Annotated in this window: 49 protein-coding genes and 1 other RNA gene (1 of these 50 running past the window's edge); 34 read left to right on the top strand and 16 right to left on the bottom strand. The window is 59.4% G+C overall.

Going from position 1 to position 57671, the window contains the following annotated elements; translation table 11 throughout:
- Positions 1-12 precede the first annotated feature (12 nt).
- The 3 genes from AW06_RS02270 to AW06_RS02280 all read right to left on the bottom strand — a co-directional run bounded on the left by AW06_RS02270 (position 13) and on the right by AW06_RS02280 (position 6053).
- Positions 13-603 carry an FkbM family methyltransferase gene (locus tag AW06_RS02270; protein WP_034944948.1) on the bottom strand — a complete coding sequence of 197 codons (591 nt, stop codon included), beginning with the start codon at positions 601-603 and terminating at the stop codon, positions 13-15.
- A 145-nt stretch (positions 604-748) separates the two neighbouring features.
- A complete protein-coding gene (locus AW06_RS02275; protein WP_273704314.1) occupies positions 749-4060 on the bottom strand; it encodes an Ig-like domain-containing protein in 3312 nt (1103 codons plus the stop codon).
- A 223-nt stretch (positions 4061-4283) separates the two neighbouring features.
- Positions 4284-6053, bottom strand: a complete 1770-nt coding sequence (locus tag AW06_RS02280; protein WP_034944957.1) for an asparagine synthase C-terminal domain-containing protein — start codon at positions 6051-6053, stop codon at positions 4284-4286.
- Between the two features lie 311 nt (positions 6054-6364).
- On the opposite strand from AW06_RS02280, the gene dnaE reads away from it, so the two are divergent.
- Positions 6365-9835, top strand: coding sequence for a DNA polymerase III subunit alpha (dnaE, locus tag AW06_RS02285; RefSeq protein WP_034944960.1), 3471 nt, complete (start codon positions 6365-6367; stop codon positions 9833-9835).
- A gap of 35 nt (positions 9836-9870) precedes the next feature.
- Here the strand turns inward: dnaE and AW06_RS02290 are convergent, their stop codons facing one another.
- The 3 genes from AW06_RS02290 to moaA all read right to left on the bottom strand — a co-directional run bounded on the left by AW06_RS02290 (position 9871) and on the right by moaA (position 13953).
- Positions 9871-11403, bottom strand: a complete 1533-nt coding sequence (locus AW06_RS02290; protein WP_138677415.1) for a mechanosensitive ion channel family protein — start codon at positions 11401-11403, stop codon at positions 9871-9873.
- 96 nt (positions 11404-11499) lie between these two features.
- A complete protein-coding gene (gene glp / locus AW06_RS02295) occupies positions 11500-12789 on the bottom strand; it encodes a gephyrin-like molybdotransferase Glp (protein ID WP_034944963.1) in 1290 nt (429 codons plus the stop codon).
- Positions 12790-12879: 90 nt separating this feature from the next.
- Positions 12880-13953, bottom strand: a complete 1074-nt coding sequence (gene moaA, locus AW06_RS02300) for a GTP 3',8-cyclase MoaA (RefSeq protein ID WP_138677414.1) — start codon at positions 13951-13953, stop codon at positions 12880-12882.
- 68 nt (positions 13954-14021) lie between these two features.
- Here moaA and AW06_RS02305 point away from each other — a divergent pair, with 68 nt between their 5' ends.
- Positions 14022-14252 carry a hypothetical protein gene (locus AW06_RS02305; RefSeq protein ID WP_034944965.1) on the top strand — a complete coding sequence of 77 codons (231 nt, stop codon included), beginning with the start codon at positions 14022-14024 and terminating at the stop codon, positions 14250-14252.
- A gap of 835 nt (positions 14253-15087) precedes the next feature.
- Positions 15088-15630 (top strand): OmpA family protein, encoded by a 543-nt coding sequence (locus tag AW06_RS02310; protein WP_046535128.1) that lies wholly within the window; start codon positions 15088-15090, stop codon positions 15628-15630.
- A 39-nt stretch (positions 15631-15669) separates the two neighbouring features.
- Here the strand turns inward: AW06_RS02310 and AW06_RS02315 are convergent, their stop codons facing one another.
- The 3 genes from AW06_RS02315 to AW06_RS02325 all read right to left on the bottom strand — a co-directional run bounded on the left by AW06_RS02315 (position 15670) and on the right by AW06_RS02325 (position 21982).
- Entirely contained in the window at positions 15670-17559 is a 1890-nt protein-coding gene (locus AW06_RS02315) for a serine/threonine-protein kinase (RefSeq protein WP_034944971.1), read from the bottom strand.
- 210 nt (positions 17560-17769) lie between these two features.
- Positions 17770-20826, bottom strand: coding sequence for a caspase family protein (locus AW06_RS02320; protein WP_273704315.1), 3057 nt, complete (start codon positions 20824-20826; stop codon positions 17770-17772).
- Positions 20783-21982, bottom strand: a complete 1200-nt coding sequence (locus AW06_RS02325) for an OmpA family protein (protein ID WP_034944974.1) — start codon at positions 21980-21982, stop codon at positions 20783-20785. The genes AW06_RS02320 and AW06_RS02325 overlap by 44 nt, the downstream gene beginning before the upstream one ends.
- A 360-nt stretch (positions 21983-22342) precedes the next feature.
- On the opposite strand from AW06_RS02325, the gene flgB reads away from it, so the two are divergent.
- From flgB to AW06_RS02385, 12 genes are all read left to right on the top strand, one after another.
- A complete protein-coding gene (gene flgB, locus AW06_RS02330) occupies positions 22343-22747 on the top strand; it encodes a flagellar basal body rod protein FlgB (RefSeq protein WP_324546041.1) in 405 nt (134 codons plus the stop codon).
- Positions 22748-22872: 125 nt separating this feature from the next.
- Positions 22873-23277: a flagellar basal body rod protein FlgC gene (gene flgC, locus AW06_RS02335; RefSeq protein WP_034944980.1), complete on the top strand. Its 405-nt coding sequence runs from the start codon at positions 22873-22875 to the stop codon at positions 23275-23277.
- A gap of 29 nt (positions 23278-23306) precedes the next feature.
- Positions 23307-24011 (top strand): flagellar hook assembly protein FlgD, encoded by a 705-nt coding sequence (locus tag AW06_RS02340; RefSeq protein ID WP_034944983.1) that lies wholly within the window; start codon positions 23307-23309, stop codon positions 24009-24011.
- A gap of 15 nt (positions 24012-24026) precedes the next feature.
- Positions 24027-25301, top strand: coding sequence for a flagellar hook protein FlgE (gene flgE, locus AW06_RS02345; RefSeq protein WP_034944988.1), 1275 nt, complete (start codon positions 24027-24029; stop codon positions 25299-25301).
- Between the two features lie 31 nt (positions 25302-25332).
- Positions 25333-26082, top strand: coding sequence for a flagellar basal-body rod protein FlgF (flgF, locus tag AW06_RS02350; protein WP_034944991.1), 750 nt, complete (start codon positions 25333-25335; stop codon positions 26080-26082).
- A gap of 11 nt (positions 26083-26093) precedes the next feature.
- Positions 26094-26876 (top strand): flagellar basal-body rod protein FlgG, encoded by a 783-nt coding sequence (gene flgG / locus AW06_RS02355; RefSeq protein WP_034944994.1) that lies wholly within the window; start codon positions 26094-26096, stop codon positions 26874-26876.
- Positions 26877-26886: 10 nt separating this feature from the next.
- On the top strand, positions 26887-27570 hold the full coding sequence (locus AW06_RS02360) for a flagellar basal body L-ring protein FlgH (protein WP_034944997.1): 684 nt from the start codon (positions 26887-26889) through the stop codon (positions 27568-27570).
- Positions 27571-27654: 84 nt separating this feature from the next.
- Positions 27655-28716, top strand: a complete 1062-nt coding sequence (locus AW06_RS02365; protein WP_273704320.1) for a flagellar basal body P-ring protein FlgI — start codon at positions 27655-27657, stop codon at positions 28714-28716.
- 39 nt (positions 28717-28755) lie between these two features.
- Positions 28756-29703, top strand: coding sequence for a flagellar assembly peptidoglycan hydrolase FlgJ (gene flgJ / locus AW06_RS02370; RefSeq protein ID WP_034945000.1), 948 nt, complete (start codon positions 28756-28758; stop codon positions 29701-29703).
- 81 nt (positions 29704-29784) lie between these two features.
- On the top strand, positions 29785-31821 hold the full coding sequence (gene flgK, locus AW06_RS02375) for a flagellar hook-associated protein FlgK (protein ID WP_034945001.1): 2037 nt from the start codon (positions 29785-29787) through the stop codon (positions 31819-31821).
- A 10-nt stretch (positions 31822-31831) separates the two neighbouring features.
- Complete coding sequence (flgL, locus tag AW06_RS02380) at positions 31832-33148, top strand: flagellar hook-associated protein FlgL (protein WP_034945003.1); 1317 nt, start codon at positions 31832-31834, stop codon at positions 33146-33148.
- Positions 33149-33174: 26 nt separating this feature from the next.
- Positions 33175-33711 carry a hypothetical protein gene (locus AW06_RS02385; RefSeq protein WP_138677407.1) on the top strand — a complete coding sequence of 179 codons (537 nt, stop codon included), beginning with the start codon at positions 33175-33177 and terminating at the stop codon, positions 33709-33711.
- 59 nt (positions 33712-33770) lie between these two features.
- On the opposite strand, the gene AW06_RS02390 is transcribed toward AW06_RS02385, so the two are convergent.
- From AW06_RS02390 to AW06_RS02395, 3 genes are read right to left on the bottom strand one after another with little or no spacing between them, the layout of a single operon-like run.
- Complete coding sequence (locus tag AW06_RS02390; RefSeq protein WP_034945005.1) at positions 33771-34322, bottom strand: YcbK family protein; 552 nt, start codon at positions 34320-34322, stop codon at positions 33771-33773.
- 18 nt (positions 34323-34340) lie between these two features.
- Positions 34341-34550 carry a hypothetical protein gene (locus tag AW06_RS21430; RefSeq protein ID WP_337958725.1) on the bottom strand — a complete coding sequence of 70 codons (210 nt, stop codon included), beginning with the start codon at positions 34548-34550 and terminating at the stop codon, positions 34341-34343.
- Between the two features lie 3 nt (positions 34551-34553).
- Complete coding sequence (locus tag AW06_RS02395; protein ID WP_337958726.1) at positions 34554-35978, bottom strand: L,D-transpeptidase family protein; 1425 nt, start codon at positions 35976-35978, stop codon at positions 34554-34556.
- A 165-nt stretch (positions 35979-36143) separates the two neighbouring features.
- Between AW06_RS02395 and rnpB the strand changes: the two genes are divergently transcribed.
- The 18 genes from rnpB (at position 36144) to AW06_RS02480 (ending at position 54642) form a co-directional block, all read left to right on the top strand.
- An RNA gene (gene rnpB / locus AW06_RS02635) (RNase P RNA component class A) lies at positions 36144-36507 on the top strand.
- 340 nt (positions 36508-36847) lie between these two features.
- On the top strand, positions 36848-37294 hold the full coding sequence (gene mraZ / locus AW06_RS02400; RefSeq protein ID WP_034945007.1) for a division/cell wall cluster transcriptional repressor MraZ: 447 nt from the start codon (positions 36848-36850) through the stop codon (positions 37292-37294).
- On the top strand, positions 37291-38247 hold the full coding sequence (rsmH, locus tag AW06_RS02405) for a 16S rRNA (cytosine(1402)-N(4))-methyltransferase RsmH (protein WP_034945010.1): 957 nt from the start codon (positions 37291-37293) through the stop codon (positions 38245-38247). The genes mraZ and rsmH overlap by 4 nt, the downstream gene beginning before the upstream one ends.
- Position 38248: 1 nt before the next feature.
- Positions 38249-38527 (top strand): cell division protein FtsL, encoded by a 279-nt coding sequence (ftsL, locus tag AW06_RS02410; RefSeq protein ID WP_034920298.1) that lies wholly within the window; start codon positions 38249-38251, stop codon positions 38525-38527.
- Entirely contained in the window at positions 38524-40275 is a 1752-nt protein-coding gene (locus AW06_RS02415; RefSeq protein WP_046535132.1) for a penicillin-binding protein 2, read from the top strand. Before ftsL ends, AW06_RS02415 begins: the two co-directional genes overlap by 4 nt.
- On the top strand, positions 40272-41780 hold the full coding sequence (locus tag AW06_RS02420) for a UDP-N-acetylmuramoyl-L-alanyl-D-glutamate--2,6-diaminopimelate ligase (RefSeq protein ID WP_034945013.1): 1509 nt from the start codon (positions 40272-40274) through the stop codon (positions 41778-41780). Before AW06_RS02415 ends, AW06_RS02420 begins: the two co-directional genes overlap by 4 nt.
- Entirely contained in the window at positions 41777-43150 is a 1374-nt protein-coding gene (murF, locus tag AW06_RS02425; RefSeq protein ID WP_034945016.1) for a UDP-N-acetylmuramoyl-tripeptide--D-alanyl-D-alanine ligase, read from the top strand. Before AW06_RS02420 ends, murF begins: the two co-directional genes overlap by 4 nt.
- Positions 43150-44238 (top strand): phospho-N-acetylmuramoyl-pentapeptide-transferase, encoded by a 1089-nt coding sequence (mraY, locus tag AW06_RS02430; RefSeq protein WP_034945019.1) that lies wholly within the window; start codon positions 43150-43152, stop codon positions 44236-44238. Before murF ends, mraY begins: the two co-directional genes overlap by 1 nt.
- 1 nt (position 44239) lies before the next feature.
- Positions 44240-45607 (top strand): UDP-N-acetylmuramoyl-L-alanine--D-glutamate ligase, encoded by a 1368-nt coding sequence (gene murD, locus AW06_RS02435; protein WP_034945023.1) that lies wholly within the window; start codon positions 44240-44242, stop codon positions 45605-45607.
- Positions 45607-46767, top strand: coding sequence for a putative lipid II flippase FtsW (gene ftsW, locus AW06_RS02440; RefSeq protein WP_034945026.1), 1161 nt, complete (start codon positions 45607-45609; stop codon positions 46765-46767). Before murD ends, ftsW begins: the two co-directional genes overlap by 1 nt.
- A gap of 58 nt (positions 46768-46825) precedes the next feature.
- Entirely contained in the window at positions 46826-47884 is a 1059-nt protein-coding gene (gene murG / locus AW06_RS02445; RefSeq protein ID WP_034945029.1) for an undecaprenyldiphospho-muramoylpentapeptide beta-N-acetylglucosaminyltransferase, read from the top strand.
- Positions 47881-49275, top strand: coding sequence for a UDP-N-acetylmuramate--L-alanine ligase (gene murC, locus AW06_RS02450; RefSeq protein ID WP_034945032.1), 1395 nt, complete (start codon positions 47881-47883; stop codon positions 49273-49275). The genes murG and murC overlap by 4 nt, the downstream gene beginning before the upstream one ends.
- A 10-nt stretch (positions 49276-49285) precedes the next feature.
- Positions 49286-50212: a D-alanine--D-alanine ligase gene (locus tag AW06_RS02455; protein ID WP_034945036.1), complete on the top strand. Its 927-nt coding sequence runs from the start codon at positions 49286-49288 to the stop codon at positions 50210-50212.
- Between the two features lie 3 nt (positions 50213-50215).
- Complete coding sequence (locus AW06_RS02460; protein ID WP_034945039.1) at positions 50216-50968, top strand: cell division protein FtsQ/DivIB; 753 nt, start codon at positions 50216-50218, stop codon at positions 50966-50968.
- Positions 50965-52194, top strand: coding sequence for a cell division protein FtsA (gene ftsA / locus AW06_RS02465; RefSeq protein WP_034945042.1), 1230 nt, complete (start codon positions 50965-50967; stop codon positions 52192-52194). Before AW06_RS02460 ends, ftsA begins: the two co-directional genes overlap by 4 nt.
- A 66-nt stretch (positions 52195-52260) precedes the next feature.
- Positions 52261-53424, top strand: coding sequence for a cell division protein FtsZ (gene ftsZ / locus AW06_RS02470; RefSeq protein ID WP_034945045.1), 1164 nt, complete (start codon positions 52261-52263; stop codon positions 53422-53424).
- A 95-nt stretch (positions 53425-53519) separates the two neighbouring features.
- Positions 53520-54449 carry a UDP-3-O-acyl-N-acetylglucosamine deacetylase gene (lpxC, locus tag AW06_RS02475; RefSeq protein WP_034945048.1) on the top strand — a complete coding sequence of 310 codons (930 nt, stop codon included), beginning with the start codon at positions 53520-53522 and terminating at the stop codon, positions 54447-54449.
- A 4-nt stretch (positions 54450-54453) separates the two neighbouring features.
- Positions 54454-54642, top strand: coding sequence for a hypothetical protein (locus AW06_RS02480; RefSeq protein ID WP_034945051.1), 189 nt, complete (start codon positions 54454-54456; stop codon positions 54640-54642).
- Here AW06_RS02480 and AW06_RS02485 read toward each other — a convergent pair.
- Positions 54629-55066, bottom strand: coding sequence for a DciA family protein (locus AW06_RS02485; protein ID WP_034945054.1), 438 nt, complete (start codon positions 55064-55066; stop codon positions 54629-54631). The two genes, AW06_RS02480 and AW06_RS02485, sit on opposite strands and share 14 nt — an antisense overlap.
- A 282-nt stretch (positions 55067-55348) precedes the next feature.
- On the opposite strand from AW06_RS02485, the gene AW06_RS02490 reads away from it, so the two are divergent.
- Positions 55349-55978 carry a Crp/Fnr family transcriptional regulator gene (locus tag AW06_RS02490; RefSeq protein WP_034945057.1) on the top strand — a complete coding sequence of 210 codons (630 nt, stop codon included), beginning with the start codon at positions 55349-55351 and terminating at the stop codon, positions 55976-55978.
- Positions 55979-56062: 84 nt separating this feature from the next.
- Here the strand turns inward: AW06_RS02490 and AW06_RS02495 are convergent, their stop codons facing one another.
- The 3 genes in view from AW06_RS02495 to AW06_RS02505 are tightly spaced (at most 33 nt apart) and all read right to left on the bottom strand, a layout consistent with a single transcriptional unit that may run on beyond the window.
- Positions 56063-57025: a DMT family transporter gene (locus tag AW06_RS02495; protein ID WP_171047218.1), complete on the bottom strand. Its 963-nt coding sequence runs from the start codon at positions 57023-57025 to the stop codon at positions 56063-56065.
- Positions 57026-57058: 33 nt separating this feature from the next.
- The gene (locus tag AW06_RS02500; protein ID WP_034945060.1) at positions 57059-57511 is read right to left on the bottom strand and encodes an SCP2 sterol-binding domain-containing protein; all 453 of its coding nucleotides are present in this window, start codon (positions 57509-57511) and stop codon (positions 57059-57061) included.
- A gap of 32 nt (positions 57512-57543) precedes the next feature.
- Positions 57544-57671, bottom strand: partial view of a U32 family peptidase gene (locus AW06_RS02505; protein ID WP_034945063.1) — the 3' portion only. The gene runs 760 nt beyond the window's last position; 128 of the gene's 888 nt are visible here — the last part of the coding sequence; its start codon lies off the right edge, out of view; the stop codon is at positions 57544-57546.

The following is a 57671-nucleotide window of genomic DNA, read 5'->3' on the forward strand; positions in this document are numbered from 1 at the left end:
AAAATGAGGAAATCACCTTAGCACGAAGCCGGCGGTGGTCAGCGCTGAAGTCGCGCCTTTCAGCACTTCCAGTTCGTAGCCCTGCACATCAAGCTTGATCAGATCCGGTGGCTGCATCGAGTACTTTTGGATCAGTTCATCCAGAGTCGTTACCGGCAAGGTCACGACATGCCGTGGCACGTTTGAGTTCTCCGGAAATACCGACGAACCTGTACCCCCCGCAGTGTCGTCCAGGATGACGAATGCCGTCTCTTTCAATTCTGGCGGCCCTAGCAACGAGCTTGCGAAGCTTATTCCTAGTTCCCGCCCGCAGAACCGCTCCAGGGTAGCCATGTGCCGCTGCTGTGGTTCGATCATTAATACCTTGGCGTCCGGGAATACCCTTCGCAATAGCCGAGTCCAATCGCCAATACACGCACCGGCGTCAATCACCGATTGCAGCAATACGCCGCGTGCGCGTAGCGCCAGGAGCCCTGCAAGCATGCCTGGTGCCCCCAGGTCATAGCAGATCTGGGCCCAGCCTGCGTCGGTCGCCAAACGCCTTGCGGCATGAAGCAACTGCCTCGAAGCACGGTCCCTAACTGTCTGCAGTAATTTGATCACGTATCGCGTCCCATCATGAGCACTTACTAGGAAGAATTAGACCGCAATCCGAGCCAAGCCAAGCCAGTTCAGCCGCATCAACGATTGTTCGTATTCTGTCACCGAATCAATGATGGGGAAGCCCTTGAGTTTTCCGATACAGGCATCATTGTGCGCTATTGTAGATGATCGTGAGTTTGGGTCTAAGGTTGGGATCGGAGGCCGACTCTCGGGTATAAAAGCGTTTGAGATTGTTGTTGCCGCTGACCCCGATCAGGCGCCAGCCGAAATTGGGCTTACCTTGTGCCATTTGCTGTACCCCCACGCTGACATCGATGTCCAGCCATCCACTATTCCATCCGACGCTACCCTGTCCATCAGCGATACTGAGGTAATCGCTTCCGGCATTGTTTGCGCCAGCGGCGCTCCATGCGGCACCGGCCAGACGCTGCTGCCATGTGGCCTGCGTTTCACTCCAATCCATCAATATTCGATGGGCTCGATAGGTATAATCGTATGGGCTTGACTTGTACATACTCAGCGTGGCGGACTGGATGGTAGCCCCATCGGGTATGGGACCACCCTCGGAAGCAAAGATCGCAAACCGGACCAGACTGGTATACGACGAGCCGCCAGACAAAAAGTATGTTTGGGTACCCAGGCTTGTTGTCTTGGAATATACCGAAAGATACGTATCGCGTGTTCCAGCGTAGCCGTTGACCCCATCTTGCAGATAAAGGGTGCTCACTGGAAGGGGAGCGATAACAGTCACGGAAATGGGCGCGGATGAAGTGCTGGCCCCCAAGTTGTCATACGCGATTGCCGAAAGCGTATAAGAGCCAGGGACACTGGCAGACCAGGCGACGCTGTAGGGAGGTGACAGAGATTCGCCAATCTTATTGCTTCCATCGAAAAACTCTACCTTTGCAATCGAACCATCGCTATCAGAGGCGTTGGCATTGATGCCGATGAAAGTGCCAGCATTGATCGTTGTGCCATTGGCTGGACTTGACAGACTTACAACGGGAGGTTGGTTGATTCCTAATATCGTAATCGTGTTTGGAGGTGAGACAGCTGTTTTTCCAAGATTGTCGGTGGCTCTGGCCGTCAAGATATGGCTACCCGCAGGAGGGCTTACCCAGAAAAACTGATAAGGCGGTGAAGTGATTTCGCTGAGTTTTTCCGCGCCTGCGAAGAATTCTACCTTGCTCACCGTCCCATCGATATCGGAGGCGTTGGCAATCAGCGTGACACTGCCGCCCGCGGCGATCGTGGCACCATTTAGCGGTGCCGTAAGATTCACGACAGGCGATTGGTTGGCTCCACTAACGGGCTTGTAAACCCAGACGTTGCCCAAGGTCCTGTCCTGCAATCCGATGAAGACACCGAGGTCGGAAGCGTACTTCCACTTGCCGAGAATGCCGGTTCCCGTGTCCCCGTTTGGCACAGAACTGCTTGGTGTCGGCTGCAACGAGACAGACCAACCAGATGCTGATATTGATTCAGGAGGGCTGATCGACCACACGCGACCATCGCCACACCACAGCATGTACTTGCGTTGCACAGGGTCAAAATCAAGACCACACTTTTTCAGTGTGATGACATTCGTCTGCAACAATGGTAGCAGTTGGCCCTTGGTATCCGAGAGGTTTATCCGAACCTCATAATTCTTGGAACCTGGTGTTGCCGTGTTCCAGTAGTAGAAAGGAAGTTCGTTGCTCCCAGTCATGACGAAGATTTTTTGTACCGGGTCGAATGCACACGAAGTTTCAACTACTGGCGACCCGAGGTAGCCACCAATTCGTTCCCAACTGTCTGCCGCAGGAGCAGTGACATCATTGATCACATAACGGTACAGATTGCGTGCCGTACCGCCAGAAGTTGCGCCCAGATAAACTGTATCTCGCCCGTTCTCCGCAGCGTAGGCAGTGCATCCATTTACGTGATTCGCCGGGAGCGTGGCACTCGCAAGATTGATCGTATGGTCACGGTTCTGCCACATCTCACCACCGACTACTTCGGGATGTGGTGCAGTGTTTTGCACGTGTGAGCCGGTGCTTCCTCCCACCTTGCCGGGGTCAGCCCGATTGGGATCAAAAAAATAGGGGCCCGTATTTCTGCTGGTAGTCGCTGTGGCCTGGCGCTTGTATTGCCCACCGTTTTGCCAAGCAGCTCCACCCAAGACCAGCAGCCGGTCAACGATAGGCAAAAATATGTTATTATCGTAGGTGTGGGCAGAGGCTGGGGCCGCATCTGGCCCATCGACAGCAATGTAATTTCCCAGCAGGTCCTGTATTACTTGGCTCGGCAGGGACGCCCTTTCCCACATCATCGTGCTTGCACGCCAGCGATAGACATCATTCCCTGAGTAGTTCGCGTGCCCGCCGCCATAGAGCCACAAGTCAGCCCGATTCGTATCCCAGCCGAAACTGCTCCAGGCAAGAATTATCGCGCGTGGATCATATGCGCCACTCGGACGCAGATCCGGAGGGGTCCACACGTCTGAATAGTTGTTCGCGTTGACTTTTGCCCAGTTGCCCTCTGGCAGGGATGCGATCATAGCCTGGATCTCAGTCAAGGCTTGGCTGCTAGCCATCTCACTTGTCGTCGGAGCAGCAGCGGCGGCGTTGATCTCGGAACCACTCGCACCTGGACGGAACAGAGCCGGGGTCGCGCGCGAGCCCTCCTCATCATTGGATAATATCTCGAGACTCAGCAAACGCTGTTGGTGAACGCCAGACGAATCGAAGCAGGAAATAGTAATGTCCCACTGCCCAGGTACGGTCGGCGTTCCCGAAATCGCTAAACGGGCAGCATCAAGAGCCAATCCGCTTGGCAATGCAACATGGCACTTGACCGGGGGGCGACCGCCATCAACCTCAATCAAAGCGTCAAAACGTTCATTCACGACGGCAATCGGCAGGGCCGAGGTGACGATCCGCAATCCAGGTCGCGACTCGCCAACGAACTGCAACCTCAACGCATCAACGACTACCGGCTTATCCGAATTTCCAACCAGCTCGATTCTCGACGACGATTCAGGCGTGAACGGAAAAGTGCCAATGCGTTGCCAAAGTCCACCGCCCATCGTCTGATCGGCCCTCACAGTCGAGCTTCCTTCAGCATGCTGCACGCGTATCTGAGCTTGCTTGGCATTAACTTTGGAAACGGGCCACCAGAGATAAATGGTGTACCAGCCTCGACGCGGAATCTGCGGCTGAAATGCATATGAACTTTTCCCCGGGCCAACGCTTGTCAACGCCCAAGAGCTTCTAGCCAGATATCCCCTAAACTCCTCGAATGCCCCCAGGCGTTGGTTGTTGGAATCATCGGTCGTCAATACAATATTCGGGTAATCGGAAGATTCCGGGATCGTTTCTGTTGCAGCCACATTGGTGCAGAGTGCTAACAGCATTAACCAGAAAAGCATCAATCGACATGGCATGCGCCAGCTGCTGACAATCAAACCATAATTCATATTTCCTCCCCCCTTGTGATATCAAAAGGTCACGACTCAATAACCCGAGTTCGACACTTTGGCCTTTAACTCATTGATTTCTGTACGTTGGCGGGTTCTGTGGTCACAAAACAGAAGCCTGATCAATCAGACGGTTATCTAGGATCTGTCGAACTCTGGAGATAATTAGACATATCCCCAGGGTTCACGTGTCCATAAACTATCGCAGATGGTCATCAAGTCATTATCCTGTTTCCTGGTTCCGGAGCCACTGCTCAAACATCGTCAGGATCCACGCCATCTCGCCGTAGTAGCCTGGGTGAGCGGGCAGATATTCGCTCATCAGTTTCTGAATGAAATCGGCACGAATGATACCTCGTGTCGCGAGCGTACCGAGCGAATCCTCGACGAGTTGCCGCAAGGCAGGCGTGCGTGTCGTCCAGAGGCCAAAGGGCAATCCGAAGCCTTTTTTCTTCTTGGTAATGATTGCGTCGGGCAGGAAGCCTCGCAGCGCTTCCTTGAAGAACCAGCGTAGCTTGAAGCGGCGAAGCTTCCAGTCGGGTGGCAAAGCCATCGAGAAATCGGTCAATGCATCCGCCAGCAATGGATAGCCGACCTCGATGCCAGCCATTCGAGTGGCACCGCGCACCTTGGGAAGGTCACTGTCGGCCAGCGTATAGCGCCAGTCGTAAGCCAGCATTCGATTGATCAGGCTCGGCGCCTGGCACTCGCTCCAGGTGGACTGCATGTGTCTCGATGGCTCACTCAGGTCGATCCGGGCGAGGAAATCGGCGCTTAATACGCTGGCAGGGTCGAGCTGCATGATCAGATTGAAGCTCTGCAGGCGATCCGGCATCGGCACACGGGAATGACGGACATAACCGGTGGCTTGCTTGAGACCTGGTATCCGCCGCAACGGACTGTGATCGTCGCACATGGGCTCGATCAGGCGCCGCACGCCCTTCGGAACGGCATGATAGAACTCGAACAAGCGCTGCATCGCGTAGCGGGAATTTCCCCCGAACAGTTCGTCTCCACCATCCCCCGCGAGAATCTTGGTGCAGCCATCGGAGCTAGCGATTTTGGCGCAGTAATAGGCTGGCAGGGCCGAGGAATTACCAAAGGGTTGATCGAAATGCTGCGCGACCGCCGGTATGCTGGCCAGCAAATCAGCCGGCGTGACGTAGTATTCATGGTGCTCACAGCCAAAGTGCTTGGCGGCGATGCGGGCATAGGCCATTTCGTCATAGCCCTCGGCGTCGAAGCCGATCGAATAGGCGGGTGCCGCCCTGCCTGTTACCTGGCAGAGTACGCCTGCCACCGTCGAGCTATCGGTGCCGCCGGAGAGGAAGCTGCCAACGCGCTGGTGGCCGGCAACTTCTGCAGCGACGTTTTCGCGAATCAGATTGCGGAACGTGTCGCGTGCGTCGGCGAAAGCTTGCTGGCGGCGCTCGTCGAATAGTAAGGGCCAGTGACGTGCTTCATGCACGCCCCGCCTATCGAGCAGTACGCTATGCGCTGCCGGCAACCGGCGCACATCACTGAATATCGTGCGCGGTGCCGGGATCATGTGGAAATACAGGTAGTCGAAGACCGACTGCGGATCAAGTTCGTCGCTACGCCCCGAAACACAGTCTGCACGGTCGGAGAAAGCCAGCGTCTTGCCGTCGGTGCGATAACACAGTGTCTCGGTCGCGAACCGGTCAACGGCCAGGAATACGCATCCGCGCGCACCATCGACGATCACCAAGGCGTAGGATCCTCTGATGCGTGCGACCACCTCCACCCCCACCTCGCGCCAGACCTGCAGAAGTTCTGCAGAAAATCCTGCCCGTCGCGAAGTGCCGATGATGCTCCCATCCCTGAACGAAGGGGAACCCATCACCGCGCAGAGGGTATCGGCGTTGCGGGCGACATCTTCGCCCCGCAAGGTCAGCGAGCTGATCAGCGCGGGAGCTGCGCTGGAGTCGAAAAGGCCGGCCAGATTAATCTGGCCAGAGAGGGTGTCTGTCATGGAGTCTGCGTGGCTGCGGTTGGTGGAACAAGAATAAAATCCCTGATCGGGGCAAATGTTGGCGAATTCAATGCTACGCCAAAGAGACGAGTCGTGCTGTGTCAGAATTCACTCGGGCGGTACATCAGCACACGGACTGCACCCCTCCTCCTGCCTGCGATGATCGCGTTTGCCGTTCCCCCTCGGGCGGATCTCCCCCCTTCGCTCTAATAATTTCAAACACTTAGCTCATTTGTAGGCATGTAATGGTACTAATGTTTTCAAGCACTTAAAGAGCTGCGAGGGAAGACCCGTCGGGGTAAAATGCCGGGATGCCAGAGAGTCCGTTCATCCACCTCCGACTGCACAGCGAGTATTCGATCACTGACGGCATCGTCCGTCTTGACGATGCGGTTGACCGTGCTGCCCGCTACGGGATGCCGGCACTGGCGCTGACTGACCTCGCCAATCTCTTCGGGCTGGTCAAGTTCTATTCTTCGGCGCGCAGCCGAGGGATCAAGCCGCTACTTGGCAGCGATGTCTGGATTGCCAACGATAGCGATCCGGATCGCCCCTATCGTCTGCTGCTGTTCTGTCGCTCACGGCAGGGTTATCTGCAACTGTGCGAGTTGCTGTCGCGTGCCTACCTGGCCCCACGGATGCGTGGGCGAGCCGAAATCACGCGCCGGATGTTGCAGGAAATTGGCGTCGATGGATTGATCGCTCTCTCAGGTGCGGCTGCCGGCGACGTTGGCGAAGCACTGTTGCAGGGAAATTATCAACAGGCCGCAAGTCGCGCGCGCCAATGGGAGCAATTATTCCCTGCGGCCTTCTACCTTGAAGTGCAGCGTTATGGCCAGGCGCAGCAGGAGTTGCTGGTCTCCAGGACTGCCGATCTGGCGGCTGATCTTGAACTGCCGCTGGTTGCCACTCACCCGATCCAGTTTCTCGAACGTGACGACTTCAAGGCGCATGAAGCAAGAGTATGCATTGCTGAGGGCTATATGCTCGGTGATCCGCGCCGCCCAAAGTTGTACACCGAAGAGCAGTTCTTCAAGTCGGCTGGCGAAATGGTCGAGTTGTTTGCTGACCTTCCCGAAGCGCTCGAGAACTCGGTGGAAATCGCCAAGCGCTGCAATCTGCAGATCACGCTTGGCAAGAGCTACCTGCCAGCTTTCCCGACCCCGGACGGCGTGACGCTCGACGATTATCTCCGCCGGGAGGCCGTTGCCGGCCTTGAGCTTCGCCTGCAGCAGCTCTTTCCTGACCCGGCCGAACGTCTCGCAGAGCGCCCGCCCTATGACGCCCGCCTGCAGCTGGAAACCGACACCATCGTACAGATGGGATTCCCCGGCTACTTCCTGATCGTTGCCGATTTCATCAACTGGGCCAAGCACAACGGTTGTCCGGTGGGGCCGGGCCGCGGATCGGGCGCGGGTTCGGTCGTCGCCTACGCGTTGGGGATTACCGACCTCGATCCCTTGCGCTACGCGCTGCTCTTCGAACGTTTTCTCAATCCCGAGCGGGTATCGATGCCCGACTTCGACATCGACTTCTGTCAGGACAATCGCTGGCGGGTAATCGAGTACGTGCGCCGGAAGTACGGGGCAGCGGCGGTCTCGCAGATCGTCACTTTCGGCACCATGTCGTCGAAAGCGGTGATTCGTGACGTCGGCCGCGTCCTTGATCTGCCGTACAATTTCTGTGACCAGCTTGCCAAACTCATTCCGGTCGAGACCAACAAGCCGCTGTCGCTGGCCAAGGCAATCGCCGCCGAACCGCAATTGAAGGCCAGGATCGATGACGAGGAAGAGGTCCGCGATCTCTTCGCCCTGGCCGCCCGCCTCGAAGATCTGACGCGTAATGTCGGCATGCACGCCGGCGGCGTGCTGATTGCGCCCGGCAAACTCACCGACTTCTGCCCGGTTTATTCGGCCGACGGAGGCGGTTCGGTGGTTTCCCAGTACGACAAGGACGATGTCGAGAAGGTCGGCCTAGTAAAGTTCGACTTTCTGGGTCTGCGCAATCTGACGATCATCAAGCTGGCACTCGATTACGTCGAGAAACTCAGCGGCCAGCGTCCCGACCTGACCGTGCTTTCCTTCGACGATCCGCTCGCCTACCAGATTCTCAAGGACGGCAATACCACCGCGATTTTCCAGGTTGAATCGGAGGGCATGAAGAAACTGGTCCGGAAGCTCGCTCCCGATCGCTTCGAGGATATCATTGCGGTGCTCGCGCTGTACCGGCCGGGGCCGCTCGGTTCCGGAATGGTCGACGACTTCATCCTGCGTAAGAAGGGTCAGCAGAAGATCGACTATTACATAGACGATCTGAAGGTCTGCCTCGAACCGACCTACGGAGTCATCGTCTATCAGGAACAGGTGATGCAGATCGCGCAGATCATCGGCGGCTATACGCTCGGCGCCGCCGATCTGTTGCGGCGTGCGATGGGCAAGAAGAAGGCCGAAGAGATGGCCCTGCACCGCGACCTGATGCGCGAGGGGGCGAGAAAGAAGGGTCACGACGAAAAGCTGGCGATGCAGCTTTTCGACCTGATGGAGAAATTCGCCGAGTATGGCTTCAACAAGTCGCACACTGCTGCCTATGCCGTTGTCACCTACCACACCGCCTGGCTGAAGGCACACCATTGCGCCGCCTTCATAGCGGCCACACTGTCATCGGACATGGACGTTACCGATACGGTGAAGATCGTGCACGACGACGCCATCGCCAATGGCCTGCGCATCCTCGGGCCGGATGTGAATGCCTCCGAATACCGCTTCACGCCGGTGGACCGCAGCACGATTCGTTACGGTCTCGGCGCCGTCAAGGGAACCGGTGAACAAGCGGTGCATGCGATCCTGAAGGCGCGCGAGGCCAGCGGCCCGTTCAAGGATCTATTCGATTTCTGTCGACGCGCTGACAAACGCCTGGTCAACCGCCGCACCATCGAAGCCCTGATTCGTGCCGGCGGTTTCGATTCGCTCGACAGGCATCGTGCGCGTCTGCTGGCTTCAGTCGGCATCGCCATGGAAGCCGCCGAACAGGCCGAGCGCAACGCCATGCAGGTCAGCCTGTTCGACATCTTCGATGCTGGCGAGCAGGGTGACGAACTTGGCCCGAGGTATGTCGAAGTGCCACGCTGGAGCGAGCGACAGCAGCTCAATGAAGAGAAGCTGGCGCTTGGTTTCTACTTCTCCGGCCATCCTTTTCATGGCGTTCAGGCTGAGGTGTCGCGCTTCGTGCGCAAGCCGCTGGCCGCGCTCGAAGCAAGGAAGGAACCGCAGTGGCTGGCCGGCCTGGTGGTCGGCGTCCGCAGCAAATTCACGGCACGCGGCAAGATGGCCTTCATTCAGCTTGACGACGGCACCAGCTCACTCGAAGTCTCGGTGTTCAACGAACTGCTCGAAGCTGAACGTGCCAAGATCAGGGAAGACGAGGTGCTGATCATCGAAGGCCGTGTCCAGCGCGATGACTTCGCCGGCGAAGGCCGCGTCAAAATCGTTGCCGAACATCTATTGACTCTCGCCGAAGCGCGCGGTCGTTTCGCCCGTCATCTGCGCCTGTCACTCAATGGCCAAGCCAGCGGCAGCAACGCGCGCACTGCCGTGCACCGCCTGCAAACCCTTCTGGCACCTTACACTCCCGGGGATTGTCCGGTTCGGCTGGCGTATCAAAACGGGAGCGCGGCCTGCGAACTAGCTTTCGGCGACGCCAACCGGGTTCGTCTCGAAGATGACCTGCTGACGGCGGTTCGCGAATGGTTGGGGAGCGACAATGTCAGCGTGGACTATGCGTGAACTGATTGTACTCGACACCCTTCCCGAATCGCTCCTCACAGCCCAAGAAAATTCTTGATCATGGCGAGCATGCCGGCCTTCGGTTGAGACACTGCCTGATCGCTGGAAGCGTTACTGAACTGGCGGATGAATGCATCCATCTCGGCCTCACGGCGTGCGAGAATTTCGGCAACCGCCTCGGCGATTTCCGGGCGCGAGCGGATGACTTCTTCAACCGTGGCTTGGTCCAGTCGGTAGCAGACCACGTCAGTCCTGGCGATGACCGAGGCGCGGCGAGCCTCACCGGTCAACACACCCTTCTCGCCGAAGGTGCCGCCGGCATGAATGGTACGGAACAGGCGCTTGGAATGGTCGGCAAAATCCATCCACACCTCGGCTTCGCCAGCGGCCAGCAGGTACAGCCAGTGTGGCGCGTCGCCCTGATGAAAGATCACGTCGCCGCAGGCAAACGGCGCATGGACCATACGCTCGCTGATGGTCCGCAGTTCCTCTTCCTGTAATCCGGCAAACAGTTCCAGCTTGCGCAGATCGACCATGCGTCGCTCGATTTCACGCCGATGGAGCGACTCCCGGTAGGCCTCGTTCTCCTTGGTGATATGAAGGGATTGCTCGGGTACCGCCAACTGCATGCCCGCACGTTTCAAGGCAGCAAAGATATGCACCCGCACGGTAGAGTCGGTAGGGTCATCGGGCTGCGGGTCAAGCATCCAGTAGCGTAGTGCGTAGCGCCCGTAGCCCGGACCAAATTCCATCAGCACGCAGGTCGGGCGAGGTTCACGCGCGACATTGGGGATTTCGGCAGAGCTGATCGTCGCCTCGATCTTCTGGATCACCAGCGTCGGGGATGATTCATAAGTGACATTGAACCATACCCAGCGTCGCCAGGGCCAGAGAGTGATGTCGGTGCGTCCGAAAACAATAAACTTGCCACGCATCAACTGGCTGTTGGGGATCACCACCACATCGCCGTTACGTGTCCTGATCGTCGTCTGCCGCCAGCGGATCTGGGCAACCCGACCCGTGATGTCATCGATCCTGATCCAGTCGCCGGTACGCAGCGAGTTATCGAGCTGCAGGGCGACGCCCGCAAGCAAATTGCCAAGGGTATCCTGCATCGAGAAAGCCAGGACGGCGGTGATCACCGCCGAGGTGGTCAGCAGACTCGAAGGGTCGAATCCGACGATGTGCAGCCGCCCCATAATGAAAACGGCGTAGACCACGAGCACAATGATGTCCTCGGCGATACGCACGACGACCATGCCAAAACGCGGCAGGATGACCCGAAAGACGAAGATCGCCACCAGGCGAAACAGCGCCATACCCGATCCGATGACGAAGATCTCATGCACCATCACTGCGAGGCGCGAATAGTCCAGCGCCTCAAGCAAGGCCCCGAAGAGTTGTCCGCAAAGGCAAAGCCCGAATGCCGCCACTGTCCCGCCGACCCGCCGACGTTCCTTGGGCAACAGGCGCAGCGACAGCAACGCAAGGGTGACGACAGCAGCAATCACGTACTTGGTTTCGGGCAGCCAGAAGTAGGACCAGATACGCTGCATGACTTCGGTCATCGTTTCTCCCTGGTCATCTCAGGCCGAGGCTCATGCATGTGGCCGGCTTCCGGCCAGGTCGTCTCGGCAAGCCTCGACCACAAGCCCACCCGGACCTCAGACCAGACCGTCGAAGACTTGCACGCTGACTGTCTCACCGGCGGCGACGCTGCCGCGATCCTGTTCCAGGACGATGAAACAGTTAGCTTCGGACATCGAGCGCAGGATTCCCGAACCCTGGGCACCTGTCGGCCGAACGCACCATTGGCCCTGCGCGTGGCTGAGGATGCCCCGCTGGTACTCGGTGCGGCCGGGAGACTTCTTCAGTGCGACACTGCACCATGCCGGCAGCAGCGGCACGACCGGCAACGGGTCGGCGCCCATCAGCAGGTAGAGCGCGTCGCGGACGAAGGCGTAGAAAGTGACCATCACCGCCACCGGATTACCCGGCAGACCGAACAGCCAGGCTGAAGCCCCCTCCTCGCCACCGACCCCGGCGGCGGTAATGCGGCCGAAAGCCATCGGGCGACCGGGTTTCATGGCAATTTTCCAGAACAGAACTTCGCCCAGTTGCGTCATCAGGGGTTTGACGAAATCGGCCTCGCCAACCGAGACTCCGCCGCTGCTGATCACCACGTCGGCAGCAGCGGCAGCCTGTCGGAAAGTCGCGTCAAGCAGCATCGGATCATCGCCAACGACCCCGAGGTCGAAGATTTCGCAACCCATGCGGCGGAGCATGCCGAAAAGCGTATAGCGGTTGCTGTCATAGACCTCGCCACAGCCCAGTGGCGTACCGATTGAGCACAGTTCGTCGCCAGTCGAGAAGAAAGCGACGCGCAGACGGCGGTAGACGCTGACCTCGGCGCAACCCAGCGATGCGATCAGACCGAGTTCCGCCGGACGGATCAGTCGTCCGGCTGTGAGTGCCGCTTGCCCGGCGGCGAGGTCCTCACCTGCACGGCGGATATTCTGTCCGCAGCGCTGCCCCGGCGGAATCACGACGCGGTCGCCAGCAACCTCGACGACTTCCTGCATCACCACCACATCACTGCCGACAGGCAACGGCGCACCGGTCATGATGCGCACACACTCCCCAGTGGCCATGCTGCCGGCAAAGGCCTGGCCAGCCAGTGCTGTCCCGGCGACGCGCAGGCGGGTTTCGCCACTGCTCGACAGGTCGGCATGACGCAGCGCGTAGCCATCCATCGCTGAATTGTCGTGCGCCGGCACATTCGCCGGGGCAATCACGTCGCTGGCCAGAATCCGTCCCAGCGCGCTGCGCAGCGCCAGCCTTTCTTGCGTCTGCAGCGGTGTCAACTGGCTGCGGATAAAGGTCCGCGCCTGCTCGACCGACAGAGCATCGGGATCGTAATCGTTGAAACAACTGAAGCGGGCGGTGAGAGGCATGGCCGATTTCGCTGGATGGGTAATGGGTTGTCGGTTCGTCGCGCGGCGCGCGGTGCGCGCACGACCGCCCCGGCCAGGGACTGCCGGTGATCAGCCGCCCGTCATCGACATGAAGCGCACTACCTGCGGTGCGTCCATCTGGTTGCTGAAGTCATGGGCCTGGGCCTTGATGCCCATACTGCGGACAATCGCCGCCCGCAGAGGAGCATCATCGGTCCGATGCGCACGCAGTAGCGGCAGCAGCGCCACAGCATGGTTATTACCGAGGCACGGGTACAGCTCGCCGCGGGCAGTGATGCGCACGCGGTTGCAGCTGGCGCAGAAATTGTGACTGTGCGGCGAGATGAAACCGACGCGCGTAGAGGTATCGGGAATCCGCCAGTAACGTGCCGGCCCGCCGGTGGTTTCGGTTGACGGCAGGAGTACGAAGCGTGTCTGCAGACGCACCAGAGCCTCTTCGCTGCCGAAGACCTGGCGCGCGTGACCGATGTCGCCGAGCGGCATTTCCTCGATGAAAGCAATATCGATACCGCGTCCGACGACAAATTCGACCAGGTCGATCAACTCGTCATCGTTACTGCCACGCATCATTACCGTGTTGATCTTCAGTCGCTGGAAACCAGCCGCCTGCGCTGCGTCGAGACCACGCAGCACCTTGCTAAGGTCACCAACGCGGGTGATCTCCCGGAAACGATCGGCACGCAGCGTGTCGAGGCTGATGTTGATGCGCTTGACCCCCGCATCGCGCAAGGCCGGGGCAAATCGATCGAGCTGCGAACCATTGGTGGTCATCACCAGCTCCAGCAAACCCGGCAGGCGGGCCAGTTGTTCGAGCAACCAGATGGCATTGTGCCGAACCAGCGGCTCGCCGCCGGTCACCCGTACTTTGGTCACACCGAGATCGACGAAAGCATTCGCAATGCGCAGGCACTCTTCGAGGGTCAGCACCTGCGCCCGCGGCAGGAAGGTCATCTCCTCGGCCATGCAATAGCGGCAACGAAAGTCGCAACGATCGGTGATCGATAGACGAAGGTAAGTGACGTGCCGGCCATACCGGTCGACCAGCGTCCCGTCGGCATGCCGTGGAGTCGCCGGCAAAGTCGGCGGCGCAAGAGCGGTTGGAGAAAGGAGAATGACTTCGGGCGTCAGTAATTGATTGTGCATGCAAGAGGCTCCCTCGGGGGTGCCCGTGGCAAAGGGAAGGAATGGTTTGCGAACGATTATAGCGGACTTTGCCAGGCGTCAAGCGTGGCAAACCGGAAGGTAACGCCGACACTGGTGGCACCAGCATGCGCCAGTATGGCCCATCAGCCGAGCAGCACCTCGAAATGGCCGACGCACTCCCCGGAAACCATGGCCCCGGCGGACTGATGATGGCGGTGAATGTCAGCCGCGCCGAGGCGAGAGAACTGCAACGCTACCGCCATTTCTATCTGAGCATCCGCATATTCTGGAGATCCTGACTCCCAAATTTGGCGTCGCTCCCGGCGAGGCCCGTCTTTGAGCACTCTATTGCCCGTGCCTGTCAGCCGGTGCTTCAGGCTGGTGTAGAGCTTCAGCACAACGGCAACTTTGGCGACTTCGTGCCGCTCGGCGAATTCCGTCTCTCAAGACCACAGGTCTTCGGGATGCGAGAACAGCGCGGAATCGTACTCCGCCATTCGGCAAAGGCGGCCGCGAAATCGGCCAGCAGCGGGTCGTCGAGGAGAAGGGGCTGCGGCACCGAGAAACCTCTCGATCAGTCAACACGGGCCTGCCACGCTACAAGACCAGTACCCCGATTTCAATCAGCGTTGACGAAAGGACACGAAATTTCTGGGGAGGCTCAGCGCCCTGAGTAGCGACGAATTTTCTTGAGCTGTGGGGAGAGATTCAGGAAGATAGCAACCAAGGACGATGTCGAATGGTCAAATACAAGATTAGTTAGTTGCCCTGCCAATCCTTGGTCGTTGGTATTCTCATATACCGCTGGTAGCAAAACCACCTGTGCCGATGAACAAGAACGCAAGCGAATTCGGTTGCTCGTCTGACTCGCACCCCTATCGCCGCATCATCGATGATGAGCATGGGCGCGTGTGAATGGCGTATGCTGTGTGTACTAACGCTCCCGGGGCAGGTCTGTATCGATTACAGTCGGCCCCTAGTTGCGTGCGTATTCCGGGCGGGGACCAAGGGCAGGATGAGTTGTACGATCAGCGCCCCCTGCAGGTATGCTGCCTGGGTGTGACATCGCTCCTGCTGGAGCGCGTTCAGGATGGTAGTATTATCAATTCGTAGTTGTTTTCAGGGAGTTTTCAGATGAAATACGTCAGAATGATGGGATTGCTGTGGTGCACGCTGGTCCCAGCGGTATCGCTCGCACAGGCTGAAAAGGTGCTCAGGGCCGAAGAGATTAACGAACGCGCGCTGGTCGATCTGCTCGCCCCGGCCCCGGCCCGGACGAAATCGCGCTCGATCAATGTCACTCGCGATGAAAGTTCTTTGGCGCCTGCGAAACCGGCGGCAGCATCCTTGCTGATTACCTTCGAAACGAACTCTGCGGGTCTGACGCCAAACGGCAAGCAATCGCTTGATGTGGTGGGCCGGGCCCTGAATTCGGAAAAACTCGTTCCTTTCCGCTTCGCAATCGAGGGCCACAGTGATCCGCGTGGTGGCGAGGAATACAACCGACAGTTGTCGCAATCACGCGCCGAAAGCGTCGTTGTCTATTTGTCACAGAACCACCAGATCGATCGTAGTCGCCTCAAACCCGTCGGCAAGGGCCCGTCACAACTGCTCAACCCGGTTCGACCCGAAGCCCCCGAAAATCGTCGGGTGACCATCAGGCGGCTCGACGAGTAGCAGCATTCCGGAAGTCTCTGCGGCTCTTGACGGTTCCGGTCAGCTGATCTCGTCGATGACAAACAGGGCTGCTCCATAGCTGGAAGAGCAGGCGCGACTGGCTGGACAGATCACCTTGCCGGCAAAAGGATTGGTGGTCGCAAAGTTCGCCTCATGTGCGATGCGGTCGGCAATCTCGAGCGGAAACTCGGAAAACGGGTTGACCTTGCGCAGGCCGGTTGCAGAGAAATCCCGTCGATTGTCGGAAACGATCACCACGAAGCGATTGCTTCCCGGCGGGCCGTCAGGCGTCATCGCCCAGCCGGGGCGAGGCAGACTCAGATCACCCTCCCCGGCGATCCCGTTATCGGCGTCGATGGCGTTCGGGAAAAGCAGGTTGAAGCGGCCATTGGTGCCCACCATCAGAATGTACACATAGCCCGGCTTGTGCGAACTGACGCGGAAACGCAGCTTGTCCTGACCGATTTTGACCCTGGCCTTCTCTGGAACCACCGCCACCACGTGCTCGGGATCGCGGTGTCGATAAATCTCCTGCAAGATGTCAACCGGGTCGAACGGCTTGATGGCCTTTGTTGACGAGTTGGTCGCCCCGTTCTTGCCGAGCAACATGTCGACCAACTGCTGTTCGGTGAGCGACTTCCGGTCTGCCGTCTGAATCTCTGCTGTCGGTGGCGCCGCCGTCGTGGTCGCTCCAGTAGCCGGTGTCGCTGCCGGAGTGGCAGGCGTGGCTACTATTGCCGGAGATGGCGCCACCGTGACTGGCGATGATACGGCAGTGGGAGGCGACCGGAGTGCGTAATACGCCCCACCGGCGGCAACCGCCACCAGTGTGCCGCCAATGCCGACCAATAGCATCGCCTTGCTTCGTTTCTTTTCCACTGGCTCCTGGCTGACCGTGACCGCTGCAGCCTCCTGCGTGGTCACATGCGGCGCAGTCACCTCCGGTGTGCCCGCCATGTCCGACCCTGCCAGCAGGGCACGGAACTCGGCAACACTATGCGGGCGATCTTCAGGTCTGACCGCCAACGCCCGATCCATGGCCTGCAGGAAGGACTTGCTGTAGCGTCCAGCTGCGGCCTGCGTTAGCGGGACCATGGTGTCGTTGATTGACCGGGCAACCGATGCCATGGGTGGCCTGCGGGTGATTGCGTTATAGACCACGGCTGCCAGTGCATAGAGGTCGGTCCATGCGCCCTGTTTGACATGTGGGTCTTCCGCATACTGCTCCAGAGGCGCATAACCCGGCTTGAGAATAACCGTTAGTGCCTGCGTCCTGTCGCCGATGACCCGCCGAGCCGCACCGAAATCGAGCAATAGTGGGCGTCCGTCGGCAAGCAACAGAATGTTGTCTGGCGCAATGTCGCGATGAAAACAGTTTTCTTGGTGAATGACCTCCAGAGCGTCAAGCAGGGGGTCGATCAAGCCCCTCAGCCATTCTTCTGAAGGCGGCTCAGGCATTTTCTGCAAGGCCTGCCTGAGGGTAATGCCCTCGTAGAACGGCATCACCATGTAGGCCGTACCGTTCGCCTCCCAGAAGCGATACACCTTCACCAGCGAGCGATGATCGAACTGGGCGAGCATCCGCGCCTCATTGACGAAACTGCGCAGACCAATGGCAAAAGTCTCGGCCAGGCGCGCTGATTTGACGGCCACGGTCAGACCCTCGACTCTCTCTGCCAGCGAGGATGGCATGTACTCCTTCAGGGCGACGTAGCGCCCGAGCGAAAGATCGTGAGCGAGGTATACGATTCCGAAACCGCCAATGCCGACCAGGTTGATGAGTTCGAATTCCCCAATGTGCGTGCCCAGCGGTAACGCATTGCTGCCGACGCCTGCCTCGGCTCCAGCCGAAGCTGCAGCCGCTGGAGATGAGGGTGCAGCGGGTTGACGCACGACCCAAGTCCGTTCGTACTCTTCTGGTTCCGACATCGAGTTCCCTGTAGTCAATACGGCGAAGACAATCCTCGCATTCTGCCGCAGTTTGCCTTTCCGGCAAAGCCGAAGTGATCAGGCATGTGCCGAGAATGCCTTGTGTACCCGCGGATTCCACAAAAAGAACAGGTTTTGCCATGGGCTACCTTGTCCAGGAACAGCAGCTGGCCGTCTATTCGTGAGTTGCTGACGCGGCTTTCACATTAACTAACGCTGACCGAGAACGAGAGGAAAGTCGGGTACGCCGCTGGGGACGATGGTCACCGGCGATTGCGCACCCTCGGTTAGAGACTTGACACGTTCCGAGACGTAGAGGTCGAGCATCTTGTGCGTGATGCGACCGGACTTGTTGTAATCGGCTTTCCCGCGCAGCCCCTCGAGGATGGCCTTGGTGAAAGCACCGTTGCCCCAATCAGGTGATTCCTGGGCATATTGGCGCCCGGTTGCCGCAGCAAACACGATGACCCCGTTATCAGCACTCGACAACTCATTGATGACAGCGGTGGTATCGAGGCGAAGCGAGCGCGCGCCAGTGCCGAGAACATTGCCCGCATGGCAGGTATCGATGAAGAACATCGCCTTGCCGGGCAAGGAAACGAGCGTGTTGCGAATCTCGCTGAAGATCACGCCGGTGCGCTTCAGGGCCTTGACATTGACATCCTGTGGCAGGAAGTAATAGGTGCCGTCGGCATCATTGACGCCATGCCCGGCAATGAAGACCATCCCCACGTCCCGCGCAGTCAGTTCCCTGCGAATCCACTCCAGTCCGTCGAGGACGTCGTCTCGTTTGGCAGAATGGTCGGTGAGCAGGCGAACCGAGACCTTACGGTACAGACCGCCTTCCTGTGTCCTGAAGAAATTCGACAGATCGGTAGAGTCCTTGGCGGCGAACTCGAGCTGAATCGAAGGATCCTGGTATTTGCTGATGCCGATCGCGAGGATGTACAGTGCTGGTCGCAGGTCCACACTGCCGGTGGCCGGCGCTGATGCAGCAGCAGGCATACCGATATTATTCGAAGCAGCGACGGCTTCCTTGGCAGTCACCGGAGGTTTCTTGAGCGTCAAGGTCGCTTCGGGCGAAACGCCATGCTTGTTCTCGGCAAACAACAGGATCTGGGCATCGAGTCCCGACAAGGAAAACGGCACTTCATAGATGCTCTCGTTGGCATCAGAACGCGAACTGCGCAGGGCAGACAGCGCCGGCAGAGCAACGGGCTGGCCATTGATCCGCGCGCGGAGTATTGTTGGTGGGGCATCGGCCGGTGCGCGAACGGCGACCTGGAGTTTGATGTTGCCGCCAACAGCCCAGTTGCTGGTGTCAGGTGAAACGATGCGCACTGTAGGAGGCAGCCGTTCGCGGATTGCCTGACCGCCGGGAGGGGCTGCCGCACCGGCCGGAAGCGCCGCCAGCGCGGCATCCGTACTGCCCTTGCCGATGACTTCACGGATCAGTTCGGGTCGATAGTACTCGGTACGAAAGCGGGATACCGGATAGAAATCCGCAGCCTGTGCCGAACCACGATCGACCTGCCAGCCGACCAGATTCTCACCGCCCGGGCTGGCAGCGAAATAGCCCCCCGGCACCCACATGACCCAACGGCGTCCGTCCGCTTGCGGAAAGAAGACGAGTTGCTCACTGCCGTCTTGTTGCCGGTACCAGCGTAACGTGCCATCGCTGAACGCGGCGACCACCCAGCGGCCGTCGTCGCTGGTGTTCACCTGCCACGGTGTCGCGGGCGCAGCAGTCTTCCACAAGGCGTGGCCGTTGCGGTCGTAGAGGCGGATTTGGAAGTTGGTGGCGATGGCAATGCGATTGCCGTCACGAGAGACGCTTGCCGCGAGCGACCACTCGTTGGCGTCCAGGCCAAGGCCTTTGCCATTGATGGACGGTTGTTGCCGCTCAAACCAGTTGTCGACCATGGTCTTTCCGGCTGACGTCCGCGGTGCTTGCCAATCCTTGACAGCTTTTACCCAGGCCAGTTGACGGGTATCGAAGGCATCACCGGTGTTACCGGGCCGTGCGTCCTGAAAAGCGAGCGCACTGCCATCCGCAGCCAGGCGAAAGCGGCTGCGCTGGTTGCGAAAGTCCAGCAAGCTGCTACCGATGGTCAACTGCGACTGTCCATTGGCGGCAAGTATTCCCCACGCGGGATCGGCGGTCGCGTACAGCAGACTGCCATCACGTGTAGCGTGCAGCGCAGTGATCGTGTTGCGCGCTACCGGGATGACGGTGGGTTCGCTCTGCCCAGTATCAGGCCAGACCAGAATCGCGAACCGTCCCTTGTCGTTGGCCCAACTGCCGGCCGCGTAGACGCTTTTGCCATCCGTCGACCAGGCGACAACGCTGAGGCTGCGCGCGATACTGCCCATTGCCGGAGGCGACAACACCTTTCGCACCTTCAGTGTCTTCGCGTCGAGCAGGACAACGCTTTCCTGGTCCGAAGTGCCGACCGCCACGGTCTGCCCATCGGGTGAAAAAGCCAGGCCAAAAGGCACGCCCATTCCGGCCAGTGTGCTGCGCGAAAGCAGCTTGAGGCCTTTTGGTGTCGCTTCGTAAGCTCGGACGAAGCCATCGGCACTACTGACCACGATTGTCTTGTCATCAGGTGACCAGACACTCGCATTCACCTCATCCGAGAAGTCCGAGCCACCCTGCAGTTCGCGCGCGCTGCCCCAGGAATCGGTGCCCTGGAAGACACGGACTCCCTGCCTGCCCCACAGGCCAGCGACGAGCATTCGGCCGTCGCGAGAAAACGACAGATGCGTGACGACATCGGGCAAGCCGGTGATGCGGTGGATGATCTGGCCATCACTGCGGCGGACCAGATAAACGTCATTGCTTGAGGACCAGCCGGCCGTGGCAAAAACTGCACCATCCGGGGCCATCGCCACTGCATACAGCTTACCATCGTTGCCGGGTCCGGACGGTGGCCTGAAAACCGACAGTGGCGAACCACTGGCAACGTCCCAAACGCGTGCGGTCTTGTCCTCGGATGCCGTGACGGCATAGCGGCCATCACGATCCATGCTTGCCGCTCGAATCGGGGCAACGTGGGTACCGGTTTCAATACGCAGGCTGGGCGTCGTTCCCGTTGCCTGCGTGGTCGCTCCGGTGGCCGACGAAAAGCCGCCAGAGCTACCCAGTATGCAGAAGAGTGCCCAAGTGAATTGTCGAAGAACTGCCCTGATGCCGAGCACGGTGGTCGGAATCGGTGAGGGGTTAGCAAGAAACTTTCTTGAACTCGATGCGCTGGTCGAGAGCATCCGATTCGTTGCCCTTGCCGGTGCCGACGATTGCGCGCTGCGAACCATACCCCTTGGCCATCAACCGCTTCGCCAGCGCAGGGTTGACCGCCACCAGCTTCTGCCGGACAAACTCGGCGCGCTGCAGTGAAAGGCGTTCGTCCATCTGATCCGAGGTGCCTCGCCGGGTGTGTCCGGCGACCTCGATGCAGGACGACTGTCGTAGCGACTGTTTAGCGATCTCCGACAACCACAGCGAATAGGGCTGCTGTTCCTGGCTGAAGGCGGTTGCTCCAGGCTTGAAATCGAAACGCACGGCAAGCCGGTCGCTTGCCAGGCCCATTTGAACCAACTGCCCGAAGGCCTGCATGGCAGGCTTCGTGCGTCCCAATTTCTGATTGTCGAGGTACACCCCGGCATATACACGCGCCTGCTTGCCGGCTGGATTCGTCAGGACCGACTGGTAGAGGGCCAGCGAGTCCTTGAATTTCTTCGCCTGATAGGCCTTGGTTGCTTCGCTGATCGTCGATGCAGCCAGCACGGCGTCGATGTACGCGGGATTGATCGGGTCGCCGGCTTTCGTTCCCTGACAGGTCTTCACATATCCGTCGACAGCCGTATCCTTAGCCCAGACCGGCATCTCGCGGAAGAAAGGCAGTGGCGTCGGATCGAATCCTTCGGGTAGGGCGCGTGCCAGACCCTTGCTGATGATCTTGCCGGTCTTCAGATCGGCAAGCGCGAAGCAGATGCGGTAGGCATCGCGCTCGCCGTCCGCCTTGCCCTGCAGGTTGATTGGCGTGAAGGTGCCGATCATCAGCAAGGGAAGCGTGGCGACGGTTTCGTTGTTGAAGGGTTTGACGTCGACCTGCTGATAGTTTTCCTTCACCAGTTGAACGACCGACTGTTCCATCGCCACTGTCGCTTCGGTCTGCATGCCGCTGTTACCGTCCACCAGCGGATCAACCACCATGCTGTATTTCTGATCCTTGGCCAGATTGGCGTTGGCCAGCAAGTCTTGCGCAGCCTTGCGCACCGCCTGTTCATAGGGAAGGGCAACCACCTGCGGTGCGGGCGCGGGCGCTGCCACGGTTGGCTTTTCCTCCGTGCTGCTGCAAGCGGCGGCAAGTACACCGACAGCAAGACAAGCGCTAACGAGAAAGCGGGATGGAAATGGCATGAATATTCTCCCTCTTGTTGTTCACAAAAATTGGACAAACGATGGTCTGGACGAGTTCATTGGCAAGGAGAACTGATACTTGATTCCCGCCAACCCTTGCAACGGGGAACCCCTCAAAATATCGTTCATCGCCCCTACTACCATCACGGGTAGCCTGCCTCAGCGAATTCCAAGAACGCTCCATGTCTGTTTCCTTGAAAGGTAGCAGCAATTTATGGTCAGCGGCAATATTTGCCGGAAAGCCGGCAAATTCCGGTACAGCTCAAGTGCAGCTCGAAGTCGAAGCCATTGCCAGTGCCCGGATCGCAAGATTGGCATCATTATTGCTTGAATGCTGCTCATCAATCTTCAGAGGAGACCGTGTTGGCTAGCAAGCTTGACAGCGCGCTTTTCGCGGGGCAGCAGGCACTAACGCTGCGTGCATATCGGCAGCAAGTGCTTGCCGGGAATATCGCCAACGCCGATACTCCGCACTACCAGGCTAGGGACTTCGATTTTGCTACAACGTTGAAGGACGCACTTGCTGGCCGCGGCGAAGGCAACCTCAACCTGGTAACGACTTCTGAACGTCATTTTCAGGGCACTGCGGACTCTGGCCCGGTGCGCCTGATGTATCGCCAGACCAGCCAGGCGAGTGCCGATGGCAATACGGTCGATATGGATGTCGAGCAGGCGAACTTTGCTGAAAACGCCATTTTCTACGAGGCTGGCATGAGTTTTCTCAGTGGCAAGGTCAAGACCCTGCTCGCGGCTCTGCAGCCCTAACGGTCACAGCTGTTGCAGGCAACTTCGATCATGAACGCATTCGTTTCCCTCTCTCCCGGATTTTCTCATGCTTGCGGGCGAGGGAAGGTTCGTGAATTGCTGACGCGACGTTCACATTAATTGCCATGAGCCTGTTCAATACCTTTGCTGTGGCCGGTAGTGCAGTAACCGCACAGGCGATACGCCTCAACGCGGTCGCCAGCAACCTGGCGAACGTGGACAGCGTGATCGGTTCGGACGGCAAGCCTTATCGGGCCAAACAGGTGGTGTTTGCCGCTACACCGATGGGCAGCCCTGCGGCACAAGGGGTTCGGGTTAAACAGGTGGTTGAGGACAGCAGTCCCGGGCGTATGGTTTATGACCCACGCAATCCTGCCGCCGACGAAAAAGGCTACGTCGCGATGCCCAATGTGAACGTGGTTGAAGAAATGACCAACATGATTTCAGCGTCGCGTGCCTACCAGAACAACGTCGAGGTGATGAACACCGCCAAGCAGTTGCTGCTCAAAACGCTGACGCTTGGTCAGTAGTCATCGAACAGAAGACACAGGAGAAACTCATGAACGCCGTGCAATCAGCAGTCAATTCAAGCAGCGACATTTTTGCGGCGATCAATGCCCAGGCAAAGGCCGGCACGACCGATGCGAGTTCAGGCAGTGAGGATGTCCAGAACCGCTTTCTCAAGCTGCTGGTAACGCAACTGAAGAATCAGGACCCGCTCAACCCGCTCGACAATGCTGCGGTGACCACGCAGATCTCGCAGATCAGTACGGTGGCCGGTATCGAAAATCTGAACGCGACGATGCAGACCCTGTTGAGCGACTTCAACGACAGCCAGTCGATGCAGGCGGCGGGTCTGATTGGCAAGAGCGTTCTCGTTCCTGGTTCCCGGCTTGCTCTGAGCGACGGCGGAGCCGGTGGCGGTGCCAAAGCCAGTGGCGGTGCCAATCTTGCGGGCCCGGCTGACAAGGTGACGCTGACGATCCTCGATGCCGCCGGCAAGGTGGTGCAAAGTCAGAATCTGGGCGCGCGCGATGCCGGCAGCTTCAGCTTTACCTGGGACGGCAAGACCGATGCCGGAACGACCGCGCCGCCAGGCAACTACAGTTTCACGATCGCTGCCGTGCGTGGCAGCGAAACTGTGGCCACAGAAGCGATGCATTTGGGCACAGTTTCTGCCTTGGTCAGAGACAAGGGCGCCTTCCAGCTTGAACTCGCTGGACTGGGCAGAGTAGATTTCAACAAGGTGCAGCAGATTTTCTAGGAACAGGGGTCAACCATGAGTTTTCAACAGGGTTTGAGTGGTCTGAATGCTTCGGCCGCGTCGCTGAATGTGATTGGCAACAACGTCGCCAACGTCGCTACCGTCGGCTTCAAGAGGGCAGATGCGCACTTCTCGGATCTCTACGCGGCTTCGCTGGGTATCGGGTCCGGTTCGCAGATCGGTATCGGGGTCACGGTGTCGGCAATCCAGCAACAGTTCACCCAGGGTAATCTGACGACCACCAACAATCCCCTGGACCTGGCACTCAATGGTCCCGGCTATTTTCGCATGAGTCATGAAGGGGCAATCACCTATACTCGCAACGGCCAGTTTCACCTCGATAAGGAAGGTTACGTCATCAACGACAAGAACCTTCGTCTGACTGGCTATCCGGTTGCTGAGAATGGTGACATTTCCCCGACCAACCCGGTCGAGATACAGTTATCTGCCAGCCAGATTCCACCGCGGGCAACCAGCGATCCGCTGGCGGGAGACATCAGCGCGGCAATCAATCTCGACGCACTCGATTCGGTTCCCTTGGTGACCACCTTCGATCCCACCAATACGCAATCGTACAATTTCTCGACCGCCCTGAATGTTTTCGACACCCTCGGGGTGATGCACAACCTGAGCACGTACTACGTTCGCACGGCAACTCCCGGGACATGGGACATCTATGCAACGCTTGATGGGGTGCTGTCTGCGGATGCTGCTCCGGGGGGTCGGAGTCTGGTATTCGATACCTCGGGAATACTGACGAGCGTGGTACCAGCACCGGCTGCAGGAGACCCCTTGTTCTCCATTCCGATGCCGGAATGGGATCTGACGGACGGAGCCACCACACCTTGGTCACCGGGAAGCATCGATTACACCGATACCACCCAGTTCGGGAATGACTCGACAGTCGATCGCCTGATACAGGGAGGATATGCCGCTGGCAGTCTGGTGGGCGTGGGCGTCTCGAGTGACGGGATCCTGCAAGGTCGCTACAGCAACAGTCAGTCGCGCAACCTCGGGCAAGTCGTGCTTGCCAATTTCAGCGATCCCAATGGCCTGCTGAATCTGGGCAACAATGAATGGAGTGAGACTTCGACCTCCGGCCCGCCACTGCTCGGTGCGCCGGGGACAGGAACGCGCGCCGTGATCCAGTCGGCGACAGTGGAAGACTCGAACGTCGACCTCACCAAGGAACTGGTCGACATGATTTCAGCACAGCGCAACTATCAGGCCAATGCACAAACGATCAAGACCCAGGATCAGGTCATGCAGACCCTGGTGAACCTGCGCTAAGCGCGGTAGCGAAAGAAAGCGACAATAACCGATGGATCGACTGATCTACACCGCAATGAGTGGCGCCAAACAGGCTTTCCTGCAGCAAGCCGGCGTTGCGCAGAATTTGGCCAACGTTGCCACAGTCGGTTATCGGGCAATGGAGCACCGCTTCCGCGCTGCACAGGTTCTTGGTGCGGGCGCGCCAACGCGGGCATTCGCAGTCGATGCTTCGCTGGCCAATGTCTTTGAGCAGGGTCCGTTGACAGTCACCGGGCGGCCGCTCGACGTCGCTGTCAACGGCGCTGGCTGGATTGCCGTGCAGGGGGCTGATGGTCGCGAGGCCTATACGCGTGCCGGCAATCTCAGAACCGATGCCAACGGCGTGCTGCTGACCAGTTCCGGCTTCAACGTGCTCGGCGAGGGCGGGCCAATCTCGCTGCCACCGGACAACAACATCACGATTGCTCCGGACGGCACGGTATCGAGCATCCCGCGGATCGGCGCGGGAGCAATCAACAACGCGAGCGCGGTCGGTCGCATCAAGCTGGTCAACCCGCCAGAGAACGATCTGGTGCGCGGTGATGACGGACTCTTTCGCACCCGCAGCGGCGACGAAGCAGTTTCCGACGAGAACGTCAAGCTCGTCCCGGAGGCGCTTGAGGGCAGCAACGTCAATACGGTGGACGCAATGGTCCGAATGATCAGTCTGGCGCGCCAGTTCGAAATGCAGATCAAGATGTTGCAGACGGCGGACAGCAATGCGCGTGCGGCCACCCAGATTCTCACGATCAATGCCTGACAGGAAAACAGATGATCCGCTCGCTATGGACCGCCAGTACTGGCCTCAATGCCCAACAGGTGCAAATAGACATCATTGCCAATAACCTGGCAAACGTCAGCACCAACGGTTTCAAGCAGGCGCGTGGCATTTTCGCTGATCTCCTCTATCAGACCCTTCGTCAGCCGGGAGCCCAGTCGTCACAGACCACCCAGATTCCCGATGGTCTGCAGATCGGTCTCGGAACGACCCCAGTGTCCACGGGTCGCATCTTCACGCAGGGTTCGCTCCAGCAAACCGGCAACACCCTTGATCTGGCGATCGACGGCGCTGGCTTCTTTCAGGTCCTACTGCCGGATGGCACGACCGCCTATACGCGCGATGGCTCGTTCCAGAAAGACAATCAGGGGCAGATCGTGACGGCCAATGGCTATCCCTTGCAGCCCGCGATCACGATTCCGCAGAATGCCTTGACGATCACCATCGGGACCGATGGCGTGGTCAGCATCACGCAGCCGAATTCGGCAGCAACGGTACAGATCGGAACCATCCAGGTGGCAACTTTCATCAATAACGGGGGTTTGCAGAGCATCGGCGAAAATCTCTACCTGGAGACCGCATCGAGTGGTACTCCTACTCCCAATACGCCGGGAACCAATGGTTCCGGAGTGGTTCTGCAAAACTTCGTCGAGGCGTCAAACGTGAACGTAGCGCAGGAACTGGTGATGATGATCCAGACGCAGCGGGCCTACGAACTCAATTCAAAGGTGGTGTCGACTTCGGACGCGATGTTGGCGCGTCTGACCCAGTTGTAGAAGGCACATGATGGGTAAGGCATGGCTCGTGGTGAGGTCTCTGCTGACGCTAACCGGACTGCTGCTGGGAGCATGTACGACGGTGCCGCCAACCAATGTCCATCAACCCATGAGCGCACGCCCCGCGCAGCGGCCCGACGCACTCGCCGCCAGCCTCGTCGCGACTGGCAGCATTTACCAGGCCGGAACATCGCGAACCCTGTTCGAAGACCGGCGCGCTCGTTATGTCGGCGATACGATCACGGTGACGATTACCGAGAACACTTCGGCGGCCACCAAGTCGAACAGCAGTCTTTCCAAGACTGGCAGCATCAGCGCCTCGTCCGGACCAAACGTCAATCTGCCCGGCAAGTCGCTGATTGAACTCAAAGGCAGTAGCAGCAACACGGCTGCCGGCAAGGGTGAGGCCGCCGCCAACAATGTGTTTACCGGTACCATCACGGTGACGGTCATCGAAGTGCTGGCAAACGGCAACCTGCTTGTCTCCGGCGAAAAGCAGGTGGCGATTGGGCATGGGCAAGAGTACATCCGCCTGTCAGGGATCATCAACCCTTATTTCGTGAATGCCGCCAACACCATTGCATCGTCGCAAATTGCGGATGCACGCATCGAATACAAGGAAAGCGGCGGGATCAGTGAAGCTCAGGTCATGGGCTGGCTGGCGCGCTTCTTCCTGACCTTCATGCCTTTCTGAGGAACACCGCTGATGGCACGGATCATGGACAGGCAAGTCGGCAGGGGTCTGTGGCGCACTCTCATTCTGGCCGCCCTGGCGGGCATGTTGAGCGCCCCGGTCACCGCCGAGCGGATCAAGGATCTGGCTTCCGTACAGGGAGTGCGCAACAATCAGTTGATTGGCTATGGCCTGGTTGTGGGACTGGACGGGAGTGGTGACCAGACGACACAGACCCCCTTTACCACGCAAAGCATCATCAACATGCTGGCGCAACTCGGGACGACCTTGCCGACGACACAATCGCTGCAGCTCAAGAACGTCGCAGCAGTGATGGTGACCGCCAATCTGCCTCCCTTTGCAAGGGTCGGGCAGCAGATCGACATCACCGTGTCGTCGATGGGCAATGCCAAGAGTCTTCGCGGCGGAACGTTGCTGATGACGCCGCTGAAAGGCGCAGACGGTCAGATCTACGCACAGGCACAAGGCAATTTGCTGGTGGCCGGTGCGGGAGCCGCAGCAGCCGGCAGTAAGGTGGTGGTCAATCATCTGCTTGCCGGGCGAGTGGTAGGTGGCGCCACCGTCGAACGTGAGGTGCCGACGGCACTCGGTCAGGGTCCATTCGTTCATTACGAAATGGCAACGACCGACTTCGGCACCACCCAGCGAGTGGTCGAAGTCATCAACCGCGAGATTGGCCCAGGTACGGCGCAGGCGGTGGACGGCCGCCTGATTCGCGTGCTTGCACCCGAGGAAGCGAATAGCCGGGTGGCTTTTCTGGGGCGAGTCGAGGCCCTTGAAGTACGGCCGACCCAAACCGTTGCCAAGGTGATCATCAATCCCCGGACCGGTTCGGTGGTCATGAACCAGAAGGTAACCATCGATTCCTGCGCGGTGGCACATGGTAATCTGTCGGTGGTCGTCAACAGCGAACAGAAGGTCAGCCAGCCCAACGCGCTAGCCGGCGGGCAGACAGTGACCACGACGCAGAGTGAGATCGAGATCAAACAGGGAGGCGGTTCGTTGATCCAGTTGAAAGCCGGCGTCAGTCTTGCCGAGGTGGTCAAGGCAATCAATGCGCTGGGCGCCGGTCCGCAGGATCTGTTGTCCATTCTGCAGTCGATGAAAGCCGCGGGCGCGCTGCGCGCCGACCTCGAAATCATCTGAACCCATGTCGAGCAGACCACCAAGAGGAGCCCTTCACGGATGAATACCGCCAATCTCGGGGTCAATCGTCTGGCAATCGATCCAGCTCTGGGCGGCGATCTGCGCGCCAGACTCAAGGCGGACCCGCAAGCCGGCGTGCGGCAGGCCGCGCGACAGTTTGAAGGCATGCTGCTGCACCTGATGTTGAAAAGCATGCGCGATGCCAATGCCGCTGGCGGTTTGCTGGACAGCGATCAGAGCCGTTTTTTCACGGCCATGGGCGACCAGCAAATGGCGCAGGATCTCGCCTCGCAAGCGCCGCTCGGTTTCGCCGCAATGATCGAAAAGCAATTGGCGCGGCAGATGACTCCCAGCGCTGTGGCTGCGGCAACCTCGCCCCTCGACCTGTTGCCGCAGTCGCTACCTGCGCAGATCACCGCGAGTACGGCGACCATCCGGACCGTGACCGGTGCCCAGCGCAGCACTGCCGCGTCCCCCGCGGCGAAGAGCGGCGCGGTGAGCACGGCCGGCACGTCACCCGATGCGCGAGCCTTTGTCGATCGCGTTTGGCCGCAGGCTGTCGAGGCGGCCGCAATGACCGGGGTGCCCGCGCACTTTCTGGTGGCCCAGTCAGCACTGGAAAGCGGCTGGGGGAAACGTGAGATCAAGGCCGCCGATGGTTCGCCAAGCTTCAATCTGTTCGGGATCAAGGCCGGGCGGAGCTGGTCGGGACCAACCGTCGAAGTGCAGACCACCGAGTTCGTCAACGGGGAAGCCCAATCGGTACGCGCCAGGTTCCGCGTCTATGGTTCGTATGCCGAGGCCTTTCGCGACTACGCAAAAGTCCTGAGCAGTAACCCTCGTTTTGCAAAGGTCATTGGGCAGCAGGATGGCGCGCAGTTTGCGCGTTCCTTGCAGCAGGCGGGCTATGCCACTGACCCGATGTACGCCGACAAGCTGGCTCGCATCATCAATGGGGCAACGCTCCGACAGGCGCTAAGCGCTTAATGGCCTGAGCAATTTCGCGTCGGGACTAAATTTATCGCAGCAGGTGCCGTCTACAGATTGTAGTCATAGAGGACTCATGCCATGGGCTCAGGAATCATCGGTACCGCTCTCAGCGGTCTGCAGGCCGCTCAATTCGGACTGCAGACTACCGAACACAATATCGCCAATGCCAACACCCCGGGCTTTTCGCGGCAGCGGACGATCCAGGCTAGCAATTTTGCGCAGCAGACGGGTAGCGGCTTTTTCGGGCATGGTACGCATGTGGTGACCGTCGAACGCATGTACAGCCACTTCCTGACCGACCAGGTCAATCGTTCGCAGAGCAGCATGAGTCAACTCGACAGCTATGCCGCTCAAATCAGCCAGATCAACAATCTGTTCGCCGATCCGAGCACCGGCTTGTCGCCAGCGTTGCAGGGATTCTTTTCGAGTGTTCAGGAGGTTGCGGCCAATCCTTCTCAATTGGCGAGCCGCCAAATCATGGTCTCTGCGGCACAGACGTTGAGTACTCGATATCAGTCGATGGGTGACCAACTCGCACAGATGTACGACGGAGTCAATGGCCAAATCGAGGCAACCGTCACCAGCATCAATGCCAACATCAAACAGATCGCACTGCTCAACCAGCAAATCTCGGTTGCCCAAGCCGCTACCGGCCAACCCGCCAACGATCTGCTGGATACCCGCGACCAGCTGGTTCTCGATCTGAACAAGATGGTCAAGGCAAAGATCACGACCAATAGCGACGGCAGTTACAATGTGTTCATCGGTAGTGGCCAGCAACTGGTCGCTGGCTCGATTACGATGGAGCTCGCGACATTGCGATCACCGAGCGATTCTTCCCGGCGAGTGGTTGGCCAGGAAAGCGTGACGGGTGTCCACGAGATTCCGGAGTCGCTGCTCAATGGCGGCTCGCTCGGCGGATTGCTGGCTTTCCGGAGCGAATCTCTCGATCAGGCGAGTAATGAACTGGGCCGCACCGCAATCTCGTTAGCACTGACCTTCAACGCGCAGAGTGCCCTTGGGCAGGACCTGCTCGGTCAGTCGCAGCTCTCTCCTGCGCCCAACAGTTTTACGCCGGATCTGTTTTTGGTGATGCCGCCGGAGGTCATTGCCAACACCAACAATCCGCCTGGCAGCCCGACTGTTAGCGCTTCTTTTGTCAGCCCGCCCCCGTTCAACGAAAACTTCTATACCGATCTGGGAAGCAGTGATTACCGCCTGAGCGCAGACGCGAGTGGTGTGACGCTGACGCGTCTTTCCGACAACAAACAATGGATCGGGGCTGATCTTGGAGAACTCAACACGAATCTGGCAAGTGATCCGCAGGGGTTTACACTGGATCCTTCTCCGACCCTGTTGGAAGGTTCAAGCTATCTGATTCAGCCAACCCGCGACGCTGCCCGTAAACTCTCGGTCAATCCGGCGGTTGTGGCGGACGCCAGCCTGATTACGGCTGCAGGGCCAATCCGCACTTCGACGGGTGCAACCAATACCGGATTGGCCAAGGTGTCGGCAGGCAGTGTCGGAACAGGCTATGTGGCGGCTTTGGCAGGGATGCCGATGTCGCTGGAGTACCAGGGCGGCAATCTGCAAAACTTTCCGGTGGGTGCGCAAGTGTCGATCAATGGCGCCGCTCCGGTGGTGATTGCTGCAACTACGGATGTCGTTCCTTACACGAGCGGGGCAACGATTGCTCTTCTCGACCCGCTGACGAGTACACCCGGCTTCAGTTTTACCATCACTGGCATACCCAACAATGGCGACACCTTTACAATTGCCAGGAATTCCGGTGCTATCACCGATGGGCGTAACGCGCTGGCTTTGGCGCAGCTCCAGACGCAGCATACGATGGCCGGGAAATCCTCCTCCTTCCAGGAAGCCTATGCGCAATTGGTCAGCCAGACTGGTAGCAAGACAAATCAGATACAGGTCAGTAGTGCGGCGCAGCAGGCCCTGCTGATCCAGGCCCAAGACAACCGCGAATCGCTCTCGGGGGTCAACCTCGACGAGGAAGCGGCCAATCTCATTCTTTATCAACAGGCCTATCAGGCCGCGGCCAAGGCTTTGCAAGTCAGTTCCAGTCTGTTCGACTTGATTCTGCAAATGTCGGCCTAAGGAGCGTTACATGCGTATCAGTACCAGTCAAGCCTACGGTTCTGGTTTGCGCGGCATCGAGCGTAGCCAGAATCAGCTCCTCAGGCTGCAGAATCAAATGTCCAGCGGGCGCCGCATGTTGACTTCGGCGGATGATCCCGTCGCCGCTGCCAGAGTGCTCACTGTTTCGCAGTCCAAGGACATCGACGTCCAATACGCAAAAAATCAGGGGGACGCGACCGCGCGACTTGGCCTGGTCGATAGCCAACTGGCCGCCTTGACAAATCTGCTGCAGAGCGTTCGTGAGCGGGTCATTCAGGCGGGCAATACGGTCCTGTCCGACAGCGATCGCCAGGCCATCGCCATTGATCTGGAGGCGAGCTTTGACGGCATGCTCGGGCTTGCCAATAGTCGCAGTGCCGACGGTGATTACCTGTTTTCAGGGTACCAGGGGGCAACGATCCCGTTTGCCGGCAGCGCAACCTCATCGGTTACTTACGCAGGTGATGATGGCCAGCGTCTGCTGCAGGTGACCTCAACTCAACAGATGCCAAGCAATGTGGCCGGCAGCGATTTGTTCATGAATATCCGGGAAGGCAATGGCACCTTTTCGACGGCAGCCACGGGCAATGGCGCTTTTCCCAACCAGGGTTCAGGGATTATTGAGCCGGGTTCGGTGCTCGATCTCCAGAAATGGCAAAGCGCCTTGAATTCCGGTTTTCCCTGGCAAGGAACGGAAAATTTCTCGCTACAGCTGCAGTTTTCCTCGGTGGCAGGCGTCAGTAGTTACCAGTTGTTCGATGCTTCGACACCAGACACGTCAGGTACGCCCCTACCTGCCAAGGCGGTCGGCCCGGTGCTGCCCTTTGTTTCAGGGCAAGCCATTCCGCTGGTCACCACCATTCCTGACGTTGACTTCGGCGCACAAGTGGTGATCAATGGGTTGCCTGCTGCCGGTGACACTTTCACGATCAAGCCGAGCGCCAACAAGAGCGTTTTTCAGACCATGCAGGAGATGATTGACCTGTTGCGCTCGCCGCTGCTGGCCTCGGCGACGACAAGAACGGACTTCTCCGGCCAATTGCAGGGGCACCTGACCAATCTTGATCAGGTGCTGGTCAATGTCAGCCGCGTGCACACCACCGTGGGTGGCTACCTGCAGGAACTGGACGGCCTGAGCAGCAACTCCGAAGCGCTGGATATTCAGTATGCGCAGACCCTGTCGGACCTTCAGGATCTGGATTATGCGAAGGCGATCACCGACTTCACGATGCAGCAGGTCAACCTGGAAGCTGCACAGAAGTCTTTTGTACAGATCAGCGGTCTGAACCTTTTCAAATATCTTTGATATCTCTGATCCACAAGGACATGGCCATGCGTTCGCCTGCAGGTTTCTTGCTGGTCATTCTGCTGAGTGGCTGTGGAAACGTCGATTGGTACTTGCGACCACGTCCAGACAGCAGCCATGTTTCTGACTATTCCTTCAAAGAGGCGCAGAATCCGATGCCGAGTGTGGCGCCACTCCGGGCCGCCGTCATTGCCGGAGCGGGGGCTTATTCGGTCAAAGAATATGCGGGCAATGCCGCTTATTTTGGACTGGCCGTTGCTGCTGCGGTTGCTGCCTATGCCATCTACGATCCTTTGGCACCCAACTGGACGATTGAGGAAAGGATTCTTGACGCCGATACCTACCGCCTTTCGATGCGCGCCAAGAGCTTTCGCACCGGTGGCGACGGAGAATCCGGATTGATTTTCAAGCGGCGGGCACTGCAGCTACAGCGCGAACGAGGCGTTCCCGCGTATCGTATCCTCGACTACTCGGAAGGGATCGATTCGAGTACGCCTTTCACGCACCGTTATGCAGAGGGCGTGATTCAGCTGGTTCGTGCCGATCCGCCTAAAACGCCTTAACGGTCATCACTATCCCCGTCGCAAGCAAGTATCGAGCCCGCGCTCGACTCGCCGCCCGACTACCAGGAACGTACCCTGCCGGTATCGAGGTGCACAAACTCATCATACGGATAGAAGCCGACTCCGCCGGCACCCTGGGATATTGCGGCGTCGCGCAGATCGACCAGGGGCACACCGGCAATGCGCAGATCGATGGCCTTGCCCTGCATGTGCAGGCTCTGCTTCGCCACGCCACCGCCACCGGTGCGGCGTAACCTGGCGTTGGTCTGGGCGCAACGGTAGCCGGAAATGATCTGGAAGGGCTGCTCGCAGCCCAGTTCCTGGCGAAGCTGGAAAAGCAGGTCAAACAATTGCGGGTCGATACTGCCGACTTCCCCCGAGTAATGGTCACGCAGAAACCAGTCGAGACGCTGCAGCCCCTCGGGAAGATAGCGGTCGCCGAGGGCGAATACGACCGAGAGGCGTTCGCCGGTATGGGTGTGATCGAATTCGAGGCTGCGCGCAGTCGGCAGGGCCGCCAGTACAGGCTTTGCCAGTGGCAGGACGGCGCCGGCGACAACCAGTCGGGCGGCGTCAGCGAGAAACAGGCGGCGTGAACAGGGCTTTAACATGACTGCTCCATGAAACGGCTAATAAGTTGATTCTGCTGGAATGTTGGCGGGGTAGGAAACCCGTACGGCGAGCGATCGCTGACGCAGGGCAGCATCGAGAAGCGGGTCCTGCCGGTAGATGTCGGGAAAAAAATACACGCGCCCGTCCCGGACGGCTGCCGTGTGATAAGCGATGACCACCGGCAGGGCCTCCTGCAAGCGAATGGTCGTGGATTTGCCTTTGCGCATTGCTTACACGATGCGCGCTTCACTCCATTCGGGCGCATCGGCGAGAACGAATTTCGCCAGTTCCACCGGCGCCTCGACGCGAATGCAGCCGTGACTGAAGTCGCGCCGGTTGCGTTTGAAAAGTTGTGCTGTCGGGGTGTGGTGAAGATAAATGTTGTCCTTGTTGGGAAATACGAACTTGATGTTGCCAAGAGCGTTACCTGCCCCAGGCTTCTGGCGGATGCGCATCTGGCCACGCTGCACTGCATCGAGACTGGCGCTGTCCAGACCGACGATGACGCGACCGTCGCTACCGACGAATTCGAAGCCCTGTCGATCGAAATAACCGGGGTCGCGGCGCAGCCTGGGCAAGGTTTCGCTCCTGGCGATCGATGGCGGAACATTCCAGTAGGGGCTGAACTCGACGAAGCGCATGTCGGCATCAAAAAGCGGTGTCGGGGTTTTGCCTGTCGTGCCTACAATGACTTTCATCGTCGTCTTGATCTCGATTCTGCCGTCTCTGACCTGGTAGGCACGCAGCATGAATTCCGGAACGTTGACCACGACTACACGCGGTGCTGGCAGGAACGGGGTCCAGCGCAGCCGTTCGAGCGCCAGTTCGAGCTGCCGGGCGCGGCTTGCGGGTGGCACATTGAGTAATGCAAAGGTATCTTTTCCGAGCACACCGTTGGGCACCATGCCATGCCGCTCCTGAAATATCTGGATACCTTCGACAATGGTGCCCTCGTAACGTCCTGGCGGTGCAGCATCGGTGCGCAGGTCGCCGAGTAATTCGAGTCGCTGCCACAGTGCTGCAATACCCGCATATTTTTCACCTGGTTTCAGGTGGCCGTTGGGTAGCGGCGGTAGGTCCTGTTGCCAGGCGGGGTGACCCGCCAGTTCGCGGTAATGGGCAAGCGCCTCCTGCAAACTGCCGTACTGTGGCAGGGCGGGAGCCACGCGGCGGACGGTTTGGGCAAGGCGGTCATCGGTGATCGCCGAGGTCAGCAACAAATCGGCGTCGAATGCACCGGCGGCCTGACGGTAGTTTGCACCAAGCTGATGCGGATCGACTCGCCCGAAGTGCAGGTCGTTGAGATAGCGCCGCATCGCCGAAGTCAAGGCAAGATCGATCCTGGTGACCTGGTCTTCCGCAAGTGCCATGACGTTGACGGCATTTTCAATGGCCTTTTGCAGCCCCTCGGCGTTGTAGTCCTGTGCCTCCAGTCCGTCTGCAGCAGCCTGAGCAAGGAGGTCAACGGCCTGTCGGGCGGCAAGTGTTGGGCGTTCCGTAGCAAACCATAACAGTGCTTCAGTCGCGGAAGAGTAGTAGCTGGCGATCGTCAGACCGAGGGCCAGGCAGATTGCCGGAAAATACCGGCCTCGGCAGCGCCAGGCAGGTGTTGCGGGGAGCAGCAGCGAGCAGGAAGACATGAGCAAGCGGAGCATGTTGCGGACTGCGCATTATCCACCATCAACGAAACATTCAGGAGATCGCACGCATATTCGCCTCCCCCGTCGTCAGTCTGGCAGCACTCAGACGGCTGTACTCCCTGGCTTGAGCACCTGCAATTTCACTCGGGCCGTGATTGCTGAGGCGTATAATCAAATCGGGAAGCTGGTCAGGCAGCCGCTGGGCAAGAGGTGCAAACCTGGCGCCGAGAGGAAAGTCCGGGCTCCGTAGAGCAGGATGCCGGTTAACGACCGGGCACCGTGAGGTGACGGAAAGTGCCACAGAAATCAAACCGCCGATGTTCCCGAGTATGGGGGCAGGCAAGGGTGAAACGGCGAGGTAAGAGCTCACCGCGGCCGTGGTAACACGGACGGCACGGCAAACCCCATCTGGAGCAAGGCCAAATAGGGAAGCATGGGCGTGGCTCGCGCTGCTTCCGGGTAGGCTGCTTGAGCGTGCTGGTAACAGTACGCCTAGAGGAATGGCTGCCCACGACAGAACCCGGCTTATCGACTGGCTTCCCACCCCCTTCATTCCTGCATGGCGGACAGCGATTGCTGCACGTAACTCCAGCGCTCCCTCTAATGACGCATCACTGCCGGATGTTCGCATTCAACTCGCCATTTGTGCGAACACTTAGGAGGCAATCTTAATAATTTACTTTAAGTGTGATGATTGCCCCTTTGTTTTATCGCGAGTAATCTCCTTTCTAACTACCTCAAAAGTCGCTCATAAGTCATTGTAGCCATTGAGAAAAGCGAAGCAGTACCTCTTGCTTTAGGCGAGCCCTTAACTTAAAGTGGGAGTAAGTGGCGAAAAGTGGGAAAATGTTGGTTTTAACGGGCGGACAGCAAGGGCTGGTTGGATGTTCCAGGGTGCGGCAGCATTGAGTCTTGATGCCAAGAGCAGGCTCGCCATTCCGGCGCGTCACCGGGAAGCGCTTGCGTCTGCTGCCAATGGCAGACTGATCCTGACCGCCCACCCGCATCGCTGCCTGCTGCTCTATCCCGAACCGGCCTGGGAACCGATTCGCGACAAGGTGCTTGAAGCTTCGAGTTTCAATCGACAGGCCGCAGCCATCAAGCGTCTGTTGGTTGGTAATGCCCGTGAAGAATGTATGGATGCTGCTGGTCGTTTATTGATCGCGCCTGAACTGCGCCAGTTTGCTCAACTCGAGAAACAGGTCTGGCTCGTTGGCCAGGGGAGCCATTTCGAAATCTGGTCGGACGTGGGCTGGCAGCAGCAACAGGAGGCCGTCTTCGCTCTTGGCGAACAGTTCCTGCCTCCCGGTCTCGAAGATCTGGCGCTGTGAGCACGTCGCTTCGGCATCAAACCGTTTTGCTGCGGGAAGCGGTTGAAGCACTGGAGATCAAGCCTGCAGGCACCTACGTCGACGGCACCTTCGGTGGTGGTGGCCATACGCGGGCGATTCTCGAACAGCTGGGTCCACATGGACGACTGCTTGCACTCGACCGTGATCCGCAGGCGGTGGCGCTGGCCCACGCTATCCAGGACCGGCGTTTGCTCGTCATGCATCACTGTTTCGCCGATCTGGTCAGTGCCACGCGGAAGGCAGGGGTTGCAGCAGAAGAGGGCATCGATGGTGTGCTTCTCGATATTGGAGTCTCATCGCCGCAACTCGATGAGGGTGCTCGCGGTTTCAGTTTTCGCTATGACGCGCCGCTCGATATGCGGATGGATACGACACAAGGCGAGACCGCCGCACAGTGGCTACTGCGGGCCGGGGTGCAGGAGATCACGGAGGTCATAAGGAATTATGGTGAAGAACGGTTTGCTTTCCAGATTGCAAAGAAGATTGTGGCTGCTCGGGGAGAGCGGCCGCTTACAACCACGGGGGAGCTTGCCGCCCTTGTACGCGCGACCGTGTGGCCCCGCGAGCCCGGGCAGGACGCGGCGACGCGTACCTTTCAAGCTCTACGGATTCATATCAATCAAGAGCTCCAACAGCTCGCGCTAGTGCTGCCTGAGGCCATGACCGTCTTGAAACAAGGAGGCCGCCTGGTAGTGATCAGTTTTCACTCACTCGAAGACCGGATCGTCAAGCACTTCATGCGTGACCAAGCGGCACCCGACCGCTTGCCCAGGAAATTGCCCTTGCGTGCCGCTGAACTGCCGCAGCCGGAACTGCGCCTGGTTGGCAAACCGCGGAGGGCGAGTGCGGCGGAAGTTGCTGCGAATCCACGGGCGCGTAGCGCGGTGATGCGCGTCGCCGAGAAACTGGCCAGGGCCAGAGAGGCTGCCTGAAATGGTCCGCCTGAATATTTTCCTGTTGCTGGCAGTGGTGATCTGCAGCCTAGCCGTGGTGACTTCACAGCACAAGGCCCGCAAGATTTTTCAGGCGCTGGAGGCCGAGCAGGAGCACGCCCGGCAACTCGAGGTCGAGTTCGGGCAGTTGCAACTGGAACTCTCGACTTGGGGAACGGCGCCACGGATCGAAAAAATTGCTCGCGAAAAGCTGAAGATGCGTGCGCCGGAAACGGGCCACGTGATTACCGCGACCCCCACCGGAGGCTTACCGCAATGATGCGTTTCAAAGGTCAAGTGGCGCACAAGTTCGCCGAATGCCCATTGTTGCAGATGCGCCTGCCACCTTGGCGCTCGCGCCTGATGGCCCTGCTGATCCTGGGTTCGTTTGGTGTGCTGATCGGGCGAGCGTTCTATCTGCAGACCCTGAACACCGATTTTCTGCAGGAAAAGGGAGAATCTCGCTACCGGCGCGATATCGAAATCAGTGCTTCTCGCGGGCGGATTGCCGATCGGCACGGGGACGTCCTGGCCATTTCGACGCCGATGAAGTCGATCTGGGCGATCCCTCCAGCAACGACGCTGACACCTGTGCAGGCGAGGCAATTGGCGGCTCTGCTGGAGACCGATGTCAAGCAACTGACCCAAAAACTGAACACCGACAAGACCTTCGTTTTTCTTCGCCGTCAGATCCCACCGGCCGTGGCCGACCAGGTGGCAGCGCTCAAGTTGCCTGGCATCGGCCAGGACAAAGAGTACCGCCGTTTCTATCCGACTGGTGAAATGACCGCCCACATGGTCGGCTTCACCGGCGTTGACGACAAGGGGCTCGAAGGCGTTGAACTGGCGTTTCATCGGCAATTGCTGGGACAGCCCGGTAGCCGTAGCGTCATCAAGGATCGCCGCGGCCAGATCGTCGAGGACGTCGGCTCGATCAAACCGCCACAGGATGGCAAGGAAATTCGTCTAGCACTCGATTCGAAGATTCAGTATCTGGCCTACAGCCATCTGAAGCAGGCGATTGCCGACAATAACGCCAAGGCCGGCGGCGTCGTCGTGCTCGATGTCAGGACAGGTGAGATCCTCGCTTTGGCCAACTGGCCTACCTATAACCCGAACAATCGAGAAGGTCTGTCCGGTAGCCAGTTGCGCAATCGTGCGGTGACCGATACCTTCGAGCCTGGTTCGACACTCAAGCCTTTCACTATCGCCTTGGGAATTGAGGCGGGCAAGGTCCGTTCCGATACGATCATCAACTGTGCACCAGGACGCCTGACCATTGGCAATGCAACGATTTCCGATGCGCATCCCCACGGTGCGCTGAGTGTCGCCGAAGTCATACAGAAATCCTCCAACGTCGGTGCTGCCAAGATTGCGGCCATGCTGCCGCCGCAGAAAATGTGGCAGATGTTCGATGATGTCGGTTTTGGTCAGGTGCCACGCCTGGGCTTTCCTGGCGAAGTGAGTGGCCGGGTGCGTCCATGGAAGAACTGGCGGCCAATCGAACAGGCAACGATGGCTTATGGGCATGGCATTTCGGTGTCCCTGATCCAGCTGGCACGCGCTTATACGGCTTTTGCGCGCGACGGTGATGTGCTGCCACTCTCGCTGACCCAGGTTGAGTCGTCTACGCCCAGCGGCGTGTCCGTATTCAGCCCCAAGACCGCCCGTGAAGTCCGCAGTATGCTCGAAATGGCCGTCCTGCCAGGCGGAACGGCGCCCAAGGCGCAGATTCCCGGCTATCGCGTGGCCGGCAAAACGGGCACTGCGCACAAGCTCGTAGGAGGGCGCTATGCGAACAAGTACGTCTCGTCTTTCGTCGGCCTTGCCCCGGCGTCTGATCCACGATTGATTGTCGCGGTGATGATCGATGAGCCTAGCGCCGGCAAACACTATGGCGGTGATGTCGCAGCACCGGTGTTTGCCACAGTAATGGGCAGTTCCTTGCGAACGCTCGGCATTACGCCGGACGTACCACTGGTCGTCGCGCAAAGCCCGAAAGCGCCGACACCCAAGGCCAGGCTGTGAGCACACAGGCGACTCTCACACACAGGGACGAGGCCAGCGCAAGCTTGGCGCGGCTGGCAACGCTCGGCGTCGTACCGGATCGTGTCACGGATAACAGCCGTCAGGTTCTTCCCGGCGACCTGTTTCTGGCCTATCCCGGCGATCTTGCCGACGGCCGCCGTTACATCGCCGAGGCCATCGCCAACGGCGCTGCTGCGGTCTTCTGGGAGGCGACGACCACCGGCACGGCTAATTTTGTCTGGAACAGCGCCTGGCGGATTGCCAATCTGCCGATCATCGGGCTGCGCGCGCTTTGCGGACCGCTGGCGCATGCCATCTACGGGCATCCGAGTGAGCGCCTGTCACTGCTTGCGGTCACCGGCACCAACGGCAAAACCAGCGTCACCCAGTGGATCGGCGCCAGCCACCCGCGCCGCTGCGCGATCATCGGCACGCTGGGTGCGGGTTTGCCCGGTGAACTGGTCGAGACCGGTTTCACGACACCCGAAGCGACCACGCTGATGCGCTGCCTGGCCGATTATGCCGATGCTGGAGCGCAAGCCTGCGCGCTCGAAGCGAGTTCGATCGGCATTGCCGAAGGACGTCTCGACGGTGCCCGTGTTGACGTCGCGGTGTTCACCAATCTGACGCGCGATCACCTCGACTACCATGGCACGATGGCGGACTACGCAGAGTCCAAGGCCAGATTGTTCACCTGGCCGCGCCTGCGTCTGGCGGTCAGCAATCTTGACGATCCCTACGGGCGTGAACTGGCCGCGCTGAGTACGGCGACCAAGGTGGTTGGCTACACCCAACAGGACCTGCCCTACGACCGGCAGGGAACGATCCGCGCCGAGAACGTCGAAGAAACCATCGACGGTCTTCGTTTCCGGCTTTGCACCCCAAGCGGTCGCGCCCTGGTCGAGACCGGCCTGCTCGGCCGTTATAACGTCTCCAACCTGCTCGCCGTGGCGGCGGTGTTGCTTGACGCTGGCCTGACTCCGCAAGCGGTCGCCGAGCGTCTTGCCTCCCTGAAATCGCCGGCTGGTCGTCTCGAGAAGATTGGCAGTGGCAACGAACCCTTGGTCATCGTCGATTACGCCCATACCCCGGATGCCCTGAAAAGCGCCTTGCTCGCGCTCCGTCCGATGGCCATTGCCCGAGGTGCTGGTCTGACCGTCATTTTCGGCTGTGGTGGTGATCGGGATCGCGGCAAGCGGTCGTTGATGGGAGAAGTTGCTGTCCGCCATGCCGACCGCGTGGTGCTGACCAGTGACAATCCGCGCGCTGAGGATCCACAGGCCATTCTTGACGATATCCGCGTCGCTGCCACCGGTGCTGAAATCATCGCCGATCGCGCCGAGTCGATTCGCCGCACCATTCTCCTGGCTCATCCGGCCGAGGTGGTGTTGATTGCCGGCAAGGGACACGAGTCCTATCAGGAGATCGCTGGTGTGCGCCGGCCGTTTTCGGATGCTGCAGAGGCGCATGCTGCCCTCGCTGCTCGCCGGGAGATGGCACGATGATGGATCTCCTCGCTGCGGCACGTGCCACGGCTGCCAGACTGATCGGCGACAACGTGACCTTCTGCGGTGTATCGACCGACAGCCGTAGCATTGCTGCCGGCGAGCTTTTCGTTGCGCTGCGCGGCGAGAACTTCGATGGTCACGAATACGTGGCGGCAGCCCAGATGCGTGGCGCGGTCGCCGCGGTCGTTGCTGCAGACGCGGGCGAGAACTTGCGTGCGCTGGGTTTGCCACTGTTGCAGGTGACCGAGACCCGGCTATCGCTAGGTGCCCTGGCGGCCGATTGGCGGAGTCGTTTCAAACTGCCGCTGCTCGCCGTAACCGGCAGCAATGGCAAGAGCACAACCAAGGAGATGATTGCCAGCATCCTCAAGGTGGCTTTTGCCGAGGCAGTATTGTCTACGCAGGGTAATTACAACAACGACATCGGCCTGCCCTTGACACTGCTCAGGCTAAACTCCACCCATCGCGCGGCGATCATCGAGATGGGCATGAATCATCCCGGTGAAATCGCTTATCTGGCGGGCATCGCCCGTCCCACGGTTGCCTTGGTGACCAATGCCCAGCGCGCCCATCTTGCCGGAATGGGCTCGCTGGAGGCGATAGCCAGCGAAAAGGGCAGTATCTACAGTGGTCTTGATGAAAATGGCATTGCCGTCTTCAATGCCGACGACCTTTGGGCCGATTTGTGGCGTGCCCAGAGTCGTGGGCTCGGAGTGATGACTTTCGGCTTTGAGCAGGCGGCTGATGTGACTGGCACATCCACCCTGCATGGTCTCGAAAATCGCCTCAACGTCTGCGCTCCGCAGGGTCGGTTCGAAGTCCTGCTAGCGCTGCCGGGCCAGCACAATGCGCGCAATGCCCTCGCTGCGGCCACGGCCTGTCTGGCGGCCGGCGTCTCGCTGGAAGCAGTACAGGCCGGACTGACCAACTTCCGCGGCCTCAAGGGACGGCTGCAGCGACGCCTTGCCCTGCATGACTCGGTGCTGCTCGACGATACCTATAACGCCAACCCCGACTCAGTGCGCGCGGGCATCGACGTACTTGCGACGACGATCGGCAAAAAGGTGCTGGTGCTCGGCGACATGGGCGAAATCGGCGAGATGAGCGCCCAGTTTCACGACGAAATCGGCGGTTACGCCAAGAGCCAGGGAATCGATCGCCTGCTCGCGTTGGGTGAAGCCAGCGCCCTTGCTGCCCATAACTTTGGCTCTGGTGGAGAGCACTACACGCATGTCGACCAACTGGTCGAAGCCTTGACTGCCGAACTCACCCCGGAGACCACCATCCTCGTCAAGGGATCGCGTTTCATGCGCATGGAACGGGTGGCCAATGCCATCAGCGTTCCGGCGCCCGAGGGGGGCGAGTAATGCTGTTGGTGTTGACGCAATGGTTGGCACAGGACGTGCGGGCCTTCAATGTGTTCGGGTATATCACCCTGCGCACGGTGCTGTCTGCAATGACCGCGCTGATCATTTCCTTCATTGCCGGACCACGCTTGATCCGCTGGCTGGCCGCCAAGAAGATCGGCCAGGCGGTGCGGCGCGATGGCCCGGAAACTCATCTGATCAAGTCCGGCACACCGACCATGGGCGGAGCTCTGATTTTGATTGCCATTGTCATCACCACGCTGCTGTGGGGCGACCTCAGTAATCGTTACGTGTGGGTGGTGCTGATCGTGACCGTTGGCTTCGGTGGCATCGGCTGGTACGACGACTGGCAAAAAGTAGTGCATCGCAATCCGCGAGGCCTGCCGGCACGCTGGAAGTATGTCTGGCAGTCGGCTATCGGTCTGGTAGTAGCGCTCTATCTCGGCCTGACGGCCAGCGGGCCGGCACAGCTCGAGCTGATCGTTCCCTTCTTCAAGACCGTTTCCTATCCACTCGGTATCTTCGGCTTCATTGTCCTCAGTTACCTGGTCGTCGTCGGCACCAGCAATGCCGTTAACCTGACCGATGGTCTCGATGGCCTGGCGATCATGCCGACTGTAATGATCGCCAACGCCCTGGCCATCTTCGCCTACGTTGCCGGTAACGCCGTCTATGCCAAGTACCTGTTCCTGCCGTACATCCCGGGCGCGGGTGAACTGGCGATCTTCCTTGGAGCGATGGCGGGTGCCGGACTTGGTTTCCTGTGGTTCAACGCTTACCCGGCGGAAGTGTTCATGGGAGATGTCGGCGCCCTGGCACTGGGTGCAGCGCTCGGTACTGTGGCCATCATCGTCCGCCAGGAGATCGTGCTGGCGATCATGGGGGGCATATTTGTGGCCGAAACGCTATCGGTGGCTGCCCAGGTTCTCTACTACAGATGGAGCGGAGGTCGGCGGATTTTCCGCATGGCGCCGCTGCACCACCATTTCGAACTCGGTGGCTGGAAAGAGACGCAGGTGGTCGTCCGCTTCTGGATCATCACCATCATGCTGGTGCTGGTCGGCTTGTCGACTCTGAAGCTGCGCTGACATGGACCTTCGGGGAAAGCGAACACTCGTCGTCGGCCTCGGCGAAAGCGGATTGGCCATGGCCAGGTGGCTGGCACGACAAGGGGCCGTGGTGCGCGTTGCCGATAGTCGCGAGACTTCACCGCGAACCGCTGCCCTGCGAACGGCCGTGCCCGAGGCAACCTTGTTTGCCGGCCAGTTTGCGCCGGCAGCCTTTGCCGGGGTTGAGCTGATCGCCATTTCTCCCGGTGTTTCGAGGCAGGAACCACTGGTTCAAAAAGCGGTGGCGCTTGGCGTTCCGGTGGTTTCCGAAATCGAACTGTTTGCCTGCGGCCTGCGCCAGTGGTCGCCACAGGCGCAGGTGATTGCGATTACCGGCAGCAATGGCAAGACCACCACCACCGCACTGACCGGTGCCTTGTGCCGTGCCGCTGGTCGCAGCACGGCGGTTGCCGGCAACATTGGCCCGGCGGCACTGGACGCTTTGATGCATGCGATTGACCATAACGAGCCGCCGGTCGTCTGGGTGCTCGAGCTATCGAGTTTTCAGCTTGAAGCGACACAGACGCTGGCGGCGGCGGCGGCAACCCTGCTCAACATCAGCGAGGATCATCTCGACCGCTACAACGGTCTCGACGATTACGCCAACAGCAAGATGCGCATCTTCCAGGGCGGCGGCGTCATGGTCCTGAATCGCGACGATGCGCGCAGCCTGGCGGCAGCCAGCGACGAGCGCGAGGTCGTGACCTTCGGTCTCAATCCGCCCACGCGCCGCTCCGACTATGGGCTTGTGGATGCCTGCATCGTGCGCGGCGGCGAGCAACTCGTCAAGCTTGCCGACCTAAAACTCGTTGGGCGCCATAATGCAGCCAATGCGATGGCCGCACTGGCCTTGTGCGCAGCGATCGGTATCGAGCCGCGCTCGGTGTTGCCGGCGCTGAAGGCTTTCGGTGGCCTTTCACATCGCGTTGAGTGGGTTGCCGAAATCAATGGGGTCAGCTATTTCGACGATTCGAAAGGAACCAATGTCGGTGCAACGCTGGCGGCAATTCAGGGCCTGGGTCGCTCGCTGGCGATTATCCTGGGCGGCGACGGCAAGGGCCAGGACTTTTCGCCCCTGAAGACCGCCATCGACCAGCATGCGCGCGCCGCGGCCCTGATCGGACGCGATGCGCCGGCCATCGCTGCCGCTCTGCAGGATTGCCGGGTCCCCTGGCAATATTGCACCGACATGGCAGCAGCAGTCCGCTGGTGCGCCACGCATACGCAAATTGGTGATGCCGTGCTGCTTTCTCCGGCTTGCGCCAGCATGGACATGTATCGTGATTACGCGCATCGCGCTGAAGCATTCATTGCCGCTGTGCGGGCCATCGAAAAGGAGGCTGCCTGATGTTGGGAACTCTGGGCTCGCCGCGCCGCCTGCCGTCAGAAATCGACCTGGCGCTGCTGTGGAGCACCTTGATGCTGTTGGTGATCGGCATGGTCATGGTCTATTCGGCATCGATGGCGACGGCCGAGGCCGGCCGCCAGACCGGCAATCAACCAGCCTATTTCCTGGTGCGACATGCTGCTTTTCTGATCATCGCGCTGGTCGCCGCCGCTATCACCTTCCAGATCCGGCTATCGACCTGGCAACGCTGGTCGCCGTGGCTCTTTGTGGCCGGCTTTGTGTTGCTGGCGCTGGTGCTGATTCCGGGGATTGGCCGTGAGGTCAATGGAGCACGCCGCTGGCTTCCGCTCGGGATCGTCAATCTGCAGCCGTCCGAATTGATGAAGCTGTTTGCGGTCCTTTACGCAGCTGACTACACCGCGCGTAAGATGCCGCACATGCATGACCTGAAGAGGGCCTTCCTGCCCTTGGCCTGTGCGATGGTCGCGGTAGGCATCCTGCTGCTCAAAGAACCTGACTTTGGGGCCTTTGTGGTGGTCATTTCGATTGCCATGGGGATTCTTTTCCTCGGGGGGATGCGGGCACGCCTGTTCGTGGTCCTGATCCTCGTGCTGGCCGCCGCTTTTGCCGCACTGATCATTTTTTCACCTTACCGACGTGATCGCATATTTGGTTTCATGGATCCATGGGCGGACGCCTTTGGGCGAGGCTACCAGCTATCGCATGCCCTGATCGCCTTCGGACGGGGCGAACTGTTCGGTGTCGGCCTCGGCGCGAGCGTCGAGAAGCTGTTCTATCTGCCCGAGGCACACACCGATTTTCTGCTCGCGGTGATTGCCGAAGAACTCGGCTTTGTTGGCGTGTTGGTAGTCATTCTCTTGTTCGGCCTGCTGATCCAGCGCGCTTTCGTGATCGGTCGTCAGGCTGTAGCCCTTGAGCGCCTGTATTCCGCCCTGGTGGCACAGGGAATTGGTGTCTGGCTGGGCGTGCAGAGTTTCATCAACATGGGGGTAAACATGGGCCTGCTGCCGACCAAGGGGCTGACACTGCCCTTGATGAGTTTCGGCGGCTCGGGCATTCTGGCCAACTGCGTGGCGCTGGCGGTCCTATTGCGAATCGATTGGGAAAATCGCCAGTTGATGCGCGGAGCGAAAGTATGAGTGCGCGTAGCCTGTTCGTCTCGACTTTGGCGGCTCCCCCTCCCAGCGGATTTCCGGCATGAACAGAACCTTGCTGGTCATGGCGGGAGGAACTGGCGGACACGTCTTTCCGGCGCTGGCCGTGGCCGATCTACTCAAGAGCCGGGACTGGCGCGTCGTCTGGATGGGAGCGCCGGATGGCATGGAAGCTCGACTCGTTCCCGGGCATGGCTACGAGATGGCCTGGGTGCGGTTTGCCGCGTTGCGCGGCAAGGGCTTGCTGCGGAAACTGCAGCTGCCATTCCATTTGTTGACCGCCTGCTGGCAGGCACGGCGCGAGATTCGCAGGGTCAGACCGGATGTGATTCTCGGGATGGGCGGTTACGTCAGCTTTCCCGGTGGCCTGATGGCAGCTTTGCTTGGTCACCCGCTGATCATTCATGAACAAAACTCGATCGCCGGCCTGGCCAACCGGGTGCTCGCCAGATTTGCCAGGCGGGTCGCCTGCGGTTTTCCAAATGCGTTGCCGCGTGGCGTCTGGGTCGGCAATCCGCTGCGTCCGGAGATGAATCGTCTGCCTGCGCCGGCACAGCGTCTTGCCGGTCGCGAATCACCGGTGCACTTACTGGTTCTCGGCGGCAGCCAGGGAGCCGTTGCGCTGAATGAAATCGTGCCCCAAGGCTTGGCCCTGATCGATGCCGACCAACGGCCCTTGGTGGTGCATCAGGCTGGAGAGAAGCATCTGGCACAATTACGGGAGAATTACGTCGCCGTTTCGGTCCAGGCACACTGTGTTGCCTTCATCGAAGACATGGCCGGAGCGTACGAGTGGGCTGACCTGGTGATCTGTCGCGCGGGTGCGCTGACCATTGCCGAACTGGCGGCTACCGGCGTGGCCAGTGTTCTGATCCCCTTTCCACACGCGGTGGACGATCATCAGACATGCAACGCGAACTTCCTGTCGCTGGCTGGTGCCGCCATCCTGCTGCCACAGGAGCAGATGACTCCGGAAGCGATCAGCGAGCTTTGCAAATATCCGCGCAGTCACCTCCAGGAAATGTCGGAAAGAGCACGTGAACTGGCTAAACCCGAGGCGACGGCGGAGCTTGCCCGGATGTGCGAGGAACTTGTCACATGAAACACAAGGTCAAGAATATCCACTTCATTGGGATCGGCGGCGCCGGTATGAGTGGTATTGCCGAAGTACTGGCAAACCTCGGGTTTTCGGTCAGCGGTTCGGACCTGACCGACAGTTCCACGACCAGACACCTGGCTGCCCTCGGTGTGCGCACAGTGGTCGGGCATTCGGCCGCGAATGTTGCCGCCGCTGATGCGGTGGTGATCTCTTCCGCAGTCAAGTCCGATAATCCCGAGGTGATCGCAGCACGCAGCCGTAAGGTACCCGTAGTACCGCGCGCGCAGATGCTGGCCGAACTGATGCGACTCAAGCAGGGAATTGCCGTCGCCGGTACGCACGGCAAGACAACGACGACCAGCCTGGTGGCGTCGATCCTTGCCGAAGGCGGCATGGACCCGACTTTCGTCATCGGAGGCCGTCTCAACGCCGCCGGCGCCAATGCCCGTTTGGGTTCAGGCGACTTTCTGGTGGCTGAGGCCGATGAGTCTGACGCGTCGTTTCTGCTGCTCTCGCCAGTGATCTCGATCGTCACCAACATCGACGCCGACCATATGGAAACCTATGGCCATGATTTCAGCCGGCTCAAACAATCCTTCGTCGATTTCCTACAACGCCTGCCTTTCTACGGCGTCGCAGTGCTCTGTGCCGATGACGCCAACGTCCGTGAAATCATGCCGCTGGTCAGCAAGCAGATCGTCACCTACGGTCTTGATTCTTCGGCAAATTGCTATGCCGAAAACGTTACGGCAGTCGATGGTCAGATGTGTTTCGATTGCGTGCGCGTCAACGGCAGCATCAACCGCCTGCCGGTTACACTCAATCTGCCAGGAAGACATAACGTCCTGAATGCCCTAGCAGCGATTGCGGTTGCTGGTGAACTGGGCGTTGCCGATGTCGCCATCACCAAGGCATTGACTGAATTCAGAGGAGTGGGCAGACGTTTTCAGCGCTATGGCGAGATTGCCCTGCCGAGCGGCGGACAATTCACGCTGGTCGACGACTACGGTCATCACCCGGTCGAGATGCGAGCAACGCTCGCGGCCGCGCGCGGCGCTTTCCCCGGTCGTCGCCTGTTATTGGCTTTCCAGCCGCATCGCTATACCCGGACACGCGACTGCTTCGACGATTTCGTCAAGGTACTGGGGGGGGCCGACGCGCTGGTGCTGAGCGAAGTGTATGCCGCCGGTGAACAGCCGATCGTTGCCGCCGATGGTCGAGCCCTGGCACGTGCCTTGCGTGTCGCCGGCAAGGTCGAACCGCTGTTTGTCGAAGCCATTGGCGATCTCCCACAAGCGATTCTCGATGCCGCCCGCGATGGCGATGTGGTGATGACGATGGGTGCCGGCTCAATCGGTGCGGTTCCCGGCAAACTGGCTGGGGCAGCCGCTTAAGGTGAGGACAATGGACGTCCAGAATTTCGGCAAGGTTGCGGTCCTTTTCGGAGGGCGCTCCGCCGAGCGCGAGGTTTCCCTGAACAGTGGCCGTCGCGTGCTGGCGGCGTTACTGCGGCAGGGCGTTGACGCGCATGCTTTCGACCCGGCGGAGCGCAAGCTCGACGAATTGGCGGTTTTCGAGCGCGCATTTATCGCGCTGCACGGGCGCCATGGCGAAGATGGCACGATCCAGGGGGTGCTCGAACTGATGGGCATTCCCTATACGGGTAGTGGCGTGTTGGCCTCGGCGCTGGGGATGGACAAATGGCGCAGCAAATTGCTCTGGCGTGCCGCGCGTTTACCGGTGCCGGAATACGCGCTACTCAGTGGCACCAGCGATCTTGCACAGGTAGCCGCAGAACTGGGGCTTCCGCTGTTCGTCAAGCCGGTCTGCGAGGGGTCGTCAATCGGCATCAGCAAAGTCAAGTGTGCCAGCGAACTTGGCGCGGCGTACGCAGAAGCCGCCAGACATGATTCACTGGTAATCGCCGAGCGTGCGATCCTGGGTGGCGAATATACGGTCGCCATCCTCGGCGATCAGGCGCTGCCGATCATCAAGATCGAGCCGGGTAGCGAATTCTATGATTACGAAGCCAAATACCTGCGCGACGATACCGCTTACCGTTGTCCCTGCGGTCTCCCGGAAAACCTGGAAGACGAACTTCGCCAGCAGGCACTCGAAGCATTCCGGATCCTGGGCGGTCGCGGCTGGGGTCGGGTCGATTTCCTGATGGACGAGGCGACGGTGACGGGTGAAAGTCGGGCCTACTTCCTAGAGGTAAACACCTCGCCAGGGATGACCGACCATTCACTGGTGCCGATGGCTGCGCGTGCAGCCGGAATGAGCTATGACGAACTGGTGGTGCGCGTACTCGCACTTGCCACCCTGGGATGAGCGATGTGGCACAAACCGCACCTGCTGACGGCCGTCTCGGATCTGCTTTTCCTGGCAGGGACTGCTGCCTTGCTGGTCGCGGCCGTCGTATGGGGAACGCCACGTCTGCGATTGTTTCCTCTGGCCGAGGTGCAGGTGACACAGGAACTGCGGGAGGTGCGGCGCAGCGAAATCGAGCAGTCGCTGTCGGATTTGTTGCGCGGCAATTTCTTTACCGTCGATGTCGATGCACTGCGTCGGTCACTGGAGCAGTTGTCCTGGGTACGACGTGCCGAGGTCTGGCGGCGATGGCCGTCATACCTAGAGGTCCGTATCGAGGAACATCAGGCGGCCGCCTATTGGGGCGATGGGGATGGACAACTGGTCAATACTTATGGCGAACTTTTTCCGGCTTCACTGTCACGGGAGCAGCCGCTGCCCCGGTTGAGTGGGCCGACGGGCTCCTCGGCCGAGATTCTGCGACATTACGAGGAGTTCGCGCAGATCCTGAAACCCAGTGGTCGACTGCCGGCGCAGGTGGTTTTGTCGCCGCGTCTGGCCTGGCTCCTGAAGCTGGAGGATGGAATGTTGATTGAACTCGGTCGTGAGCAGGCCAAGGCACCGATCCGTATGCGCCTGCAGCGTTTCGTGGATTACTACCCGACTTTGTCGGACCCCCGCCATGGACGGCCGGTGGCGGTGGATATGCGGTATCCAAACGGTTTCGCATTGCGCTTTCCGGCCAGTGCAGGTCAAGAAATCAAAGGAAAGAAATGAGCAGGGATAGCAAGGATTTGATCGTCGGACTCGATATCGGCACGTCGAAGATTGTCGCGCTGGTCGCCGAACTCACTCCGGAAGGGCGAGTGAACGTCATCGGCATGGGTTCGCAGGAATCGAAAGGACTGAAGAAAGGCGTCGTGGTCAACATCGAGGAGACTGTCGCCACCATTTCACGCGTTCTCCAGGAAGTCGAACTGATGGCCGACTGCAAGGTTCGCGACGTGTATACCGGCATCGCCGGCAGCCACATCAGAAGCTTCAACTCGAACGGAATGGTCGCCATCAAGGACAAGGAAGTCACGACGATGGACGTCGAAAGGGTGATTGAGACGGCGCGCGCCATGCCCATCCCCGCCGACCAGGAAATCCTGCATATTCTCACGCAGGAATTCATTATCGACGACCAGGACGGCATCCGCGAGCCGATCGGCATGAGCGGCTTTCGCCTTGAGGTGAAGGTGCACATCGTTACCGGTGCGGTCTCGGCTGCCCAGAATATCGTCAAATGCGTTCGCCGCTGTGGACTGGAGGTCAACGACCTGGTTCTGCAACCGCTTGCGTCAAGCTGCGCCGTCCTCTCGGAGGACGAAAAGGACCTCGGCATCTGCCTGATTGACATCGGTGGCGGTACCACCGATCTGGCCGTGTGGACACAGGGCGCTATTCGTCACACCTCGATCATTCCGATCGCCGGTGACCAGATTACCAACGATATTGCAATGGCATTGCGTACGCCGACAAGAGAGGCAGAAGACATCAAGCGCAAGTATGGCTGTGCGCTGGCCCATCTGGCGGACCCGGCAGACGTCCTCGACGTCGCCGGCGTCGATGATCGCCCTTCTCGCAAGCTGTCTCGCCGGGCGCTGGCGGATGTCATTCAACCACGTGTGGAGGAACTGTATGAACTGATTCAAGCGGAACTCCGACGTTCCGGTTTCGAGGATGTGTTGTCTTCCGGCATCGTGCTGACAGGCGGAGCTTCTGTGATGCCGGGGATGATCGAACTCGGCGAGGAGATTTTTCATATGCCGGTTCGCCTGGGCGTTCCCAAGTATCAGGGTGCCCTCTCCGACGTGGTGCAGAGCCCTCGCTTTGCAACCGCTTGTGGGTTGCTGCTTGAGGCACAGACGCAACGCAAGCGCGGCTTGAAGGTAAGGGAGACACGCGATGTCAAACAGGTTTTCGGCCGCATGAAGTCGTGGTTCGAGAAGAACTTCTGAGCGGGTCGCCGACTATAATCACCGGTTTTTTTGAAAATGTTTTAACTTTTTGCAGAGGAGACGTGAATGTTTGAAATCATCGACAAGGAAGAAAGCGAACGGGATACCGTCATCAAGGTGATCGGAATCGGGGGGGCCGGTGGCAATGCTGTAGATCACATGATCCGTGAAGGTGTCAATGGAGTGGATTTCATTACCGCGAATACCGACTCGCAGGCACTCGGCCGCAGCATCGCCATTCATAAGCTGCAACTGGGCAAGACCGGCCTCGGCGCTGGCGCCAAGCCCGAAGCCGGGCGCAGCGCGGCGATCGAGGAGCGCGATGCCATCGTCGAGTCTCTCAAAGGCGCACACATGGTTTTCATCACCGCCGGCATGGGAGGCGGAACCGGTACCGGAGCCGCACCGATCGTTGCCGAAGTGGCCCGTGAACTCGGGGTGCTGACCGTGGCTGTGGTCACCAAACCATTCGGGTTCGAAGGCAAACGCCTGAAAGTGGCAGACGTCGGGATTGCCGAGTTGCAGAAGCATGTCGATTCGCTGATCGTCATTCTCAATGACCGGCTGATGGACGTTCTCGGTGATGATGTTTCCATGGACGACGCCTTCAAGGCCGCGGATAACGTGTTGCGTAACGCGGTTGGCGGAATTGCCGAAATCATCAACTTTCCGGGCTTGGTCAACGTCGACTTCGAGGACGTAAGGACGGTGATGGGTGAAATGGGGATGGCCATGATGGGCTCCGCGAACGCTGCGGGAGTCGACCGGGCACGGATCGCTGCGGAACGCGCCGTTTCATCTCCGCTTCTCGAAGGTGTCAACCTTTCAGGCGCCAAGGGGGTACTGGTTAACATCACCGCCACGCGTTCCCTGAAAATGAAGGAAGTCAATGAAGTGATGACCACCGTCCGCGCCTTTGCGGCTGACGACGCACATATCATCTTCGGTGCCGTTTACGACGAAAACATGGGTGAGGAAATCCGTGTGACGGTGGTGGCCACCGGTCTTGGCCAGGCACAGGCCAAACGCTTCGAGGTGATCAACAGCGTCGTTAACCAGGGTACCGGCACCGACGGCCGGTTCTCGCATGCCGCGAACATTGACTACTCGTCGCTCGATCAGGTCCCGGCAATCGTTCGCAAGGGGCGCAGCGCAACCGTCGAAGCGCTGGCCAATAGCGGTGTGGACCGCTACGATATTCCAGCATTTCTGAGGAAACAGGCTGACTAGGCCGTGCAAGTCCTCATTTCCCTGCAAGGACTGGCGAGTTCCAGAGCCGCTCAGCGTGTGTTAGAATTCGCCAATTTCATCGTTATTTCAGATACATGTTAAAGCAGCGAACGCTCAAGTCGATTGTCCGCGCGGCAGGTGTCGGCCTGCACTCCGGAGCCAAGGTAAGCATCAGCTTACGCCCGGCTGCTCCGGGCACGGGCATCGTCTTTCGGCGAATTGATCTCGATCCGGTGGTTGACTTGCCGGCGTCGGCCTTGCTCGTCGGCGATACGCGCATGTGCTCGTGTCTGGAGCGCGACGGCGCCAAGGTCGGGACCATCGAACACCTGATGTCGGCTTTCGCCGGCCTGGGAGTCGACAACGCCTTTGTTGACCTCGATGCCGCCGAAGTGCCAATCCTCGATGGTTCGGCCTCACCATTCGTCTTTCTGATTCAGTCGGCCGGTATGGAAGAACAACCGGTGGCCAAGCGCTTCATCCGGATCATACGTCCGATTGAAGTGCGTGAAATGGACCGATCTGGCGAGAAATGGGCGCGCCTCGATCCTTATGATGGGTTCCGCCTGTCGTTCTCAATCGGCTTCAACCATCCGGCAATCGATCGCACCGGTCAGCAGGTGACCATCGATTTTGCCGAGCACTCTTATATCCGTGAAGTGGCGCGGGCTCGGACCTTTGGTTTCATGCAGGAAGTCGAGTGGCTGCACGAAAACGGTCTCGCACAAGGTGGAGGCCTGGAAAATGCAGTCGTGCTCGACGAGTACCGGGTGTTGAACGCCGATGGTCTGCGTTACAGCGATGAGTTCGTCAAGCACAAGGTGCTCGATGCCGTCGGCGATCTCTACCTGCTCGGCCATCCCCTACTGGCTTCATTCAGTGCTCATAAATCCGGGCACGCGTTGAACAATGCGCTGGCCCGAGCACTTCTGGCCACCCCGGCAGCCTGGGAGTACACCAGCTTCGAGGACCGCGAGCCGGTACCAGCAACCGTCTCGCGCTGGCTGACCTTGCCAGCCTTCTGACCTTATGTGGTTGTTGCGCCTGCTGGCGGTATTGACGGCGCTCACTGTTGCCGGCGGCGTGTTGGCCTTTCTGTTCACCCGCGACGCGCGCTATCTGCAGTTCGCCTGGAGCCTGTTTCGCTATTCGTTGATCGTCGCACTGCTGGTCTTCGCGCTGATGATCCTTGAGCGGGTGGCTGTTATTCCTGTCTAGCCGCAAGTGCCAGCAGGCCTTCGACTGCCGTTCGCAATCCCGATGATGCCGGCAGCGAATCACGCAATGCCGCCAACTCCTGGCTGGTTCTGGCGCTGAGTGGCTTCTGCTTCGGCGCAGGGATCGCTGCTTGCTCTAGCCGAGCCTGTACCTTGACCAGCACGCTGGCGCATTCAAGCCCCCGTTGCGACAGTTTTTCGGCCAGCGTTGGCGCCAACTGACGCAGCTTGGTGGCCACCGCGCCATTGCTGGCGTGAATCACCACGACTCGCGACTTGTAATTGGCCACGCAACTGGCCTCGCCAAGATGCGCAGGAACGATCTCTTGATACAGACCGGCCAGTTTGACCAGGAGTCGCGCGTGCGCCAGCACCTTGCCGGCACCCTCGGTTCCTTCAAGATAGTTCAGCAACAAGTCTGCCATCAGGAATCCCGATAGCCTGCGGTGACCAGAAGAATGGAACGTGACTCCAACACACTTGAAGACGCGAAGCAACGCATTTTGATTTCGATATCCAAAAAGGCCTCAAGATGAAGCCATGGTAGCAACTGGCGGATCGCTCGTCTACCACAAGAGCTGTCAGAATCCGCTTGAGCGGGCCAATACCGGCATCGGGCAAAGACAAGCGATATAATCCCCGCCATGGCTGTACATCCTCTTCTTTTGCAGCAATTTCCGCTACTTAACTCGCTTCCCGCAGATCAGTTGGAACGGCTTGCCGGTCAGGCCAGTACCCAGACCTTTGCTAAACGGGAGGTGGTGCTGCCGAAATCCAGTGCCCCCCGTAACCTGTGTTTCCTGGTCAGTGGTCGCCTGCAAGCGATCGACTTTACCCTCGACGGGAGGGAAGTCGGCCTCTATTTCATCGATCCAGGCGACTATTTTGCGGAATTGGCGCTGATCGACGGTCAGACGCAGCCAGAACTGGTAATCTCCAATAGCGCATCCCAGGTAGTATTCGTCCCGGGCGCCGAGATTCGCCCCTTGTTGTTCTCGACGCCTTTGATGGCCGAAGCCCTGTGTCGGCGCTTGGCGCAAAGAGTGCGCATCCAGGTGAACCATCGCCAGATTCTCGGTTTGAACAATCCCTTGCAACGCATCTGCGCACATCTGGAACTCCTGACCATGGGTGGCGACGGCAACCGGCGCATTCTCAAGGCACCGACACACCAAGAGATCGCCATCATGGTCAGTCTGACTCGTGAAACGGTGACGCGTACTTTTCAGGTACTACAAACCAAGGGGGTGTTGACTCGGGAAGGAGAAGACCTGCTGGTGGATACCGCCAAATTGTCAGAACTGTCAAGCAGCCGAGGGACTGGCGGTAGCGATTGACGGCGGCGCGCATAGACGCCTGCCTAGCGTTCCTGATGGTTGAAGGACTTTCGGCAAGGAAAGATTGATCAACTCATAACCCGCTTAGGCTGGACGAAATGCACGCACGCCGAGAAGCACGCCAGCGATCAGCAAGGCGATGCCGATCAGTGCTGTGTTGCCGGGAAAGACGCCTCGCCAGATGAAAGCGTAAGCAAAAGCGGCAAGCGTTTCGAAAACAATCATTTGACCGGCAAGGGCGGTTGGCAGCAGTTTGCTGGCGCGGTTCCAGAGCAGCGTACCGAGCCACGACGCGCACAGTCCCAGAGTCAGCATCAGACCGATATAGCGTAGCGCTTGTGGTCCGAGCGGGAACTCGAAACCGCTTCGCCCACGGAAATAGAGACCGGTAACAGTCATGCCAATGACCGCAAGCGGCAGCGTCACCAAGCCCTGGGCTATCGCCCAGGTACCGGAAGCGAGCGCCGGTCGCTGGCGCAACCAGCGAGAATTGCGGATCGGGTACCAGGTCCAGGCAACTACCGCAGCAATCGCGAGCAGCACCCCCAGGAGATGGTCATGATGGCTGCGCTGCCCATCGAGCAGCGCCATCTCATGGCTGTTAACCAGCGCGATGCCTGTCGAGATGACCGCCAGCGAAGGCAACAGTCGACGCCAAGGCAAAGCTTCGGCACCGAAGTTGGCGACGACCGCAATGACGACCGGCAGCGTGCCGATGAGCATCGTCGGCAAAGGGGCGCCGGCGAGCTGGATCGCCGCCGAGAGAAAAAGATAGTAGAGGAGGTTGCCGACCAGCGCCAGTTCGCCAGCCATCAGCCAGTCCTGTTGCTGTAATTGTTGCAAGCGTGGTAGGTCGGCCCAGGCGAGCAGCAGCGCGATGACCCCGAAACCGAGGTAGCGACCGAAAGAAAGCATCGCCGGCGGATAGTCGGGCAGCATCAGAGGGACGACGAATACCAGTCCCCACAGCAAGCCAGCGCCCATTGCACAGGCTACTCCATCCACCAGCACGCTGTGGTCCGGCAACTCTGGCCGTAGCGTTCGCATGGCTGGCTCCGCCGCTGCCCGGTCGGCGCCCGGTCAGTGACGAATAATCGGTGCTTTCGTCAGTGGCGGCCACTCGACGGCGTCAAGCATGTTCTTGACCAGTAGGCCGAGTTCGGTGTCGCCGATGATCGACAGCTCGCGGTTGAAGAATAGTGTATCAGGGTCCTCCTGGCGCACCAGCAGTTGCAGAAAAGCCGAGAGGTTGGCGCGAAAGCACAGATCCGGCACTTCCGGGACTCGAAACAGCGGTCGAAAGATGCCCCCGCGATAGCTGAACGACGCCTGTCCACCCGCGTCGAGCACTTCGATGACGAAGCAGCGCCCTTCAAGCAGTTCCAGACTGTCTGCCGGGAGCAACCCCAGCTTGGCGGCCGCGTTGAGCGCCGCTGCCAGTGCCAGCGAGTGTGGCCATTGTGGCAAATGCGAGCCGATCGCCGAGAACAGGATCGGCAGTCTGAAACGGGGAATCGAAAAATGATTGCTCATTGATAAGTTCCTTGCCGTGCTGTGACGGTAGCCTACGGATGCTGCACGATGCCAGGATTGCCGAACCAGTAACCGTTGACCAGTCCTTCGCTGGCCCAGCCGACGGGATCAGTTTCGACTGCCAACGCCTGGCGTGCAGCGTCGAAAGCGTTAATGATTG

It is taken from the genome of Candidatus Accumulibacter cognatus (genome assembly GCF_000584975.1).
In the GTDB taxonomy this organism is placed as follows: domain Bacteria; phylum Pseudomonadota; class Gammaproteobacteria; order Burkholderiales; family Rhodocyclaceae; genus Accumulibacter; species Accumulibacter cognatus.

Excerpts from the sequence above, each read along its gene's own strand:
- AW06_RS02275 (WP_273704314.1), bottom strand. The coding sequence starts at position 4,060 with ATGAATTATGGTTTGATTGTCAGCAGCTGGCGCATGCCATGTCGATTG.
- AW06_RS02280 (WP_034944957.1), bottom strand. The coding sequence starts at position 6,053 with ATGACAGACACCCTCTCTGGCCAGATTAATCTGGCCGGCCTTTTCGAC.
- dnaE (WP_034944960.1), top strand. The coding sequence starts at position 6,365 with ATGCCAGAGAGTCCGTTCATCCACCTCCGACTGCACAGCGAGTATTCG.
- AW06_RS02290 (WP_138677415.1), bottom strand. The coding sequence starts at position 11,403 with ATGACCGAAGTCATGCAGCGTATCTGGTCCTACTTCTGGCTGCCCGAA.
- glp (WP_034944963.1), bottom strand. The coding sequence starts at position 12,789 with ATGCCTCTCACCGCCCGCTTCAGTTGTTTCAACGATTACGATCCCGAT.
- moaA (WP_138677414.1), bottom strand. The coding sequence starts at position 13,953 with ATGCACAATCAATTACTGACGCCCGAAGTCATTCTCCTTTCTCCAACC.
- AW06_RS02310 (WP_046535128.1), top strand. The coding sequence starts at position 15,088 with ATGAAATACGTCAGAATGATGGGATTGCTGTGGTGCACGCTGGTCCCA.
- AW06_RS02315 (WP_034944971.1), bottom strand. The coding sequence starts at position 17,559 with ATGTCGGAACCAGAAGAGTACGAACGGACTTGGGTCGTGCGTCAACCC.
- AW06_RS02320 (WP_273704315.1), bottom strand. The coding sequence starts at position 20,826 with ATGCTCTCGACCAGCGCATCGAGTTCAAGAAAGTTTCTTGCTAACCCC.
- AW06_RS02325 (WP_034944974.1), bottom strand. The coding sequence starts at position 21,982 with ATGCCATTTCCATCCCGCTTTCTCGTTAGCGCTTGTCTTGCTGTCGGT.
- flgC (WP_034944980.1), top strand. The coding sequence starts at position 22,873 with ATGAGCCTGTTCAATACCTTTGCTGTGGCCGGTAGTGCAGTAACCGCA.
- AW06_RS02340 (WP_034944983.1), top strand. The coding sequence starts at position 23,307 with ATGAACGCCGTGCAATCAGCAGTCAATTCAAGCAGCGACATTTTTGCG.
- flgE (WP_034944988.1), top strand. The coding sequence starts at position 24,027 with ATGAGTTTTCAACAGGGTTTGAGTGGTCTGAATGCTTCGGCCGCGTCG.
- flgF (WP_034944991.1), top strand. The coding sequence starts at position 25,333 with ATGGATCGACTGATCTACACCGCAATGAGTGGCGCCAAACAGGCTTTC.
- flgG (WP_034944994.1), top strand. The coding sequence starts at position 26,094 with ATGATCCGCTCGCTATGGACCGCCAGTACTGGCCTCAATGCCCAACAG.
- AW06_RS02360 (WP_034944997.1), top strand. The coding sequence starts at position 26,887 with ATGGGTAAGGCATGGCTCGTGGTGAGGTCTCTGCTGACGCTAACCGGA.
- AW06_RS02365 (WP_273704320.1), top strand. The coding sequence starts at position 27,655 with ATGTTGAGCGCCCCGGTCACCGCCGAGCGGATCAAGGATCTGGCTTCC.
- flgJ (WP_034945000.1), top strand. The coding sequence starts at position 28,756 with ATGAATACCGCCAATCTCGGGGTCAATCGTCTGGCAATCGATCCAGCT.
- flgK (WP_034945001.1), top strand. The coding sequence starts at position 29,785 with ATGGGCTCAGGAATCATCGGTACCGCTCTCAGCGGTCTGCAGGCCGCT.
- flgL (WP_034945003.1), top strand. The coding sequence starts at position 31,832 with ATGCGTATCAGTACCAGTCAAGCCTACGGTTCTGGTTTGCGCGGCATC.
- AW06_RS02385 (WP_138677407.1), top strand. The coding sequence starts at position 33,175 with ATGCGTTCGCCTGCAGGTTTCTTGCTGGTCATTCTGCTGAGTGGCTGT.
- AW06_RS02390 (WP_034945005.1), bottom strand. The coding sequence starts at position 34,322 with ATGTTAAAGCCCTGTTCACGCCGCCTGTTTCTCGCTGACGCCGCCCGA.
- AW06_RS21430 (WP_337958725.1), bottom strand. The coding sequence starts at position 34,550 with ATGCGCAAAGGCAAATCCACGACCATTCGCTTGCAGGAGGCCCTGCCG.
- AW06_RS02395 (WP_337958726.1), bottom strand. The coding sequence starts at position 35,978 with ATGCTCCGCTTGCTCATGTCTTCCTGCTCGCTGCTGCTCCCCGCAACA.
- mraZ (WP_034945007.1), top strand. The coding sequence starts at position 36,848 with ATGTTCCAGGGTGCGGCAGCATTGAGTCTTGATGCCAAGAGCAGGCTC.
- ftsL (WP_034920298.1), top strand. The coding sequence starts at position 38,249 with ATGGTCCGCCTGAATATTTTCCTGTTGCTGGCAGTGGTGATCTGCAGC.
- AW06_RS02415 (WP_046535132.1), top strand. The coding sequence starts at position 38,524 with ATGATGCGTTTCAAAGGTCAAGTGGCGCACAAGTTCGCCGAATGCCCA.
- murF (WP_034945016.1), top strand. The coding sequence starts at position 41,777 with ATGATGGATCTCCTCGCTGCGGCACGTGCCACGGCTGCCAGACTGATC.
- mraY (WP_034945019.1), top strand. The coding sequence starts at position 43,150 with ATGCTGTTGGTGTTGACGCAATGGTTGGCACAGGACGTGCGGGCCTTC.
- murD (WP_034945023.1), top strand. The coding sequence starts at position 44,240 with ATGGACCTTCGGGGAAAGCGAACACTCGTCGTCGGCCTCGGCGAAAGC.
- ftsW (WP_034945026.1), top strand. The coding sequence starts at position 45,607 with ATGTTGGGAACTCTGGGCTCGCCGCGCCGCCTGCCGTCAGAAATCGAC.
- murG (WP_034945029.1), top strand. The coding sequence starts at position 46,826 with ATGAACAGAACCTTGCTGGTCATGGCGGGAGGAACTGGCGGACACGTC.
- murC (WP_034945032.1), top strand. The coding sequence starts at position 47,881 with ATGAAACACAAGGTCAAGAATATCCACTTCATTGGGATCGGCGGCGCC.
- AW06_RS02455 (WP_034945036.1), top strand. The coding sequence starts at position 49,286 with ATGGACGTCCAGAATTTCGGCAAGGTTGCGGTCCTTTTCGGAGGGCGC.
- AW06_RS02460 (WP_034945039.1), top strand. The coding sequence starts at position 50,216 with ATGTGGCACAAACCGCACCTGCTGACGGCCGTCTCGGATCTGCTTTTC.
- ftsA (WP_034945042.1), top strand. The coding sequence starts at position 50,965 with ATGAGCAGGGATAGCAAGGATTTGATCGTCGGACTCGATATCGGCACG.
- ftsZ (WP_034945045.1), top strand. The coding sequence starts at position 52,261 with ATGTTTGAAATCATCGACAAGGAAGAAAGCGAACGGGATACCGTCATC.
- lpxC (WP_034945048.1), top strand. The coding sequence starts at position 53,520 with ATGTTAAAGCAGCGAACGCTCAAGTCGATTGTCCGCGCGGCAGGTGTC.
- AW06_RS02480 (WP_034945051.1), top strand. The coding sequence starts at position 54,454 with ATGTGGTTGTTGCGCCTGCTGGCGGTATTGACGGCGCTCACTGTTGCC.
- AW06_RS02485 (WP_034945054.1), bottom strand. The coding sequence starts at position 55,066 with ATGGCAGACTTGTTGCTGAACTATCTTGAAGGAACCGAGGGTGCCGGC.
- AW06_RS02495 (WP_171047218.1), bottom strand. The coding sequence starts at position 57,025 with ATGCGAACGCTACGGCCAGAGTTGCCGGACCACAGCGTGCTGGTGGAT.
- AW06_RS02500 (WP_034945060.1), bottom strand. The coding sequence starts at position 57,511 with ATGAGCAATCATTTTTCGATTCCCCGTTTCAGACTGCCGATCCTGTTC.